Annotated in this window: 43 protein-coding genes, 1 pseudogene and 1 riboswitch (2 of these 45 only partly in view); of the genes and pseudogenes, 2 read left to right on the forward strand and 42 right to left on the reverse strand. The window is 45.2% G+C overall.

Annotated features, from left to right (window positions below):
• From A3CY_RS0107555 to A3CY_RS0107585, 7 genes are all read right to left on the reverse strand, one after another.
• Window positions 1–224 carry the beginning of a redoxin domain-containing protein gene (locus tag A3CY_RS0107555; RefSeq protein WP_018337307.1) on the reverse strand. 868 nt of this gene lie to the left of the window's left edge, so only the first 224 of its 1092 coding nucleotides appear in the window; its start codon is at window positions 222–224; its stop codon lies beyond the left edge, outside the window.
• 19 nt (window positions 225–243) lie between these two features.
• Window positions 244–1335, reverse strand: coding sequence for a TlpA disulfide reductase family protein (locus tag A3CY_RS0107560; protein WP_018337308.1), 1092 nt, complete (start codon window positions 1333–1335; stop codon window positions 244–246).
• Window positions 1336–1415: 80 nt separating this feature from the next.
• Window positions 1416–3041 carry a DUF4998 domain-containing protein gene (locus A3CY_RS0107565; RefSeq protein WP_169503582.1) on the reverse strand — a complete coding sequence of 542 codons (1626 nt, stop codon included), beginning with the start codon at window positions 3039–3041 and terminating at the stop codon, window positions 1416–1418.
• A 14-nt stretch (window positions 3042–3055) separates the two neighbouring features.
• Window positions 3056–4450 (reverse strand): DUF4959 domain-containing protein, encoded by a 1395-nt coding sequence (locus A3CY_RS0107570; RefSeq protein WP_018337310.1) that lies wholly within the window; start codon window positions 4448–4450, stop codon window positions 3056–3058.
• 30 nt (window positions 4451–4480) lie between these two features.
• Window positions 4481–6424 (reverse strand): RagB/SusD family nutrient uptake outer membrane protein, encoded by a 1944-nt coding sequence (locus tag A3CY_RS0107575; RefSeq protein ID WP_018337311.1) that lies wholly within the window; start codon window positions 6422–6424, stop codon window positions 4481–4483.
• A gap of 17 nt (window positions 6425–6441) precedes the next feature.
• Window positions 6442–9903: a TonB-dependent receptor gene (locus A3CY_RS0107580; protein WP_071595966.1), complete on the reverse strand. Its 3462-nt coding sequence runs from the start codon at window positions 9901–9903 to the stop codon at window positions 6442–6444.
• Window positions 9904–9979: 76 nt separating this feature from the next.
• A complete protein-coding gene (locus tag A3CY_RS0107585; protein WP_018337313.1) occupies window positions 9980–11170 on the reverse strand; it encodes a FecR family protein in 1191 nt (396 codons plus the stop codon).
• Between the two features lie 231 nt (window positions 11171–11401).
• Here A3CY_RS0107585 and A3CY_RS20485 point away from each other — a divergent pair, with 231 nt between their 5' ends.
• Complete coding sequence (locus tag A3CY_RS20485; RefSeq protein ID WP_018337314.1) at window positions 11402–11935, forward strand: RNA polymerase sigma factor; 534 nt, start codon at window positions 11402–11404, stop codon at window positions 11933–11935.
• Window positions 11936–12003: 68 nt separating this feature from the next.
• Here A3CY_RS20485 and ribH read toward each other — a convergent pair whose 3' ends face one another.
• From ribH to A3CY_RS21945, 16 genes are all read right to left on the reverse strand, one after another.
• Window positions 12004–12465, reverse strand: a complete 462-nt coding sequence (gene ribH / locus A3CY_RS0107595; RefSeq protein ID WP_018337315.1) for a 6,7-dimethyl-8-ribityllumazine synthase — start codon at window positions 12463–12465, stop codon at window positions 12004–12006.
• 11 nt (window positions 12466–12476) lie between these two features.
• Window positions 12477–13733, reverse strand: coding sequence for a bifunctional 3,4-dihydroxy-2-butanone-4-phosphate synthase/GTP cyclohydrolase II (locus A3CY_RS0107600; protein ID WP_018337316.1), 1257 nt, complete (start codon window positions 13731–13733; stop codon window positions 12477–12479).
• Window positions 13734–13757: 24 nt separating this feature from the next.
• Window positions 13758–14405 (reverse strand): riboflavin synthase, encoded by a 648-nt coding sequence (locus A3CY_RS0107605; RefSeq protein ID WP_018337317.1) that lies wholly within the window; start codon window positions 14403–14405, stop codon window positions 13758–13760.
• Between the two features lie 53 nt (window positions 14406–14458).
• Window positions 14459–15559 carry a bifunctional diaminohydroxyphosphoribosylaminopyrimidine deaminase/5-amino-6-(5-phosphoribosylamino)uracil reductase RibD gene (gene ribD / locus A3CY_RS0107610; RefSeq protein WP_018337318.1) on the reverse strand — a complete coding sequence of 367 codons (1101 nt, stop codon included), beginning with the start codon at window positions 15557–15559 and terminating at the stop codon, window positions 14459–14461.
• A 95-nt stretch (window positions 15560–15654) separates the two neighbouring features.
• A riboswitch (FMN riboswitch) is annotated at window positions 15655–15776 on the reverse strand.
• Between the two features lie 51 nt (window positions 15777–15827).
• A complete protein-coding gene (locus tag A3CY_RS20490; protein ID WP_155828213.1) occupies window positions 15828–16775 on the reverse strand; it encodes a MutS-related protein in 948 nt (315 codons plus the stop codon).
• A gap of 48 nt (window positions 16776–16823) precedes the next feature.
• On the reverse strand, window positions 16824–17177 hold the full coding sequence (locus tag A3CY_RS0107620) for a hypothetical protein (protein ID WP_018337320.1): 354 nt from the start codon (window positions 17175–17177) through the stop codon (window positions 16824–16826).
• Window positions 17143–17835: an ATP-binding cassette domain-containing protein gene (locus A3CY_RS20495; RefSeq protein ID WP_051082688.1), complete on the reverse strand. Its 693-nt coding sequence runs from the start codon at window positions 17833–17835 to the stop codon at window positions 17143–17145. Before A3CY_RS20495 ends, A3CY_RS0107620 begins: the two co-directional genes overlap by 35 nt.
• Entirely contained in the window at window positions 17832–18110 is a 279-nt protein-coding gene (locus tag A3CY_RS0107630; RefSeq protein WP_018337322.1) for a hypothetical protein, read from the reverse strand. The genes A3CY_RS20495 and A3CY_RS0107630 overlap by 4 nt, the downstream gene beginning before the upstream one ends.
• Window positions 18111–18286: 176 nt before the next feature.
• Window positions 18287–20341, reverse strand: a complete 2055-nt coding sequence (locus A3CY_RS0107635; RefSeq protein ID WP_018337323.1) for a DUF5117 and DUF5118 domain-containing protein — start codon at window positions 20339–20341, stop codon at window positions 18287–18289.
• Window positions 20342–20343: 2 nt separating this feature from the next.
• Window positions 20344–22707, reverse strand: coding sequence for a zinc-dependent metalloprotease (locus tag A3CY_RS20500; RefSeq protein ID WP_018337324.1), 2364 nt, complete (start codon window positions 22705–22707; stop codon window positions 20344–20346).
• Window positions 22708–22835: 128 nt separating this feature from the next.
• Window positions 22836–24506: a PKD-like family lipoprotein gene (locus A3CY_RS0107650; RefSeq protein WP_040371306.1), complete on the reverse strand. Its 1671-nt coding sequence runs from the start codon at window positions 24504–24506 to the stop codon at window positions 22836–22838.
• A 25-nt stretch (window positions 24507–24531) separates the two neighbouring features.
• Complete coding sequence (locus tag A3CY_RS0107655) at window positions 24532–25215, reverse strand: DUF4843 domain-containing protein (protein WP_018337327.1); 684 nt, start codon at window positions 25213–25215, stop codon at window positions 24532–24534.
• 11 nt (window positions 25216–25226) lie between these two features.
• Window positions 25227–26720 (reverse strand): RagB/SusD family nutrient uptake outer membrane protein, encoded by a 1494-nt coding sequence (locus tag A3CY_RS0107660; RefSeq protein ID WP_018337328.1) that lies wholly within the window; start codon window positions 26718–26720, stop codon window positions 25227–25229.
• A 16-nt stretch (window positions 26721–26736) separates the two neighbouring features.
• Window positions 26737–30153 (reverse strand): SusC/RagA family TonB-linked outer membrane protein, encoded by a 3417-nt coding sequence (locus tag A3CY_RS0107665; RefSeq protein ID WP_018337329.1) that lies wholly within the window; start codon window positions 30151–30153, stop codon window positions 26737–26739.
• Window positions 30154–30234: 81 nt separating this feature from the next.
• The gene (locus A3CY_RS0107670; RefSeq protein ID WP_018337330.1) at window positions 30235–31338 is read right to left on the reverse strand and encodes a FecR family protein; all 1104 of its coding nucleotides are present in this window, start codon (window positions 31336–31338) and stop codon (window positions 30235–30237) included.
• Between the two features lie 64 nt (window positions 31339–31402).
• Entirely contained in the window at window positions 31403–32479 is a 1077-nt protein-coding gene (locus tag A3CY_RS21945) for a thioredoxin domain-containing protein (protein ID WP_081619439.1), read from the reverse strand.
• A gap of 156 nt (window positions 32480–32635) precedes the next feature.
• Between A3CY_RS21945 and A3CY_RS20510 the strand changes: the two genes are divergently transcribed.
• Complete coding sequence (locus A3CY_RS20510; protein ID WP_018337332.1) at window positions 32636–33187, forward strand: RNA polymerase sigma-70 factor; 552 nt, start codon at window positions 32636–32638, stop codon at window positions 33185–33187.
• A gap of 14 nt (window positions 33188–33201) precedes the next feature.
• On the opposite strand, the gene A3CY_RS0107685 is transcribed toward A3CY_RS20510, so the two are convergent.
• The 19 genes and pseudogenes from A3CY_RS0107685 to A3CY_RS0107805 form a co-directional block, all read right to left on the reverse strand.
• Window positions 33202–33942 carry a DUF169 domain-containing protein gene (locus A3CY_RS0107685; RefSeq protein ID WP_018337333.1) on the reverse strand — a complete coding sequence of 247 codons (741 nt, stop codon included), beginning with the start codon at window positions 33940–33942 and terminating at the stop codon, window positions 33202–33204.
• A 271-nt stretch (window positions 33943–34213) separates the two neighbouring features.
• The gene (locus A3CY_RS0107690; RefSeq protein ID WP_018337334.1) at window positions 34214–36250 is read right to left on the reverse strand and encodes a M13 family metallopeptidase; all 2037 of its coding nucleotides are present in this window, start codon (window positions 36248–36250) and stop codon (window positions 34214–34216) included.
• Between the two features lie 118 nt (window positions 36251–36368).
• Window positions 36369–36689: a 50S ribosome-binding protein YggL gene (locus A3CY_RS20515; protein WP_051082689.1), complete on the reverse strand. Its 321-nt coding sequence runs from the start codon at window positions 36687–36689 to the stop codon at window positions 36369–36371.
• Window positions 36690–36704: 15 nt separating this feature from the next.
• Window positions 36705–38795 (reverse strand): alpha-L-fucosidase, encoded by a 2091-nt coding sequence (locus tag A3CY_RS20520; RefSeq protein ID WP_018337336.1) that lies wholly within the window; start codon window positions 38793–38795, stop codon window positions 36705–36707.
• A gap of 107 nt (window positions 38796–38902) precedes the next feature.
• Window positions 38903–39367: pseudogene (locus A3CY_RS23275) on the reverse strand (alpha/beta hydrolase family protein); the annotation flags it as partial.
• A gap of 343 nt (window positions 39368–39710) precedes the next feature.
• The gene (locus A3CY_RS23280) at window positions 39711–39974 is read right to left on the reverse strand and encodes a hypothetical protein (RefSeq protein WP_026207428.1); all 264 of its coding nucleotides are present in this window, start codon (window positions 39972–39974) and stop codon (window positions 39711–39713) included.
• Window positions 39975–40445: 471 nt separating this feature from the next.
• Entirely contained in the window at window positions 40446–40928 is a 483-nt protein-coding gene (locus tag A3CY_RS0107740; protein WP_155828214.1) for a hypothetical protein, read from the reverse strand.
• 15 nt (window positions 40929–40943) lie between these two features.
• Entirely contained in the window at window positions 40944–41387 is a 444-nt protein-coding gene (locus A3CY_RS0107745; RefSeq protein ID WP_018337342.1) for a hypothetical protein, read from the reverse strand.
• 70 nt (window positions 41388–41457) lie between these two features.
• Window positions 41458–44820: a golvesin C-terminal-like domain-containing protein gene (locus tag A3CY_RS0107750; protein WP_018337343.1), complete on the reverse strand. Its 3363-nt coding sequence runs from the start codon at window positions 44818–44820 to the stop codon at window positions 41458–41460.
• Window positions 44821–45069: 249 nt separating this feature from the next.
• A complete protein-coding gene (locus A3CY_RS0107760) occupies window positions 45070–45327 on the reverse strand; it encodes a hypothetical protein (RefSeq protein ID WP_018337345.1) in 258 nt (85 codons plus the stop codon).
• 30 nt (window positions 45328–45357) lie between these two features.
• Complete coding sequence (locus A3CY_RS22910) at window positions 45358–45513, reverse strand: hypothetical protein (RefSeq protein WP_018337346.1); 156 nt, start codon at window positions 45511–45513, stop codon at window positions 45358–45360.
• 12 nt (window positions 45514–45525) lie between these two features.
• Complete coding sequence (locus A3CY_RS0107770) at window positions 45526–45825, reverse strand: hypothetical protein (RefSeq protein ID WP_155828215.1); 300 nt, start codon at window positions 45823–45825, stop codon at window positions 45526–45528.
• Between the two features lie 75 nt (window positions 45826–45900).
• Window positions 45901–48195 carry a Gldg family protein gene (locus A3CY_RS0107775; RefSeq protein WP_018337348.1) on the reverse strand — a complete coding sequence of 765 codons (2295 nt, stop codon included), beginning with the start codon at window positions 48193–48195 and terminating at the stop codon, window positions 45901–45903.
• 24 nt (window positions 48196–48219) lie between these two features.
• Entirely contained in the window at window positions 48220–49140 is a 921-nt protein-coding gene (locus A3CY_RS0107780) for an ABC transporter ATP-binding protein (RefSeq protein ID WP_018337349.1), read from the reverse strand.
• A 27-nt stretch (window positions 49141–49167) separates the two neighbouring features.
• Window positions 49168–51762 carry a zinc-dependent metalloprotease gene (locus tag A3CY_RS0107785; protein WP_018337350.1) on the reverse strand — a complete coding sequence of 865 codons (2595 nt, stop codon included), beginning with the start codon at window positions 51760–51762 and terminating at the stop codon, window positions 49168–49170.
• 32 nt (window positions 51763–51794) lie between these two features.
• On the reverse strand, window positions 51795–54452 hold the full coding sequence (locus A3CY_RS0107790; RefSeq protein ID WP_018337351.1) for a zinc-dependent metalloprotease: 2658 nt from the start codon (window positions 54450–54452) through the stop codon (window positions 51795–51797).
• Between the two features lie 223 nt (window positions 54453–54675).
• Window positions 54676–56250 carry a PKD-like family lipoprotein gene (locus A3CY_RS0107795; protein ID WP_018337352.1) on the reverse strand — a complete coding sequence of 525 codons (1575 nt, stop codon included), beginning with the start codon at window positions 56248–56250 and terminating at the stop codon, window positions 54676–54678.
• Between the two features lie 15 nt (window positions 56251–56265).
• A complete protein-coding gene (locus A3CY_RS0107800) occupies window positions 56266–56961 on the reverse strand; it encodes a DUF4843 domain-containing protein (protein ID WP_018337353.1) in 696 nt (231 codons plus the stop codon).
• 10 nt (window positions 56962–56971) lie between these two features.
• Window positions 56972–57671: the 3' end of a RagB/SusD family nutrient uptake outer membrane protein gene (locus tag A3CY_RS0107805; protein ID WP_018337354.1), read on the reverse strand. It continues 794 nt past the right edge of the window; the window shows 700 of its 1494 coding nt (coding positions 795–1494); the start codon falls outside the window, past its right edge; its stop codon occupies window positions 56972–56974.

The raw sequence follows: 57671 nt of genomic DNA on the forward strand, positions 1-57671 counted from the left end.
TACCCTCCCACCGGGGCTTTCAATTCCCCGGTAAGTACAAACACACCATTTTTCGATGTTGTTGTTGCCAATGTATCCATCCGCTCTCCGTCATTTTGCACGAACATCAGCAGATCATCCTGCATACCGCTGATTTTCCCGCTAATCTGGTACTTCCCTTGCGCTTTCACTGTAACCGTATGCACGAGAACGGATAAAACGATAAATAGTATTCCTTTTTTCATGTTATTTATCAGTGAAGAATTATTTTTCTAATAACTCGGCTATCTTTTTTTCCAACTCCTTCCCTCTTAGATTTTTAGCTACAATACAATTATTCTCGTCCAAAAGGAAAGTACTGGGTATGCCCCGCACGAGATAAAGGGCAGCGATCGAAGAACGCCATCCTTGAAGGTCAGAAATGTTAATCCAGGTCATGTGACTCTCTTTCATCGCTCTCTCCCAATCCTCCTTTTTCTCGTCCAATGAAACCCCGATAATTTCCAATCCCTTGTCATGGTACTTCTTGTAAACCTTGCACACGTTCGGTATCTCCGCCCGGCAAGGACCGCACCACGATGCCCAAAAATCCACCAGTTTCAATTTGCCCTTGGTCTGATACAAAGACACGGAATCTCCCTCAACGGTTACCCCGCTGAAATCCGGAGCCACGGAGCCGACTTCTACCCGTTCGAGCAATTCTATTTGCCGGGCAATTTTCATCCCGAAAGGACATTGTTTAGCATCATCTCCCAACCCCTCGTACATTTCCACTAATGAAGCGTAATCCATCTGTTCCATACCTGATGCAATCACGAAGGCGGTGACTGGAGAATCCTTATACGTGTCCATCAATGCTTTTTGCTTGGCACCCTGTTCCTCCATCACTTTTTCAAATTGCTGCTGCAAGGCTTGCATTTTCACTTGATCCCGAGATGCGTAAGCCGCTCGAGCCTCTTGTCTCATTTTCATCTGTTCCCTCGAGATGGTTTGCTCTATTCGCTCGAATTCATTCAATATTCTTTGTGCCTCACCACCCCCTTTTACCTCGATACCGGTTTCTCCGGCAACAATCGTGTAGCCCATGTTTTCGAGAATCAAAGTGGCTATCGGTTGTTGTTTTTCGGTCAGCACGTATGCGGGCATGGTTTTCTCCACCTTACCCGTGAATTCAAAACTCCCATTCTCCATCATGGCTTCTCCCAGAACCTGCGGACCTTCCACATCAATCCCCATCAACACGAGTTTCCCTCCCAGGGTTCCACCCAACGCACCTTTAACCGTGAAACCTTCTTGGGCGTAACCGCATGTAGTCATTCCCACGATTACCGTCAATATGAACAAAATCTGTTTCATAAATATCTTTTACTTGTTAAATGTAAATAGACGGGTCGGAAAGAATGATCTCCCCCCGACCCTCTATCTGATTCAAAATTTTAATAAGGCATAAAATCTCCTAAACGTAAGCTAAATAGAGACGTACCGTCATTCGTTTTATCCACGTAGCGGTTTGCCATCGTCAAGCGGATATGGCGAACAGCTCTGGATTGCAACTCCTCCGGTATCTGGATAAAGGTAATTTCTCCCATGGCATTTCCGATGGTGATTCCACCACTCTCGTAAGTTGCCGGCTTCCACTCGTAACCATTCTCGGAAACCTCAATCTGTATCGAGGACAACAAATAAACTAAATCCTTGGTCGTACCGGGATAAGGCTGTTGTACCTTGAAGCCGTGCAACGTTTTAGCTTCTTTCATATCTATCTTGACTTCAAAAACAGAAGCCCCCACGGTTCGTCCCGGTTCAAAAGAGGTAGCGGCATCTCCGTCCAACAACCAACCGGCTCCGTCTTTATTATCATTGTAAAGTTCATCGGAACAAGTGGCTGACCAACCGTCCGTTTCCAGTAACTCCACTTGAGGCATCAAGTCCAAATTGGAACCCGCAGGTACTTGGATCAAATCCGGGGATATTTTCCCATCCCTTTCCAGAATTTTCTTGGTGTATGCATCGAAATAATGGTTATTATAGCATTCCACGGTAAATTCCGGGCGGGTATCTTTCAAGAACTGCAAAGTCATCAACCCCTTGTACGTATCCGTCTTACTCAAATTCTCGTCTGCGTGATCCGCCATCATGAACCGATTTTTACCCAAAACTACCTTTTTCAAATTCGGTAAATACAACAAATCCTGGAAGGTAGTCATATTGTAATCAAATTCCACCGTTTCAAGGTCGCTCAACACATCCGATGTTTCCCACTGGGGTCCGAAATTCTTGGTCAACCACCCCATGAATGAGGCGAACATGGAATGTTCATCCAAAGACAATTCTTCCGGTACGAAAGTAATCTCGTCTATGCATTCAGGAAGACGCCCCTTCCTCTTCACGGTCATCGGTTTCGTGAAATCAATGCCGAGTCCCTCTTCCACGGGAATCAGTTGCATATAATTCCTCTCCCCGTTACTTAGAGACTCGTGCATCCCTTTCTGGATGTCCCACTCGTGTTCTTTTCCATCCGTTCCCCAGAAATGGAATATCATCTTTTCCAAATATTCGCTATCCTCATCCAGCACGACCGCCAATTTATCACCCAGGGGATAAAAATTTGTAATTCCCCGGCTAAACGAACGCAATCCCTCGTGTTCTACCGTATAAGGACGCACGAATCGAGTTTCCACGATGGACTCCATACTAGTATCGGCTGTCACGTTACTTACCGTCACCGAGTAAAGAGCGTCTTGCAGATTCTCCAAGTAGACGGTATCCAGCAAATCACTCTCGGAAGTAACGGCTTTCCGTTCCAAGAATTGTACGAAAGGCCGATTTTCCTTCTCCGATTGCCAGGTAATTTTCGTGTATTTAACGGCGGCATCGGTATTGTTTTCCCAAATCACCCGTATCCGGTTCCAGCCGGGGTGCATCTCCACGTTCATGCACTTTCCCAAATAACGGATACGACCGTCACCCGTGAACTCGTCGTATGTATCCTCCAAGTCCTCGCATCCCACGACCACCCAAGTCGCGAGCAAGCAAATTATATAGTACAATTTATTTTTCATAACACGTCTTTCTGTCATTTATTTTCCTCTTTCACGCATACTTCCAACTCGTTAATCGTAATATATTGGCGAATGTTCTTTGCCGACCCCCACCTTCCGATAAATGAATCTTCCACAATCATTATCAAATACCGGTATTTTTCACCGGAATAATTGCACAACATGTGCAACACGACCGGATCGGCGGCTTCGATCTCTTTCTTCGTTTTATTTTTCCAACTGCCTGAGTATCCCCAAATGTTGATATTTTCACTAGAATACTCGTCCGTGAGATGGGCCCAGGATTCCGTAAATTCTTTTCCCGAATTCACATCATGCAAAAGCGTACAAGAGCTTAACGATACCGTTTTGGGATCCTCGTTCGTCCCGTAAATCTTCACTTTCGATGGCAATCGCGAAGCATAACTGCCATCCCACAATTCAACCAAATATGGGTCATCTATCCATTGGTATGCATACTTGCCTTTATAATACAAAAAAGCATACAAATTTATTGCAGCTGGCACTTTAGGTTCCCTCAAATCCACGATAAAACGGTTCTGCTCGGGCTCTTCCGCATCCCAAAAGGCTTCCGGTCCAGCCATAAAAGTCGAATACTTTTCTGCATCTCCATTTCGAAGATTAGTCCAGTAGTTAACCCCTTGCTTATCCCCATCCGAGAGATATTGCATCCCAAACTGGTACTCTTCATTCTCCACGATGGTTCCCGTGAATTGCAAATCGAAATCGATCCCTCGTAAAGTATCCATACTCAAGCAAGGCAACTTTTCAATAATCCGTTGTTTCACGAATTTACCGCTATATGAATCGGTTCTCACGACCACATCCACGAAATCCATACTTTGTTGCAGCACAAAATTCAACGTATCCCCTCCTTCGGAAATCGGAATGCTGGACACCAAAATGGAATCCGGCTCATGCTTCAGGGGATTGGTCCCGATGTAAAACACGTGAATCATCCCGTTCACCATATATGGAGCATCGTAAATCACGTTAAATCCTCCCCAGTATGGATTTACGACCAACTCGTCAAAAACGGCAACCGTGGCGGATTTCTCCGTACTGAAAGTCACCTCCATCGGTTCGGATTCCTCCATATCCCGGTTGAAAAAAGTAACCTGCGCCGGCACAGCAGCTTGCGCTTCCGTGAATCCGTCCAGAACAAGCGAATCGGACAGGTAAGTAGCATTTTTTACTTGCTTTTCGCCCCAGGCATCGGTATAGCGCACCTGCACACCGAAAATATCCTTCTGGTCCGGCAAATAGTAACGCATCACAGCCCCTCCCGGGATGGGTTTGAACTTGATATCCCGGAATTCGGTGGGAACGCCAAAACGCGAATCGTCATCGTCGTTACAAGCTCCCAGGCAAGCCATCATCAAGAATGCAAAAAATAATTTTCGTATCATCATGTTACATTTTTACTTTGTTTATCAACATTACCAACCTAAATTTTGTCTGCAACCGGAAATCAGCACCTCCTCGCTCCGGATAGGCCAGAAATAATCCCGCGGGGCAACAAATTTATTATCCGATTTCACCACGATGGGGCGCCCGCCATTATAAAATTTTTGAGCCGTGTTGCCGGCTACGTTCCAACCGTACAATTTATCGTTCAACTCCATCGGGGCCGTTTTCCACCGACGGACATTCCAGAAACGATAGCCCTCGAAGGCAAACTCAATATTCCACTCCCGCTGAATGATCTCCCGCAGACCGTCTTGTCGTTTGTATTTGCCTTTATCTCTTGCCATTTCCCAAGATTCCTCCACGTCCGGGATTCCGGCACGTTTACGAACAACATTCAAGTTGTCGTAAGCATTCTTGCCCGGTCCCTCGTATTCGTTCCACGCTTCCGCGGCTATTAAATACAACTCGGCAACACGCATCATCGGGAAAGGACTTTCACCCAAAGCTGCGACGCCACTTTTATAATTAAACAAATCGGCTTTGGAGGAACTCCATTTCTTGATCCAGTAACCGCTTAAGTTCTCGGGCACGAGTGAAGTCAACCGTTTGGATTTTAACCCAAAATCTTCCCCTTGGTAGGCGGTCACTTTATAGTTCTGGTTATCTCTTGCTCCCAAACGCCAATAACAACGGTCTGCCGCGATGGAGGCATAAAAACGGGGTTCCCGTTTCGTGTGCAATAACAAAATGTCCTCGTTCAACGCCACCACATCCGTGTAAGCGGGATCCGATTCTTGGGTCAAGGAATACCAGTTGCTCGAATAAGTGGGGTCTTGCTCCAAGGGCAAACCATTCGCCGTATAGAACATCTCAACCATCTTCAAACTCGGGCTGATTACCGTTCCACTCAAACGATGATTGGGGTCTGAATTCAAATTAGGCAATGTCCAACTCCACATGGAATTGCTTTCTCCTCCCCAATTTTTCACCATCCACAACACCTCATCACTGGTAAAATTATAGGTCGCGATAGAATTTTCAACATTCAGCATGTGGGTCTGTAAATCCGTCTTTCCCGCCAAATTATCCACAAGATGCTTGTTTCCTTGCCGGCAAGCTGCAATGGCCTCTTCCGCGGCTTCCGCAGCACGTTTCCATTTCTCCTTGTCCACCGTTGCACTAAAAAGCGGTTTCCCGTTTTTGTTGGTAAACGCCGCGTAATCCGGATTCCCGTTAAAAAGCGGGGAGGCTTGGTAAAGCAACGCCCGCGCCTTCAACGCCAACGCCGCCTCTTTACTAAAATAAGCATGGAGATCATTTTCCTGCTCATTAAAAGAAGGCAAAACCTGCGCCGCCTCGTCACAAAGCCGCACCACGGAAGCGAAACAAGAATCCACATGGCTGCGGGGTTGTTTCAGCACATCAATGCTTGCATTCGGGTCGATATTATCGTCCATAAGCACAATGGGACCGTAATGGCGGATCAATTCAAAATAATAATACGCTTTAACGGCTTGCACTTCGGCTTTCCACTCCGCTTTCTCCTTGCGGTCCATGTTATACACCTGGTCTATTTTGCTGATAAAAATATTACATAGATTAATTGCCGTGTAATAATCCGAACGCCCTTCTCCTTGGCTATTAATCTCTTTTGCAATCCACCTGTCGGCATAAGGATTCACCGAATTTTGCAGGCCGGTCGCGATGTATATGCCCGGAAACTCGCCAGTATCAAACAGGTAGGAACCATACACCGTCTCGTCACAACCGACAACAAATTCATTTTTCTCCACGCAGGCAACAGCTCTCTGTAAAAACGTGTAACAACTTCTTAACCAAAACTGTGCATCACCCCGTGTTTCAAAGTCCGTATCTATCGTTGTCATATCCTCCTCGGGAACAATATCCAGCCAGCTATCGCAACCGGTAAACAAGAACAAAGACAACAATACACTTACTATTTGTTTTCTCATCTTATTATCGTATTTATTTAAAAACTAACATTAACACCCACCGCATAGGTCTTCTGTATCGGGTAATTGAATCCGTTTTCACCCAATTCCACATCCCACAAGTCGAAATTGGAAATCACGAACGGATTGTTCGCCCGCACGAAAAACTTCACGTTCTGCAACCGCAATTTGGTTTTCAGATTCACCGGCAGGTTGTACGCCAACTCCAAAGAAGTACACCGCAAAAAACTGCACTCCCGCATGAAATAGGTCGACTTGCGGGTTTCCACGCTTTTGGCATCCACACCCCATCCCTCCTGCGGGTTGTTCACGGAAATATCCTGCGTGGAGAGGCGGGGCCAGAAGGGGCGATCCGCCATATTCTCCTGGGTCCAGTGGCTATCGTAAATCTTCTTCAACATGGCATGGTCATTCGTGAACGGCGAGAGCGCACTCGGGTTCATAAAGAATCCCCGGTTTCCGGAACCCTGGAAAGCAAAGTTGAATTCCCAGTTCTTGTAATTGATGAAACCGCTAAACCCGTAAACAATCCGCGGGGTTTCCGGGAAACCGATGTGCACGGCGTCCTCCACGTCGATGGAGCCGTCCCCGTTCACGTCCCGGTAACGGATATCCCCTGGGTGGGCTCCCGGTTGGTCGGGCGCATTGTCGATCTCTGCCTGGTCATGGAACAACCCTTCCGCAATATAACCGATCTGCTGCGACAGTTCGTGACCTTTTTTCCACTGGTAACGCGGTTTGTCCGTGGCCTCTTCCAACTCTTTATAAACAGCTTTGTTGTAGGTGAACGTTCCATTCAAAATCACCCAGAAATCCGGGGAGAACGAATGCTGTATTTTAGCCGCCAAATCGATTCCCCGGGCACGCACCTTACCCATGTTGTCCAAAGGAGCGATCTCGATACCCATACTCGCCGGGATCACCGTGCGGCGTTCGATGATATTGTGCCGGATCTCCTGGTACATATCCACGTTCAACTCCAACAAATCCTTGAAGAAACGGGTTTCCAGCCCCAAGTTGATTTGCTCGGAGATCTCCCACTTCACGTCCGGGTCCCCGTAATTCACGATTTGCTTACGGCTAAACGATTGATTGATTCCGGGTTCCGGGAAAGGACCGGCACCAATACCGGTATCTCCAATCTGTGGCATATAGACAAAACGGGGCGTTGCGATGATACCGTCGTTCCCGACTTTTCCCCAGGATGCCCGCAATTTCAGGAATGATACTTGCTGGCTGACTCCCTGCATGAAATTCTCTTTCGAGATCACCCAAGCTCCACCCACGGAAGGGAAAAATCCCATGCGGTTGTTCTTGGTGAACCGCTCGGAACCGTTATACCCGAAACTGCTCTCTAAGAAGTAACGGTCCTTGAATCCGTAACTACCGCGCATGGAGAACGAAAGATTACGATGCTCGATACTGGAGAACAAATCTTTATTCGGAGTAGAACTGGATTGCATCGCTTGGAACACGGCGATCAACGAAGTCTGGTGATCCGCCCAAGCAGCCGTGTGCTGCAAACGCCCCTCGTACACCCATTTCGACGTGGTGGACGCATTACTATTCTGAAGTTCCACAGTCCTTCGACCAGTCCTACTTCCTGGAGTCGCCACCAAAGTATGCTCTCCCGTTTCGAAATTGTAAGCTCCTCCATCGACATCAAGATAATAGTAAAAGGGCATGGTCGAATACGACGTTTCTTCATTAGAAGTTTTAGAGTAAGACACGCTTGCCCGCAATTCCAATCCCCTGAGCAAAGATGACAGATTGTGAATATATTCGGCACGGGAGGTAAGGGAAAAACGTCCGCGGTCTTTATACCCCTGCTGTACCAAGGCGTAAGGGTTAGCAACATCTTGTCCGGGGCTCAACCCGAAACGCAAGTGCGGCCAACTGGTCGCTTTGTCTGCCGGGTACATGGGAGCGAAATTCACCGGTGAAGCATTAAACGCCAAAGAGTAAGCAGCAGTCACATCCTGCGCCGGCCCGTGATACTGGTCCACGTTAAAGGAGGTGTTTACCAACAATTGTATTCCGGCATTTAAATTCACGTTCAAATTGATACGGGAAGCGACCGTGGAATTGCTGATGTTCACGTCGAACTGGTTCAACCGGTCCGTTTTCAACATACCGGAATCGTACGTGTAGTTCACGGAAGCATAATACTGCATCACGTTGGAACCACCCCGCACATTGATACCCGCACGATGATTCACGGAAAAGTTCTTGAACAGGATATCATACCAATCATTGGCAGGATACACCCAAGACGGGTAACGGGGATCGCCCGTACGCTCGATTTTCGTCAGGGAATAGGCAGGGCTAGCCTTCGGGTTACGGCTCAACAACGCCTCGTTGTACATTCGCATATACGTTTGCGGGTCAACGACATCGATATTATCGGTGGGCATGGACCACACCGCCTCGTAACGCACGGAGGTGTAAACGCTTCCAGCTTCACCTTTCTTCGTGGTAACGAGGATGACCCCGTTGGCACCGCGGGCTCCGTACATGGCGGTAGCGGAAGCATCTTTCAAGACGGAAAAGCTCTCGATGTCCTCGGGTGCCATACGAGCCAAGTCCAAACGGGAAGATTCCACCCCGTCGATCAACACCAAAGGCTCCGAAACACCGCTGGAAGAACTGATACCCCGGATATAGAATTTCGTGTTCATCTCTTCCTCGGTCAACGCCCCGGGTAGTCCGCCGGTTTGCCAACCGATGATACCGGCGATCTTACCGGTTAACTGGGAAGTAAGGTCGGAACTGGATGATTTCAAATCCATCGGGCGGATCGTGGTGATTGCAGACACCACGCTTTCCTTCTTCTGGGCTCCGAACGCCACGACTTGCACCTCCTCGATATTCTCGGAAGTCGGTTGCAGGGTAACGTTCATGATGGTCTTTCCCTTTAAAGGAATGGTTTCTTTCTTGTAACCGATAAAAGAAACTTCAATCACGCCATCCGGAACCATCCGCAAGGTATAACGTCCGTCAGCATCCGTAGCCACCCCCTGCGAAGTCCCGTAAACAACAATAGTAGCACCCGCGATGGGTTCCCCTTTTTCATCCACGACCTTTCCCTTAACCTCTACAAGGTTCACCTCTTTCGTTTCTTTCTTCTTGGATAAAACGATAAATTCTTTCTCGAAAGCATAAGCCAAACCTGTCCCCTCCAACACCTTATCCATAACTGCATTCAAAGTTGCAGCCTTGAAATCCACCTTCAGGCGGCGCCCCACGTCGAGGCGTTCATTATTGTACACCACGGTGTAATTCGCCTGCTTTTTGATTTCGGCAAATATTTCCTTCACGGAATATTCACCCGAAAGCGTTATTGTTTTCTTTACCTCTTGGGCATGCGCCATCAATCCGGCAAAGAAAACGAACAACAATAAAAGGCTTGACCTCATCACCAAGCAACTTTTTTCCAACTTGTCGCGCACGACAAGCAACATTTTTCGTTTTTTATTCATAACTTTGTAAACGAATTAATTAATAAAAATTACGGTTAACTCACTCCCGGAACGTGTCGCAACCACTTTCCGGGTTTTATTTTTGATATATTTTAATTTTACCACCCAAATCAATAAATCGGACATCACCCGTTTTCTCGATAAGATCCAACACCTCTTTCAAGGGTTCGTGTTTTTTTACCGCACCCGTGAAACACATCCGCTTTGCCTTCTCCGTGGCAAAAAGAAAATCGACCTGATACCAACGTGCCAATTTCACGACTAACTCTTCCATCGGCATATTATCGAAATAGAAATACCCCTCCCGCCAAGCTGCGACCAAAGCAACGTCCTCCCGGGTAACCGTCATCTTCCGATCATCCTTGTTCATACGAACCACATCGCCCGGCATCATTTTCAAACCTTCTTCCATCAAAGAATCCCTGAAATCCACCTTCCCGGTCAACAAGGCAACTTCCACCCGTGCCTCATCCACATAATTCATCACGTTGAACGAAGTTCCCAAAACCCGGATCTCCGTTCCCCCGGTCCTCACGATAAAAGGATAAGCTGTATCGGCTTTCACTTGAAAAAAAGCCTCCCCTTCCAAATAAATCTCCCGTTGTTTTCCCGAAAAACGAGCGGGGAAACGCATTGCCGACCCGGAATTCAACCACACGGAAGTGCCATCCGCCAACGTCAATTTATACTCCCCCCCTTTCGGTACCCGCACAATATTCATTGCCGTATCCGCCAACACTACCTTCTCTCCCGTTCCCAAGGAATCGACAGACAACACGGAATCCTGCTGAAATACCATCCCCTCCCCCAAATCCACTTCCAAAGAACTATCCTCGCATAAAACGATCTCGGAACCGGAAGCCAGTTGTAATACAGCCACCCGCTCTCCGGATTTCACCCCCGACACACAAACTTGTTGCCCCGCATTCGTGTTTTCCATCACTCGCGTCGTCCAATAATACACCAGACCGCCCCCTACCATCACCACAAGCATGGCCGCGTAACCGAGCCAATGCAATACACGCCGACGTTTTCCCCGGGAACGGTTACAACATTCCCTCAACACCAATTCACGTATATGCTTCGCCTCTTCATCCATCATGACTAACTGCAATCGATGGCACACCCGCAACACCTTCCGGAAAATATCCCGGTGCTCCGTGCTCTCGTTTACCCAAGTTTCCAATTCACCTCTTTCTTCTTCGGAAAGTCTTTCCAAATAAAAAGCGATGATTTGTTCCACAATATGATCTGTCAATTTATTCATGTATTAAGATTTTACAACAAAAACGGGAAAAGCCGAAAACGGGTGACTCATTTTTCTATTTTTTTCAAAAATTTTTATCCCACTCAAGCTTCAGAGTAAAGCCCAAAAAGAATTAACCGTAAAAAATTACAGCAACATTGGAATAAAAAAAGAGTGAAACGATAACATAACTAAACATTTCCTTGCATTATTCGGACGGACAACTTAATTTTGGTCACAAATATTTAAGACATGAACCCTGCGTTTTCAAACAATGACATAAATTATCTATTCAACAAATACGCCAAGCAACTCCATCTTTACGCCTTGACGTTTCTGCATACACGAGAAGATAGCGAAGACGTTGTTCAGGATATATTTATGCATTTTTGGGAGAAACACAACAATTACTTCACCGAAGAAAAAGCCGTCAAGTCCTATCTCTTTAACTCTGTCCGTAATGCCTGCCTCGACCGGTTAGAGAAAAAAAATGTTGTACAACACAATATTGACATCATCAAGCAAGACATATTTTTCGAAGAAACAATACAATACGATGAAAAAGTTTTCCAAGATGTACAAAAAGAACTATCCCTTCTCCCAACACAAACCCAACGCATCATCGTCTGCATTTTCAGTAAGAGAATGAAATACCAGGAGGTTGCCAACGAATTGCATATCTCCATCAATACCGTGAAAACATTACTACGTAAAGGCATACAACAACTCCGCCTTCGTTTCGCCAATTACCCCGAACTATTGTTTTGTCTTTTCCGAAAAAAATAGTTTATAAGGTTCATAAAGTCACTTATGACCTTACAGACCTTATAAACTTTATAAACCTTATGAACCTTTTAAATCTGCTTCAGCAAATTAATCATCTCGATAGCCGTGGTTACTGCCTCGAAACCTTTGTTTCCGGCTTTTGTTCCGGCTCTTTCAACAGCCTGCTCTATCGTGTCAGTCGTCAGGACACCGAAGATAATCGGCACCCCGGTTTGCAATCCCACGTTAGCGATGCCTTTGGTTGCTTCGTTTGCCACCATGTCGAAATGAGGGGTAGCTCCACGGATCACTGCACCCAAACAAATCACGGCATCATATTTTTTCGTTTCTGCCATTTTCTTTGCTACCAGCGGGATCTCAAATGCACCCGGCACCCATGCCAAATCAATATTCGCCTCGTCACCACCGTGACGCTTGAAAGCGTCTACCGCTCCGCCTAACAATTTACTGGTAATAAACTCGTTAAAACGTCCGGCAACAATACCGATACGTTGTCCTTCTGCTAATAATTTTCCTTCGAGTAAATTCATGTTCTTTATATTTATTGTTTATTTTCCAATTCTTCTTTCAATCTTTCCACCTCATCACGTTCACGCACGTGAAGGATGTGTCCCATCTTCTTGTACTTCGTGTACATGTAAAATTCATTCTTCTCGTTGCACGTCATCTCGATCGGCTCACGTCCCACGATCTCGATGCCGTATCCCATCAGCCCGTTAATCTTCAACGGGTTATTCGTCATCAGCACCATCTTCTTCACCCCTAAATCGGCGAGAATCTCCGCTCCGGTACCATACTCCCGCAAATCGGCTTTAAAGCCCAAAGCCAGGTTAGCATCCACCGTATCCATCCCCTCGTCCTGCAAATGATAAGCTTTCAACTTGTTTATCAACCCAATTCCGCGTCCTTCTTGGCGCATGTACAACAACACGCCCCGTCCGCGTTCAGCGATTCTCCGCATCGCCTCAGCAAGCTGATCGCCGCAATCACAACGCAAAGAACCGAACACGTCGCCCGTCAAACACTCCGAATGTACCCGGCACAAAACAGGCTCACCATCCGTCACGTCGCCTTTCACCAAAGCCACGTGATGCTCCCCGTTAATCTTGTTCACGTACCCGTAAGCCTTGAAATAACCGTATTTCGTGGGCATATCCGCCTCGGTCACTCGCTCCACCAGAATCTCTGTCCGCCGACGATAAGTAATCAAATCCGACACGGTGATCATCTTCATCCCGTGTGCCTTCGCGAACTCCTTTAACTCCGGGGTTCGCATCATCGTCCCGTCCTCCCGCATGATCTCGCAGCACAACCCGCATTCCTTCAACTTGGCAATCCGCATCAAATCCACGGTAGCCTCCGTGTGTCCCATACGTTCCAATACGCCTCCCGGCTTTGCCTCCAACGGGAACATATGCCCCGGGCGACGGAAATCGGACGGTTTGGCATCATCCTCCACAGCTTTCATTGCCGTAACAGAACGTTCCAGAGCCGAAATACCAGTCGTCGTATCCACGTGGTCAATAGACACCGTGAAAGCCGTGCAATGGTTATCCGTGTTCGTTGCCACCATCTGCTCCAATCCCAACTTCGTCGTCAAAGCCTTACTCATCGGCATACAAATCAAACCCTTAGCGTAAGACGCCATAAAATTCACGTTCTCCAACGTGGCAAACTCCGCCGCACAAATCAAATCCCCCTCGTTCTCCCGGTCCGGATCGTCCACCGCGATAATCATCTTTCCCGCTCTCAAATCTGCAACCGCTTCTTCAATCGTACTAAACTTGAAATCTTCCATATCTTTATTTTTTATTTTAAATTTTCAAAAACCATTTGCCAACAAAAAATCCAACGTTAACCCGCCTTTAAGCTCCGCGGGTGCCGCCGGACGCATCAACTTCTCCACGTACTTGGCAATCACATCATTCTCCAGGTTCACATCGTCACCAACCTGCTTCTTCACCAAGGTCGTTTCATCTTGCGTGTGCGGGATGATCGACACGGTAAAACCGCTATCCGTCACCGCCACCACCGTCAAACTAATTCCGTCGATCGTGATCGACCCTTTCTCCACGATATACCGCAACAAATCGGCAGAAGTAGCTATCGTCACCCATATAGCATTCTCGTCTTTCTCTCTCCCCACGATCTTTCCCATACCATCGACGTGTCCCGACACGATATGACCTCCCAACCTTCCATTCAGGCTCAACGCTCTTTCCAGATTCACCGGATCACCCGCATGCAACCCGCCCAAATTACTGCGTTGCATCGTCTCAGGCATCACGTCCGCGCAAAAGCTACCACCGCTGAAGGAAGTCACCGTCAGACAAACCCCGTTCGTGGCAATACTATCCCCCACCTTCAAATCCTCCAACACCTTCTTCGCCTTCACCTCCAGCACCACGCTCCGGTTGCCTCGCTTAATTCCTTTTATTGTTCCTATTTCTTCTATTATTCCTGTAAACATGATATACAATTGAAAATTGGAAATTGAATACCTTTCATTCTAAACTTTAAATTTTAAACTCGAAACTTCACAAGTAAGTCTTGCCCCAAGCTCAACACATCCGTCCGCTCCAGGGTAATCGCATCAGCCATTTTGTCAATACCGATACCTTCAACCGGAGTTTTGGCTTTCTCGCCACCCACGATTTTCGGGGCGATGAAAGCATAAACTTCATCCGTGAAGCCTCCCGACAGGAAAGAATAATTCAAACTTCCCCCGCCTTCCAACAAAATGGAATCAACCCCCATCTGCCCGAGCGACACGAGCAAATTGTCTACGTCAACCAGTCCCACCTTCTCCTCGCAATACAAAGTTTCCACTCCGGCTTTCCGTAAAGCCTCCAATTTCTCTTCCACTGCAAAACGCGTATGAGCCACGATCGTCCGATACTCTCTTGCCGTTTTTACCAGCTGGCTTTCCAACCCTAACCGGGCATTACTATCCACGATAACCCGTATCGGCTGGCGCACTCCCCGTCCTTCAATCCGGCAATTCAATAAAGGATCATCCGCCACGGCTGTACCGATACCCACCATCACTGCCATCAGGCGATGGCGCAACTCGTGGACATACGCCCGGGCCTCCGTTCCCGTGATCCATTTCGAATCACCCGACCACGTGGCAATTTTCCCGTCCAGCGTCATCGCTGTCTTCAATGCCACCCACGGTCGCCGGGTTGATATATATTTCAAAAATACCTTATTCTGTTCCCGAATCGCCTCGTCTTCCATTCCCACGAAAACCTCGATCCCCGCTTCTCTCAACAAAGCAATACCCTTACCTGCCACCAATGGATTCGGGTCACATATCCCGACAAACACCCGGGCTATCCCGTGCTCGATGATCGCATCCGTGCAAGGCGGAGTCTTACCATGATGGCAACAAGGTTCCAAGGTCACATACATCGTGGCGCCCTGGGCATCTCCCGTGCAATTCTTAAACGCGTTCCGTTCCGCGTGCCACTCCCCATAACGCTCGTGCCATCCTTCACCAATCACCTTTCCCCCCTTCACGATCACGGCACCCACCATCGGGTTCGGATTCACGAATCCCGCTCCTCGCTCGGCAAGTGCTATTGCCCGCCTCATGTACTCCAAATCTTCCTGTTTCACCATACGTGTTCTCCTTTCTAAAAAACAAAATGCCCCGAATGCATACACATTCGGGGCACATATTTATATTGTATTAATATAATATCAATTACAACTAAACATCTCTTCTATCATCCGGACTTTAACCGTCGGTTTCAGAATTTCACTGAATCAGTCCCTCGAAAGGGAGTCGCGGACTATTACCGCCGGTAGGGAGTTGCACCCTGCCCCGAAGAAACATTTCTTTGACGCAAAAATAGTAAATATTCTCACGATAGCAAAATATAGCGCACTAATTAATGCTTTTTTTCTGTAATCTCGTGTTGCCCTCCGCCAACCCCTCTATCAAATCCACCACCCTAGCCTTCCTCAAAATATACATCCCGATCCTTTCATCAGAAACCCCCTCCCGTAAGCAATACGTGTAACGGGGCTCCCCCGTTCCCATATCAATCTCGAAAAACCGGAAAGCTACGGATGCCTTCCACTTCAACGCTTCAGCCACCTCGACAATATGCGAGGAAATCATAAACACCCCACGCCCAAACCTCGCCAACCCGTCCACAACTGCCAGCGAAGCATCATAAGCATCCTTCACGTTCGTTCCCCGAAACAACTCATCAAACACAACCACCACATCTCCCAAGTCTCGCACCTGCTCCACCACGTACTTCACCCGAGCGACCTCGTTATAATAGTGGCTATACCCCAACGCCAAGTTATCCGACAAATTAATCGTCGTGAATAAACCGCGAAATAACGACAGTTCCATTCTTCGTGCCGGAACGGGAAAACCGCAATGAGCCAGATACACCGCCACACTAAAAGCTTTCATGTAAGTAGACTTCCCCGCCATATTGGGTCCCGTCAGGAAACACAAATGGCGCCCATCATCCACCCGCACGTCGTTCCTAACCGGATCGGACAGAAAAAGATGGAACAACCCCTCAATCTCAATTTTCCTGCTTTCCTCGACAAACACCGGAAAAACTAGTCCTTTCTCCTTCGCCACGTTCCCTATGACCCGTAAAGCCTCTAACATATACAACGTATCCAATATCATCCGCACCCCATCTGCCTCCTTCCCTCGAAAATAAAGGTCCAGTTTCTCCCTCGTCCAAAACGAATCTCGTTTCTGGTTAGCCAGATAGCGCATCCCGGGACGCCCGAGCACTCCCTCCACCCGCTCTTTCATATCCCGCACGATTTTTGGCGCTCTATCCCTCGGTATATCATTCATAAAAACAGACAACTCGTGAATCAACCGTCCAAGATAAGGCACCGCTCGCTAACGCACATAACAATCATTGTCCGGCTTTACCCACCCTGCCACGGCACGACTCGTCAACCGAAACACATTTTGACAGGGTACATCATTTTGTTGCAGGTATATTTCGATAAAACTCAACTCCTCTTTCCGAATTTCCACGAAGAAAGGCAAACGCTGCAAATAAACAATAGCCTCTACCCGGTCACGAATAGCCCACGCATCCGCCAATGGATTTTCAAACAAATCCTTCATGCACGCACTGGCTCCATCCGATTGAGCATAATCGAAACAAGAAAAAATACTTTCCCGTCCCCATGCGTCCTTGAATAGCTCAAGATCATTCTGCGTCTGTTCGTCTATTTTGAATTCCATCCGTATCTTTTATATATTCCAACAATTCCAAATCTGCTCGTTCCTGCACCCTCCACGTTTTTCCGCCCTGCAAGATAAACAACTCGTCACTAATATCTATCACGTCCTCAAAATAATGATCGGTAATCATTATACCTTTCGTCACTTTCTCCCGACAAATAATCTCCTTTATTTTCTGCACGTGTAACGGCATTAAAAAAGAAAAAGGCTCATCCAGTATACAAAACGTGGAAACGGAAGCCAACACCACGTACACCTCTATAATTCTCCGTTCCCCCGAGGAAAATGTTTGTATCCTCCTTTGATAAGTTTTCCCAAACTCGGGAAAATCTACTGCAAACCGATCAAAATCCACGCCAAAATCATTAAAGACCCGTTTCACGGGCAACCCGGGAGGAATAAAATGATGTTGTGGCAGATAACGCATATCTTCCGGACTCCTCTCCCTTGTCAACAATACTCTCCCGTCAATCCCCACGTATTGTTCCTGCAATTTCAACTCCCCGTACACCGCTTTCATCAAACACGTCTTCCCACTGCCATTCCGACCTAACAAACCGACAACCTTTCCTGTCTCGCAATGCAGGCTCACGTCCCACAAAATACGTCTAAAACCATACTCCAAACGGAGGTTACTTATATCGAGTCTATGCATCATCTCAGATAATAACCGATAAATAAAACCGCCACGTATGTCAGAAAGTCAAACGACAAAGTCATTCTCCACAACCACCGGACAGACACACCCACGTTCTTGTAGTAATAAAAAAACTTCCACGCTTTCCGTTTCATGGCAAAATAGAAAAACGTCATCGTCGCCACCTTAAACCAAAACGTGGCAACGATAATTACTCCTATAACAGCAGGCGCTTTTATACTATACGCATACATGATTCCCCCGCAAGCGAAAGACACGACCAACGCAGGAGCCATGTACATTCTATAAAAAGAGATACATGATCTCAAAATACACTCCACTCTCATCAAATCCGTTTTTGAAGTACTCTTTAATACATTTCCTCTCCCCTCAAAATAACCTCTCGTCTCGAAGGTAAAGAAAAATAACCTAAATCACAAATTCTTTATGTTACACCAACAAACTGATTGCCTCAAAGTACAAATTTCTTTTCCACGCGAGAAAGCAGTAACTTACTTATCACTCTTACCGATTTATCCCTATGCTTATCTTTCAATTCATTCAATCTTTCACCAAGCTCCTGCAATGCCTGTTTCACGACAAAAACGTACAAATCTTTCCCGGTTTCCATCTTTTCCATCGATTCCAGCAAAACATCCACGCACAAAACTTGCATATCCATTTGCCCGCGAGAAACAGTACGCTCCATGTCAATATCGCCAAACAGCATCGAAACCAATTCCTCCAACAATCTTTCCGCATCAGCGGCTCCTTTTATAACCTCCGGTGCCAATAACTTCTGAAAAATCTTCTTTGCTTGTTGCATAAACACTTCCCGATGCCTTCCCAACAGATTTTCTTTCATTAATCTCGAACAGAAATAATTTTCACCTTTGAAAAGATATTCATTCAACACCTCCATAGCCTCATGTTGTTCATCGGCTGTACCCCCATTGCCTATATGCGCCACCACCTGCATTAAATACTCCTCGTACAACTTCATGCCCTCCGCGTTCACCTCCGCGATACTCTTGCCGGAATCATACTTTTTATCCGGATACACGATACTATCCAATAATTCATAAAGAGAACGCATATTCTCCAATCTGTATTTTAAAGCACTCAAATTCACGCTTGTCACGAACGAATACTCCGGTTGCACCTTCCCCTGTAAAGACTCCCGATACCCCCATTCTATCGCCTGACAATCATAATCACCGACTCGCGGGACGAGTACAGGAAAACGGTCACTCGTTTCTTTCAACCCCAACACGTTTCCCACCGCCTTCATCACCTTGTCCCGCACTATTTCACCCGCCACCCCGGGATGGAAACGATCTTTCCGGATTCTCGCATCCGCCATTCCGCATTGCAACAAATAACGGGACAATTCCTTTACAAGGAAACCATGTCCCAGGTTAATACGACAAGATAAAATCTCCCCCGTTTTCGGGTGGAAAGTATGCCCTGCCTTAATCCCGACCTCTCCCAAATCATACGCTATCACAGCACGCTGTTCAACTAAACATGTTTTTGCATCTGCCATCTTCACCTGCAAAACATGCTTGAACCCCGCTCTCTCGAATGCTGTATTCCACGCCAGGATTCCCTCTTTTATATAAGGCACAAATTCAGCCGGGAAGCAAGTATCCACGCGAAAAACAATCGGATTCAACGGCTCCACCGGTTCTCCGCGCCGGTACTTTTTCCGATCCTTTTCGGCTATTCCAAGATTCCATTTTTGAATAATGGAATCCCTTACCGCACGATAAGGATTTTGAGAATAATCCCAAAAACTAACCACCTTATACCCGACTCGTTTATCCGCGAAACGTTCTCTCATCCCCTGTTCCGGCAACACCGTGATAACACAACCGATCTCCAATGGCAAAAAACCTCTTGGGGCTAACATTCCTGCCACGACCTGTTCCGGAGCAAAACCATACATCCGATGTATCGTGAAACTCGCACCTTCAGGAAACGTATGCACTCCAAAGACCTTCGCCAAAGACGCATTCTGCTCCCTGATCCCCCTACCGGATACTTTAAACCATTCATCCTTGGCCCTCAATATTTCGGTAATATCAATAATATACCCGTTCCCATCCGCCGGATACGCCTTTATCGGATACATGATATCGACAGGTTGCATATTCGATTTCTTCAACGCCTCATACAACTCGTCTTTCTCGTTTGAAACACGTTCCGAAAAAATTCGCCGTTGCAAATAAACAACATCATTCTCCACCTTTTGTATATACACCACCCCCAAACTCTCCAGCGGACGTGCCACCATATCAAACCCCTTGTTTATTTGAGCCCTGATTTCAATTTCCCGACCTAACAACTTCCCCGGAATTTCAAGATACACCCTTGCCGAATCTTGATACACAGGTAAAATTCCCTCATGCTTTTTCATCTTCCCGTGAAAAAACTCATCAAAAGCCATTGGTTTTTGTCCATACCCTTTCACCGCAATCAAGCAAAAGAATAACAAACAAACCAGCAAACTATTCCCACTTTTCATACTCAATCATTATTTTGTAAAGACTCCATACTTGCTAACAACAACGCCACCCGTATCCTCTCTTTTCCATCCAAACCGACCATATACTCCTTGCCTTCCCTCACGATTCGCTCCATCTCCTCCAGACACGCCACGAGTACCCGCGAAGGAATATATTCCTTCCTAACCAGTAAAGATTTCAACTCTGCCACGTAAATAGACTGAATCATGTACCGGGCACTCGAAACCTCCACGTTCCCTTCCCACTCCCGGAAAATCATCCGGTGCAACCCGTTTATATACTCCTCTAAAGCAAATTTCTCACCGGGAGCATCTTCTTCAATTTGAGCAATCGTCATGCCCTTTCTAACCAAAGTTCCTATAATCGATTCATAAAACCTCTTCATCAACGCCCCGGCATCTTCATCAACAAGAGTTGCCAAAGAATCCCGGTACAACCAATCGCAAGGCGTCAACACGTAACGATCAAGAAAATCCATCACCTTTTCCATATAACCGACATCCACAAAATCATACATCCCCGTTGAATCTCCCTCTACACACAACCTCCCGCCAATATCCCCAAGAACATGCCCCACGAACAACGAATACTGCCGAACCACTCCAAGGAATCGGGATTTCACAATCTGGTACGACCGACGGTCGCCCACCTGCCACACCTCGCGCGTATTCATCAACCGCTTCAAATGTTCTATACCGCGGGCATTGAAATCCACGTGGTCATTCCCCAAATCTTCCGATTGCGCCCTGCAATCCATCTCGTCGACAAAACGCTTGGCAGGGGTACGCTGTTCCTCGTCAACCCATTCATTCAACTCCTTGTCCGTCCTGCCCGGCGCATAACGGTACCCCCACTCTATCGCGAAACGGTCATACTCCCCGATTCGGGCAACACGATTTCTCAAACCAATCTTATCCCCGGCTTCCGCCACGTAATTAAAACGCATATAATCCATAATGGAAGACCCCATACCGTTTTTTTCCAAAAATGCATTATCCCGAAGTTGTTCCACCGAATAAAGACTACTACCGAAAAAATTATGCTCCAATCCCAACGTATGCCCGATCTCATGGGTAATCACCATTTTCACCAATTCGCCCAACAATTCATCGGGAATTTCCATTTTCCGCCCAAGACTATCAACCGCCCCGCACTGCGCGAAATACCATTGCTGCACCACATTCAACACACTGCTATACACCCCCACGTGGCTCGTGATAATTTCCCCCGACCGGGGATCTATCGTAGAAGGTCCGTAAGCATTCTGCACGGGTGACGCTTTCCACGAGATAAACGAATAGCGGGAATCATATTCCGAAAACTCAGGATTCTCATCCGGAGTCGGGGCTAACTCACCCCGGATTGCATTTTTAAATCCGATCCGCTCAAACGCCTCCTGCCACACATTCACCGCCTCCATAAAATAAGGTACCCAACGGGAAGGCGTTGCCCGGTCTATATAGAATACGATCGGTTTTACCGGCTCAACTAATTCGCCACGAGCGTATGCCTCCGTATCCTTAGGTTCCAATCTCCACCGCTTCACGATGGGCACGACAGATCCCGCGTACGGATTCCTGTCAAAATCTACTTTCGTGATAGCAAAATATCCCACCTTTTGATCCCTCGAACGTATTTCTAACGGCTGGCGAGGCAAAAGTGCCAAACAAACCCCGATTTCCCAACTTGTTGTATAACGTCCCCCTAAACCGGAACCCGATTTCCGGCACTTATCTTCCACGGCAAAACTTCTTTTGGTACGAATCAGAATATTCTCCGGAAATCCTTTTATCTCCTCTATACGATTCTTCTCGCTTTCGCTCATGCCCATGGTCAATTCCAAACTATAAGAATCCAAATTGAACAATGAATTATTCATCAGCAAGTCCGTCACCTCGACCAATACCGACCCCGAAGCTTTCACAGAAACCGGCAATACCTTGCAAAGCATGGCATCTCCCCGCTGTTGGGCTACACGATGTACCCCACCCTTGCCCGGCTCCACACCAAACCGGTCGCACAACGGCAATTCCAACAAAACCTTATCCCCCTCTTTCTGGAAACACACGATAGCCGCACCCAAAAGATCTCCCGAATACCCGTATCGACCGCTTTCCGTTCTTTGCTTCACGGCTGCCGCTTCCAATATCGTCGTCGTCACCAACATATCTCGCCCGAACAAAGAATCCGGGATTTCCCAAAATATTTGTTTTCCCTGGCGATACGTCGTGAACATCCCGCCAACAACATGCAACGAATCCCCCGGTTGCCGGGAATCAAAAAAAACACCGATCTCTTGTTGTGCCGCGGAATGCAAAAACACACCTCCGGTAAACAACAAAACAAACACGACCTTTTTCCACATAATCCTATTTCAAACTTCTCGTCTTCCAATCCGCCTCGACAAACAATACAACGAAGTCCGGGTAAACCGTACTCCCGAACTTCGCCATATCTCTTGCAAACAAGAAAGATTGTCACAAGACTTGTACTTTACAATTTCACGCTATATCCGAAATCAATAATTTTTCCGAATCCTTTATACTCAAACACTTCACTATCAAGTTCAACCTCTCCCGTAGAAGCTAATTTCAATTCAAGTATTCCCCCTTCATTTCCACCATAGTCCAAAGAAATACCCAAACGATAAGGAGCACCTATCCATTCCCAATTCCCCTCATCATTCTTATATCCCCAATCTGTAATTGAATTTCTAAATTTCAACCCGGTAATCTTTGCAAAAGCATTTTCGTGTTCATAAAGCAACGTCACCCTCGGCACAGTACGGTTTAAATCTACTTTATAAATCTTATTGCCCCCGGCAATAAACAACATCTTACCAAAAGCATAAGAAGTCGCAATACTCATCTCGTCAACATTCATACCTCCCGGCACATCGAATGTGTATTTCCCTGCACATCTGGCAGCTGTCGAGCTGGCACCAAATCCACTTCCATCAAAATCATACACATGAAGTTTATGATCAGAGGTACTGAAAAGCGTTGCCAACACATTCATATCGACCCGGTTCATATCTATCATAATTTTATCATTTCCGAGGTCATTCGGATCAAATGCATTTCCCGCATAGGGATTCGCCCCGATCTCAACAATGTTTCTTATCACTTTGGTAGGGGAAAAATATTGTTCACGCCCCTTCCTGAAATAGTAATTGTAATCACTGTCATACTCGTTATAATATTGCTTACATCTCAAAAAACGATGGTTTTGTTCATCATAGAAAATAAAACCGTAAGTCGTCATGGATGCGATCTTTGTCACATTACACGATTCTTCGTGGCCATCCTCCCATACAAGCGGATAATACACGGAAAGACCATCGGCGGCTGCCGCATACAATTTCCCGTTATCAGACACGATTTCTCCTAAACGTGAACTTGTGAACGAAACCAACCAATCCGGTGAAAAATTATTATCTCCCGTGACCTCCTTTATATGAAGCATTTCCTGATACGTGTAAATTTGTTCAAAAGAAACGGCATTCATCAAATGTACATCCCGATCCGTCCCGACGAAAATCACGGGTTGCTGACGAGTATAATACTCATCCCATGTACCGTAACTCCAATCCGTCAACAGGAATTTGGGAGTTCCCTCTATAGGTAAATCCTGTTTCATATCACTTTTGTAAGCATCCCGAACAACGACCCCTCCATTTCCTTCACCATCAACCACTCCCAAAACAGATTTCCCGTCAACCTGTTGAAGCACAAACCAGCTACGACTATAAGGAACTATCGGTTTCACGGTCATTTCTTGATACCATTCACTACCATCTTTCCGGTGGTCCGTAACAACTAAACGCACGGTACGGATATTAACATCCGTGGGTTGAAACACCAATTCACACGTTTTCTCCTGCCCGCATTCAATCCATTCATCCAAAGCTCCCGTTTTTTTCAACTTCTCTTCCCACCTGTAAGTCAAATTAGATTCCTCCTCTGCCAATGTCTGAGACAACTTCGGTTCTATCACGGCGACAACAGGCTTTTCTTTACTCAAACGAACACTCACCGAGGTCGGCAATTCTATACTTATTTCGTTTATATCATGATAGTCATAAGAACCCTTATCATCATAACACCCCGATAATAAAAGCAAACCACCCACGAAGAAACTGACAATATTCACATTCTTTCTCATAATCTTCATTTTTTAGTCCAATCACTTAAAAACGTTTAAACACAATCTCCTCTCCATTCTCATCCAATAAAGGCGGATTATTCTTTTTATACTCCTCGTAAGCATCATAAAGCCTATTTCGATCCTCCTTCGTCGACGGAATATCATCATACGTCGCCTTAAAATAATCCATCATAAAAAAATATTTGGCATCCGAATATTCTCCCCAATAATAGCTATACCAGTCATTGCGCTTTATCGTGTAATACACTTTTATCGGCAAACTCGCTTTATCCTCGCGCCCCGGATCAAACTGGAACAACGGATTATCCAAATCAAAGAAAACATTTGCCAAGCAAAACGATCCACCGGTTAATTTCTCGGGACGGCGCACTTTTACCGTTACGATCTGGCTTGATGCGTTCACCGGAAACACATACTTCTCGGCACAAGACACATCAGCCTTTAACGCAGAACTCTCATTCGATTCTATCTTCAAACAAAAGGTCCTCTCCTCCAGTAAAGTATCTCCCTGCAAACCGATCACCAGTTCCAACTCCTTCTCCGTGTACCCTTTCACGTAATCACTATCCACAAAATGCACCTCTGTATTGCTATAAACAAAATTCAAACGGGGAGTTTCATTATACAAAGCGATATCATTCTCTTCACATCCCGCGTACAAGAAAAACGACACCAATACCAATAAAAGAAATCTATATTTTTTCATCCTCATTCATTTTAATTGTTATTACCAAAAGTCTTCTCGTTATCCGGTAACGGCCATTGATAAAAAGCAGACATATCCTCTTTTACACAATAAGAAAAAGTTTTATAGTTATGCCGTTTGTAAAAGTAAAACAGTTGCCCCTCCGAGAAGAACTCTTTTCTATACTCTCTCATCAACTCGTTAATCCGCTTCGTGTGATTTTGGTCATAATCTGCCCTTGTATCCAAACGGTCATAAGCATCATCGGCAACAAGCCCATCCTCGTAAGCGATCCCGCGAGCCCACATCACCGTGTTTAATGCCTCGACACTTTTCTCCTTATCCGTTTCGCATTCCGCTATAATATAGTACATCTCGGGCAAACGGATTAAAGGCAAAACATCTTTCCCCTCGTATCTCGACACGGCAGAAGTATAAGCTGATTGGTCATATTTCAAACAGATCTTATATTCTTGACCGGTTCTCCCGGAAACCTCTTTAAAAGCGAAAGCATTCGCCCGGCGATCCAAAGTTCCCCGGCTTCCTGTTTCAAACTGTTCGTTAAAATTAGTTCTCTTGCGCATGATATAAACCCCATCGGAAAGAAATCCTTGAGGAATCTCCAGTTTATAATTTCCCTGTTCTTCCAACAACTTGTCCAATTCATAAACATTCAAACCGAAAATATGTTCGGCAAACAAAACCGGGTTAGAATTATCTTCATGAAAAGTAAAATAGTTACTGTTCACAACCTCCCTCGCGTAAGCCAACGCCTTCTGCTTGCTCTCGGCATCACCCTTGTAACAATACGCCCGGGCTAACATGGCCTTTACGGCATAAGTGTTCATCCGCATTTGCCGGGAGTTTTCAAAAGCGTTAATGCTCCTGTTATATTCAAAATTCTTCGGGTCGGCAATCTCCAACAAAGAATCAGCTTCATGCAAATCCGCCAGCACGTGATCAATCACCTTCTCTGCCGGCAAAATCGGGGTAGCCTTTTGGTCAAAACTAATTCTATACGAAATAGCTTTCCCCGTGGGATTGACACCATACACGGGACCAAACAACCTTAGCAAATCAAAATGCAAAAAAGCCCTTAGCCCCAAAGCCTCTCCTTTCATCAATTCGTAATACTTCTCGGTCTTAATAACGGATTTATTCTCTTCTATATATTTCAGGAAATTATTGATATTCGCAATAACGTTATACATATTCGAATAAATATCATCCTTCACTTTCAACCATACATTATCGTAATCATACAAATCTTTCCATTGAGACACTCCCGGAAATTCATCATAATTACCGGAAATAGCATCCAAATACCCGTATGTCAGATTCTTGGCGTACAATTCCGTTTCTCCCATTTTCAAGTAAAAACCTGTCAACACATCCTTAAATCCCGCTTCGCTCTCGAATAATTTATCCGCCGGAATAGCTGTTTTAGGCTGAACATCCAACCAATCGGAACAAGAGGCAATTCCCACCATTAGTCCCAATATCAATATATATAATCTCTTCTTCATATCCCAAAATTTTAATTTAGAATGCAACATTTAGAGAAAACGAGAACTGACGGGCAAAAGGATAATCCGTTCCACGTTCCCGCTTTACCGATGACAAATAAAATAAATCCTCCATGTTAAAAGCCAACTTCACGGAACTCAATCCCCAACGTTCGATAAACTTCGCGTTTGTCTTATCCATCCGGTAACTCAACGAAAGCGAAGCCATCTGGAATGTATTCTCATCCATAACAAAACGAGAAGTCGCCTTCGTCCCGGATCCGCGGATCCCGGTATTTATACGCTTGAATTTTGCCTTGTCTCCGACATTCTGCCAGCGCAAACCCAAAACCCGTTTATCGGCATTATACATCAAATTAGCATTTTCAACCTTATCAACCAAAGTTTGGTTATATGTTTGCCCCCCGAACTTATAAGCCATACTTACATCAATCCCAAACCCTTTATAAGCAAAAGAAGAATTAATATTCCCTTGCCATTTCGGTTCTATTGTACCTATCGGGACCAAATCCACCACATCATACGTCCCCGTCATCTTTCCATTTCTTTTCACTAGGATCTCCTCTCCCGTCATCGGGTCTATTCCCAAAGATTTCACGACCCAAATCCGGTTAATGGATTCACCTTCTTCATAATGCGAAAGCGGGCTATCCTCCTGTTCATTATAATTTTCCTCATTCATGTGGCGTAATGCCTCTGAAATTTTTTTCAATTTATCCTTGTTATGGGAACCATTAAATGTAATCGTCCAATAAGCAGAATTTTCCGTGTCTTGGTAAGGAATAAATGCCACATTCAATTCTACACCCTTATTTTCCAAAGTACCTAAATTTTCGGGATAAGAATCAAAACCTAAAGAAGGGGCTAAAGTAACTTGCGTCAACGAATTCTTTGTCAACTTCTGGAAATACTCTGCCCGGGCAGTTATCCGACCGTTCAACACACCCAATTCCACGCCAAAATTCCAAGTATCGGTCTGCTGCCATTTCAATTTTTCGTTCGGCATGGCAACAATCTCTACCCCCGTACCATCAGAAGCCAAATACGGGTAAAGCAGGTTATTATAACTATAAAGCTCCCTTGATTGATAAGGTGCAAAACCTTGAGTTCCCGTAACTCCATACGATCCCCTTAACACGAATTCTGAAATAAAATCAAACCGAGACATAAAATTTTCCTTTTTCACATCCCAACGTAGCCCGGTAGCCCAAAAAGGAGCGAATCGATTATCTTTACCGAATTGAGAGGAACCATCCAACCGCACGCTAAAATCGACTGAATATTTATAAGCATAAGAATAACCGAAACTTCCCGTCCAACCGATCAACCGGGAGGTATTTTCCGAGCCGGACATTTTCTCGTTATATTGCTTACCGAACAATATGCCATCCATATTCTCATTCGGGAAACCTGTTACATAGGCTCCATAACTTTCATTCTTAGTTTCCTGAACTGACATACGGGCGTTAGCCGTCAGGTAATGCACCTCTCTCAACAACTTGTTATAACTTGCCGTTAAATCCAGTGAATACGAGAAACTTTCTCGTTGCGTGCGTTTAAAATCCCCCCGCTGGGTCGGATCCGTTATTCCATCAAAAGCCGTATGTTGAGCCGGTCTGAAAACATCGGTTTTGCCATTCCCTTTGGAAAGAGAAAAGGCGCCTATTAACCGGATATCATCATTAGGATTATACTCCACGCTAAACAGATTCCTAACACTAAAATTAGTTGTCCGGTTTTTCGTGTTCAAAGTTGCATTATACATCGGATTGGCATAATCCGTCGTTCTTCCCCCCGTGTAAGTAAATATCACGAAATTATCCAAACGCTTCAAGATTTCACCATTTTCCCCGTAAGGACGCAAATAAGGATTCAGTTTCGTGTAATCGCTAAAACTTCCCCAAGGCGACTCATCCCCCACGGTATTCTCCACCGTAACCTTATTTTTCAACAACACTTTATCAAAACGATACTGTAAATCCAACGCTCCGGTCGTCACATCTCTTTTACTTCCTTTCATGACACCCGGCGTATGGTTATACCCGACATACAAACGATAACGCAATGCCCGATCTCCTCCCTCCAGGGTCAACGTATGCCGTTGCTGCACGGAAGTCCGCAAAGGTTTATCCAACCAATACGTGTTCACGCCACGCTTTACTTCTCTCAACTTATCTTGATAATTTTGAAGTATCTCTATACCGCCATTTCCTTCATACATTCCTGCCAAAACCTCAGCCCTCAATTTTTCCTCCGCATTCATCAAATTATAATCCGACAAATCGGGAGCCTCTATCCGGACATTCCCTCCGTAAGTCACCCACAGACGTCCCTCCTTAGGAGTTTTCGACTCGATAACAATCACCCCGTTCGCGGCACGGGAACCATAAATAGCCGTTGCGGCTGCATCCTTCAACAATGTAATGGATTCCACCCGGTCCGGATCCAAATCCACCATCGTCTGCAAATCGATCTCGAACCCATCCATAATCAACAGCGGCTTATTAGGATACGTGTCATACTCCCCTTGCAAAGTCACCATCTCTGCCGAAGCACCCGCGTTACTTCCGCCCGGCAACGTGGCCTGTCCCCGCATTCTCAAATCGGGAAGGCGATTCGGGTTCGAGCCGTTCAACACATCCTCCATAATCCGGAAACTAGGATCTATCGCCGCCAGCGCCTTGGCTATATTCGTCGAACTAATCTTCTTCAAATCTTCACCTTTCACGGAAAGCGCCGACCCCGTGAAACCTTCTTTCCGACGATTAAACATACCGGTTACTACAACCTCCGACAATTCCTCCTCGTTCTCCTCCATTACCACCACCAGCGGCTTCATATCCTTCTTCAACTCTTTCAACACGATCTCCTTATCTCTCATCCCAACAAAAGAGAACACCAACACCACGCTGTCCATCCCGGGAACTTCCATCGCGAACACGCCATTGGCATCCGTCGCTGTCCCGATCTTCGTCCCCTTGATCAAGACCGTTACCCCCGGCAACACCTCTTTCTTCTTGTCCGTCACTTTCCCCGTTATCCGGAACGCTTCTTTCTCCGCTTCCCGCATAATCTGCTCGGCTCGAGTCAATATAACCACGACATCCTTCTGAATATAATATCCCAACAACGTATGTTCCAAACATTTATCCAAAATCTGCCGTACATCGTCGGACGTCACGTCTACCGTAACCTTCCCAGCTTTATTCACCACCTGTTCATTAAAAATAAACGTGTACCCCATCTTTTGTTTGATCTCCTTAAACACGGATTTCAAACTTGCATCCGTCACCTTTATCGTCGTCTGCTGGGCTGAAGTAATAGCAGAAACTGACAAAAACGACAGCAACAAAAAAACTGTTGTCAACTTCATAATCAGTAAAATTTTTTGCCGGACTTGTTTTAACTGTCCTTTCTCGTTCTTTTTTTTCATACTTTTGTATCCATTATAATTACACGATGTGCTTCAAAGCACTTACTTCGGGTCGGACGTCGCTACACGTCCGACACTTTTTTATTTCACGAAAACATTATTTCCCTTTATCGTCATCCGCACACTTCCGGTACGCTCGATCAAACGAAGCACCTCCTCGAAATCCTCGTGGCGCCGCGTATCCACCGAAAAACGCTCCTCTCGCACAGCCTGGTTCTCAAAAAATATATTTACATTATACCAACGGGCCAATTCATGTAATATATCCTCCAAACGTTCATCCTCGAAAAGGAAATACCCGTTCTTCCATGCCACGAAAGGCGTCACGTCCACCTTCTCCACCGACATTCCCCGCCCGTCATTCCTTTTCCGTGCCTGTTCGCCCGGTGTTAACTTAACATCAGTACCTTTGTCATGTATAACCACAGTCCCAGTCACGAGAGTTGTAGCAGAAGGCAAATTTTCGTAAGACCGCACGTTAAACTCCGTTCCCAACACCTCCACCTCGTACATATCTTCCACCTCTACCCTGAAAGGTGCTGTAGAATCCTTTACCACTTGAAAATAAAGCTCTCCGCTCACCCGCACCCGCCGTTCTCCACCGGAAAATACCGTCGGGAAACGCAACTTCGATTCGGAATTCAGCCACACGACAGACCCATCCGGCAACACCACCTGATACTCGCTTCCCCTCGGTGTCCGTACTTCATTATAAACCGCAACCCGCTCCTTCTCCACCGTATCTCGGACCGCGGTCAAAAACACACTAACACTATCTTTCTGCAAATCCACCACATTCCCGTCCGGCAACACGAGCTCTGCATACGGTCTGCCAGGTTTTATTTTCTCTGCCACGGCTACCGGAGTCCCCACCTTCCGCCCCTCCACAAGCATCCAAACACCAAGAATAACCACTCCGAAAAACGAAGCGGCAATTGCCAAACGCCCCCACGACCATCTTCTACGACCGTGTAACTTTCTTTCCAACCCACCCCAACTCTTTTGCCAATCATACTCACCCAAGCGTTCCATCTTCTCCATAATCCTACGCTTATCGACCAATCTGGCAAAAATCTCCTCGTTCCTCCCCTTCACCAACCATTCCTCCAGTGCCATCCGCTCCTCTTCCGTCATCTTCCCTTGGAGATAGCGGAAAATCAACCTTTCTATATTACTTTGTTCCATGATACCTTTACTTTATATCTAGAACGACATTCCCTCTCCCAAGTGTGATTTAAAAAAAGTTAAATTACCGTTTATACTTCTCGATAACCTCCTTCAAATCTTGCATATCTAATTGTTTCATAATTCTTTCTCCGGACTCCACCACTTTCCGAGCCTGAACACCATCCACTTTATCCGACATATAGTCCAACAAAGACAAAACCAAACGCACATAACTCTTTTTTTCGCGAAACGTTGTATCTTCCAACATTAACACTATTTTCTCCGCATCTTTTTTCATACAATCGTTAGCTAACATATAAGCAGATTTTAATCGTTCGTCATCCTGCATTCCCACCATTTCTACTTCTTGACAGATTTTCCCCAACTTTTCCAATCCTTCTTTAGTTCTGAATTCTTCCCAGTACAAACAATCTTTAAGCCTAACGCCATAAATTGAATACAACCAAGAATTAATAGACTCTTGCTCTTTATAATTCTTACGCAAGGAAGAAAGGTTTTCTATCATATATTTAAATCTATCATCTCCATACTTTATTTCACCCAACAAAAAACTAAAATCCTCTCGTAGCCAATCCTTATTCGAGAGTTTTTCTGCCAACTTTGTCATTATCTCCTTGTCTTTTTCTCTAAAACCGGCATGATACAACGCCCAATGATAATCACGCAATTGTTTCTTTTTCATCTTTCCCGCGGCATACAATTTTGTCAAATAATCGAGCGACGTTTCTTTTCTTGCCCCCATCTCCACCCACGCAATAAAATCTTTCAAACTAGAACTTCCCCCGAGAATCCGGTGCTGCTCCGTACCATCGGGACGAATCAAAAGAAAAGTCGGAAAACCCTTAACACCAAACCTTTTTGCCAATTCAACACCCTCACCTACTTCCATATCACACTTCAAGCAAATAAAGCGAGAATTAAAAAAATCTCCGGCCTCCTTTTCCCGAAAGACGGTATTCAACATCACTTTACACGCACCACACCATTGCGTGTAACAATCCATAAACACTAATTTCTTCTCCTCTTTGGATTTTTTCAACGCTTGTTCAAACGTCAAATCTTCAAACTTAACACCTTCTTGAGCTCTCCCCACAAAAACAACCGACATAAAAACGATACAAATTACAATACTTCTCATAATTTCAAATTTAAAAATTCAATTTCAATAACACATCATAAAAACGACATCTCCCCTCCCGGGTGTGATTTAAAAAGTTAAAAAATTTGCATTAAGTCCGGAAAATAATACCTTTGGACTTCAATTGGTGTATAACCTTATTGACACGATTACATTTTGTTTGACAATAACTCCATATCAAAACTTCATGCCGGTGACGAAACGGTATTCAAGAAGATATTCAAACAATTCTATCTTCCCATCAGGTCGTTCGCGTGGCGCTTCGTGAAAGATAACGATATCGCTGAAGACATCGTACAAGACGCTTTCTTACAAGTATGGGAAAGACGCACCTCCTTCAATCTCCTTGCGGAAATAAAAAGTTTTCTATATATCAGTACTCGTAACGCTTGCCTGGACCATCTAAAACACGAGCGCGTAAAACAAAAAAACGCCGCAAACATCTTAACCTTCATGTCACCCGAAACGGAACAAGAAGCCATACTGGAAGAAGAAGTCGATTCATTAATCTACAATGCCATCAGCACCTTACCCCCGCAAGCCCAAAAAATTGTAATTATGACCATGGATGGCGATTCCAACCTAGAAATCGCCCAAAAACTAAATATCACGGTCAATACCGTAAAATCGACAAAATTAAAAGCCTATCGCATACTACGCAAACGCCTACGCAACATACAATGGTTACTCGCGCTCCTACTTGCTTAGGCTCTTATCTTGAATTAGATCCGTTTCTGTATCACTTTCCACGTGCCGGTTATCAGGAAACTTTCCTCCATCTGGTCGATCATCTCCATGAACTTCGTGATCGGCACGGCAAAAGACAACAGATTATCCGGGAGGCACATCCTAGCCGACGGGTCGAACATTCCGATCACGGCACGTTGAGTCCCCTCCAGCTGTTCCCGGTAGGGATAATAAATAATGGAGGTACATCCTGCCCCGAAAGGAGCGATCACGGCTTCTTGCTTGGCACTATCGAAGCCTGCCAGAGTGAAAAGACCGGACAACACGTCCGGGGTCGTAAAAAAGAATACCGCTTCCGGTTCGTCTTGTTCAGTCAGGAGATCCCAACGTTTAAATACCAGACAATCACCCTTTCTCGGCAAATTCGGCAACGTCTTCAACAAAGCATTCACCTGTTCCGGGGTACGTTTATACCGCTCGCAACGAGGCTCATTCTCCCCGTGCGACAAGAAATACTCGAACCCTTCACGCATCCCCTCGCTATAACCCAAATAATACTTTCCCCCGCCACAACCGACCGAATCCGGCAGGAAACAAAGCGATTCACCTCTTCTCACCCGCCCGAGTTGAGCGATAAGGCAAGTATGTCCCACGGCTTTTTTCACGATAGTCGCGTTATTATTCTCTTTCGAGTAATAAAAAGCGACAGGAAGTTCTGCATCATTGAAATATTTTTTCCAAAGTGCAATAAAACGATCTCGTTTAACTATGTCCATGACCCACTATTTTTAGTATCAAACAAATATATAATATTTGTTTGTTAAAAACAAGCCCTGCACGCTAAAATTGACAAAGACAGGCTCTCCGCCCTCTCGAACATACCGGACAATCTTTGGTCCATGGTTTCCCTACCTCATGAACGAATCATAGACGAATCACAAACGTAGCATGAACGCAAACCGACGTTCATGCTACGTTTGTGATTCGAGAATGTATCGTTAGTGTCATAGAGTAACGATAGGGCACACGGAAAGCAAGGCTACTTTACTACCAGATAGAAGCTCTTTGCTCCACGGGCAAATACAAAGGATCGCCTTCTTGCACCCCGAAAGCCTCGTACCAGGTTCCAATATGCGGAAGGGCTCCGTTTACACGCCAGCGTCCCAACGAGTGAGGATCGGATTTCGTTTGCAAGCGAATTTGCTCGTCCCGCACATTACCTGCCCACACGTTTGCGTATGACAGGAAGAAACGTTGTGCCGGGGTAAAGCCGTTCTCGTCATTCCCGAGCGGGTTTTCAGCCATCGCTTTTTGCAAAGCCACGTAAGCCACTTGCAAACCGCCGTGGTCTGCGATATTCTCGCCTAAGGTCAATTCCCCGTTCGCGTTCAGATCGGGTAATACCTTGATATTGTTGAAATAATCGACCAATACTTGGGCACGTTGTTTGAAATTCTCGGCATCAGCAGCCGTCCACCAGTCTTTCAAGTTACCGTCCTTGTCGTATTGGCGACCTTGATCGTCAAACCCGTGAGTCATTTCGTGCCCGATCACCACACCGATAGCCCCGTAATTGCAAGCATCGTCGGCGTTCATGTCGAAGAACGGGTATTGCAAAATCCCGGCTGGGAAGCAGATTTCGTTCGTGGTCGGGTTGTAATACGCATTCACGGTTTGAGGAGTCATCAACCACTCGTCCTTATCCACCGGCTTGCCGGCTTTCGCGATCATCTCGTTATAGTCGAAATGATTGGAACGCACGATATTATTCCAGTAAGAATCATTCATAATTTCCAGGCTGGAATAATCTTTCCACTTGTCGGGATACCCGATCTTCACGTGGAATGCAGCCAATTTCTCCTGTGCTTTTGCTTTTGTTTCCTCGCTCATCCATTCCAACCCTTGGATGCGTTCGCCTAATGCTTTTTGCAGATTAGACACTAATTTCACCATACGTTCTTTGGCAGCAGCGGGGAAATATTTCTCCGTGTACATCTGACCGACAGCCTCTCCCAGCACGCCGTTCACGGAACTTACCGCACGTTTCCAGCGGGGTTGCATCTCTTTTCTTCCGGAAAGTACTTTCCCGTAGAACTCGAAATTCTGGGCTACAAAATCATCACTCAGGTAACTAGAAGCCGTATTAATCACGTTCCATTCCAGGTATGATTTCAACACGTTGAGGTCTTCCTTGTTCAATAAATCGGCAACCGTCTTGAGTTGTCCGATTTGTCCGGCATTCACTTCCTGCAAGTCTTTCAAGCCTGCCAAAGTGAAATAAGTATTCCAGTCAATGCCCGGAACTTCTTTCTGCAATTGGGCTACCGTGATTTTATTGTAGTTCGCGTGCGGGTCGCGCAGTTCAACCATAGACTTTGAACCTTCAGCCAAACGGGTTTCCACTTTCATCACGTCAGCGGCAGCCTTTTGAGCTTCTTCGGCAGTGAAACCTGCCAACTGGAACATCTTTGCCACGTGCTCCTCGAATTTAGCGCGGATTTCTTTCGTGCGGTCATCGTTCTCCACGTAATGATCCCGTTGCCCCAAGCTCAAACCGCCTTGATAAAGTTGGGCAATATTCATGGAACTGTTCATATCATCGGCTCCCACGTACATCCCGAAGAAAGGTCCGAACCCATCCCGGTGCATTTCCGCGATGAACGCCGACAATACTTTCCGGTCGGAAATAGCGGCTATTTTTTCCAACTCTGCCTTGATCGGGGCAACACCCTCGGCATTCAACTTCGCGCTATCCATGGCAATATTGTACAAATCCCCCACTTTTTGGGCTACACTGCCCGGTTGGGATTGCTTCTTTGCCAATTCCTCGATCAAACTTTTAATTTGGGAACGATTGTTCTCTGCCAGCTGGTCGAAAGAACCGAAACGGGAATACTCGTCCGTCAGCGGGTTCGCTTTCATCCAACCGCCGCAAGCGTATTGATAAAAATCAGCTCTCGGGTTTGCAGTCGTGTCAAGGTTCGCCATCTGGATCCCCCCCTTTTGGACGGTTTCCTTTTTGGTATTGCAACTTGTAGCCATCAATGCCAATGCAATAAAAGGTAAATAAATTGTTTTTCTCATATTATCAGTTTTCTAGTCTTCTCTCTCGTTCAAGCACATACCCGGGAACAGGCTTCCCGGGTAGTGGCTGACAAAAGTATAATATTTTAGGAGAAAAAGAAAACCGATCGGGCTATTTTTACCAGCCGTACCAAGCATCCTTCAACTCGCCAACGTTCACGTTATCCAAATGTTGATCATGCTCGCCGAACCATTTCTTCAAAACGTCTCGTTCCTCGGGAGTCACGCTTCCCCGCTCACGGGTGATGAATCCCCCACAAACGTCGGAATTCCATCCGCCGCCCATTTCCAATCCCCGCTCGTGCAACAACACTGCCAATTCCTGCAACCATTCTTCCACGATTTTCAGATCGGTATCCGTTTTAAACTTGGCATCAAACGAGAAGCCGAGTTCTTTAAATTCTCCCTTGTGCAATTTTTTCCGCAATCTCTTTTTCATACGCTCTAGTATTAATTATTCGAGCTCTACCCGTATATCCCGCGATCCCATGTCGCTGTTTTTATTGGCAGGATGTGCCTGTTCCAGCGTGCAATCGTGGATGTTTCCGGGATAAAGCTTTATTGGATTCAAACGAAGTTTATACTCTTCTTGTTTCACGTTCGGGTTCATCAGGTAAGTCACTTCCTTCCCGAAGCGGTTATACAATTGCACGACCAACAAGTTTTTCCCTTTCCGCACGTGCAACTTCACGACCTGGTTGTCACGGGGCACGCCACCCACGAACGAGCGCAATAATACTCGTTCGCCGTTCAGTATCAATTGTGTACCATCGGCAACAGCTATTTCCACAAGAATATCCTGTTCACGGTCGCTCGTGAACTCGTGTAATATTTCCACGGACTCTTTCGCTTCCACCGGAATTTTCACGCTCTCACCCGGCTTTAAATTAGGTTGAAGTTTCCAACCGTCACCGATCGGATCAAAAGTTTTTCTCAGTCCAGTGGCACTACCCGCAAAAGCCCCTCCCTTGCTATTGAACATATACACGTTTCCCCAGTTCAAGGAATTCGGATTCACGTTCAGCGATACGGGATTGCCGCCCGTTAAAGTTATATCATGAACTTGTCCGTCTATCGTGAGGCGAAGCACTTTATCCTGATCTCCTTCAGTATAAACGATAGTCGGGGTTACCGTCATTCCTTTCTTCTCGAAATGCCATGCAAAACCAACCGTGCTACGATAACTGGAATAGTAATCCATACTCGAGTGGGCATACACGGGGATAGCATTAGCCGTTGTCAGCACCTTAGTTCTCAACACCTGATCGGGTATCGCCCGAAATCCATCCTCAAACACAAGTTTTATCACGACAATACCTCGATCCGCTTGCACTGCCTGCGGGATATTCACCGATACGGTCTGCCCGTTTTGTTTCACATTCAAGATTTGTTCATTGACTAACAACACGGCATTTTTCACCTTTCCGATTACGCCTTTCAACTCCACGACCCGGTTTTCCGGCATCTTTTCAACAAACAAATAAAGATTATTTCCTTTACAGGTAATATCACCCCATTCCGGGGCACCGTCAAACGGGTTCGACGTCGTGCAATAAATCGCTTCCCCGTAACTCTTCAACCATTTTCCCATAGCCAAAAGGGCATCCCGTTCGAATTCCACGACAGACCCATCTCCCCGGGGACCAATATTCAACAAATAGTTTCCGCCCCGGCTTACAACCTTAACCAAACTACCTATTTTCTCGTTGATTTTTGCATCCAGATCACCCCGGTTCTGCCAGGAACGATAGCCCCATGTCTCGTCAAAAAAAGAAGCCGCAGTCTGCCAAGGCACTCCGATTTTGTGGTCAGGCATTTTATTATCTCCCATCACGGCAAAGTCGCCCCGGTCATTCCCCAAACGTCCGCTCACCATACATTGCGGTTGCAAACGGGTGACCAAGTTATACAACTCCTTACTCTGCTCCGCAGTTAAAGAACCCATATCAAACCAAATCTCGGATACCGGACCGTAATTCGTCATGATCTCTTCCACCTGCTTCATGCTAAATTCATGATGCTTCGGTGAAATAGCATCCGCATTATGCGGAGTAATCCCGTTTCCCGGGAAATTCCAGTCGATCAAGGAATAATACACCGCAAACTTCACACCCTGCCGCAAACAGGCATCCGACAACTCTTTCATCACGTCCCGCTTGAAGGGGGTGGCATCCACGATATTATACTTCGTGTATTTGGAATGATACATACAAAAACCGTCATGGTGTTTTGACGTGAACACAATGGACTTCATCCCCGCCGCCTTCGCCAAAGCTACCACTTCGTCGGCATTCCATTTCTCAGGGTTGAACCGCTTCGCCACAGCCTCGTACTCCGCTTTCGGGATTCTCCCGAACGACTGAATCTGCTCACTATACCCCGCCCGTACCGACTCTCCTTTCCACACTCCCCCCAGCTCCGAGTACAAACCCCAGTGAATGAACATTGAAAACTTCTGATTTACCCAATCGGGATCGGGCTTCTGCTGCCCGAAAGCAAACTGCACACCCAACAAAATAATAATTAAACATCCGCGCAATAACATAATAAACACATTTACAATTTAACGGTTGTAAATATAGTATTTAATCACGTTCGTCCGGTTATTTTTACAAATATTGTTTCCGCAAATGGTAACCGACAAGGGAAATTTCATTCTATCAAATCATATTTTTGATCTATTCCCCGTTCATCCAAAAGTATTCCTTCTTTCATCCAGCGAGGGAGGGAAGAATCCCTCAAGTAATAATCAAAAAACTGTTTTAGCCGAATCGTCCAATCCCGCCGTGCAGCATCGTTATACAAGAAATGCCTCTCTCCCTTGTAATTAAGCAGCCAAGCCGGTTTATGCAAACGCCTCATCGCCAAAAACAAGTTCAACCCCTCGGAATAAGGTACGGCATCATCCCCATCGCAATGAAATATCAACAAAGGAGTTTGTATTTTATCCGCATAAAAAATAGGAGAATTTTTAACATAGCCCTCGATATCTTCCCAAAACATCTTTCCCATTCTTCCCTGCGTTTCTTCATACATGAACATACGAGGCATTCCACTTCCCTCTCGTATCCCAAAATAAGCAGAAGTCATAGCGGATACGGCAGCCCCCGGACTAGCACCATTTAAATAGATTCGTATGGCAATCAACATTTCAACTCGACCAAATTCACACTTCCCCAATAATAATCCTTTTGTTGCGGATTCGCCTCCGTTACCCATACAGGTTTTACAAAATTCATTTTGCTCCATCACAAATCCCTAAAACCAACATAGCTCTGTTTCGTCATAGTGTATCCTCAACGCAAATACTTTCTCCATTAATCTTTTCAATTTTCGGGAAGGCAACAACTTATATATCCCGCATTCAAGTGTTTCCGTGTTCTTGGTATACAAAAAACAGATCACTGGTGAGATCAAGTAATTTTTCATCACCTTGCCCATCAATCAAACGCAATACCCGTTAATTCTTCCTTCCCCATTCCCCGGTTAAAGAAGAGAAGGGGCTATCTCCTGCCAAATCCACGACCCACATATCGTAACGATCGTACAACACGACTTTATCTCCCCGGTTAAGCCAACCGGCAATACCATACGGGGAAGCAGGCTTCGGACGGTCATATTCCTCATCATACACTGGATGACCGACTTCCGAAAAAATATCAGCCAATTTACCCGTATGGAAAAGTCGGTGCGGATTGCCCACCGACTTTTCCATCTTACTCATATAACAATATTTTCTAGGCAAAAAGACACAATGGTTTATAATATTCCATAAATATCTCTTTGTACACACTTTTTATCAAAACTAATCCTTTACCTGAATCCTCTATCATGATAAACGCATTCACTTCTTCCAGACAAATATACAGGACTTTTTCAAAAAAGCACTCCCCGACTCGGAAAAATATAGAAATCATCCCGTGAAAAAAAACAGAGGAGGCATCCCGATTCTCACGGAATGCCCCTTAAAGAAAGAAAACTCACTCGTTTCGATACTATAATTCAAAACTTTATTTTCATAAATCTACCTTTATCCATTCAATTCTCAATTTCCAACAACAAATTAGCAAATGCAATCCAGCAATAAAAACTGAAACAACATATTATTGTCAATAGACTCTTGAATTTTCATTTTCTTACCCTCATTCAAAAAAAATCACACTAGACGTCATTATTTCTTCTTTTAGACAATTTTTCAAATCACTATTTCCCGAGAAGTAGTATCCTCTAATTGAACTCCATTCTCGTCAAGTACTGCAATTTTATAGGGAAAAGTAGTTGGTTTTCTTCCTCTCGTGGGCACCTTCGTTATCTGATATGTAATGATTTTTTCAGGTTTAACCACGAGAGTGTATTTCCCATTTTTAACCTCTTTCTCGGTTGGCGTGTACAAGTTTTCGAATATAATGTTCGAAATCTCTTGAGTATTCCATTCCACGAGAATTGTAACAGAATCTCCTTTTTGAATAGGCTTGTTTTTATTCGAGAAATCCATAGTCATGTTTGTTTTTCTCGATTCTTCGACAATGGTAACGGAACTTCCTTTTTGAATGGAGTAGTTTTTATCCGAGGATTCGACATTCGTGATTCCCGATTTTTCGAAATAAACGTATACACCCAAGACTATGCAGCAAAACAAAACCATAAATATAACTCTCTTCCATTGAATTAAATTCATAAACTTACCTCATGATTAAACAAATCTCAATAACTCATTTTGTCTTATCGCAAACATTAAATCAGGTAATTCGGGCTGCAAAACATTCAAAGCAGTATTGATGTCTAGTACCATAACATTTACATATACAAATACCGTCCATCCTGCACCATATTCATCCTCTATTTCTACCTCAAATACTATTGTTGTGGTAGTACTTTCATTCCCAAAAATTTCACAAGTCCATTCTCCCGTAGTAATCTGTACAGACACATTTTGGTTGTGACTACCAACTTCCGCAGCTATTATTCTATATCCTTCTTCAGGAACCAATGAAATTTGGCGCCATTGATTCACGAGCATCGTGACAACCGGTTCAACCGCACGTACAGATTGAGCTTGAGTCTTAAAAGTATTTACTACCAACATAGTCATAATAAATAGGCATATTGCCATTGTTGTTCTAAAAATTTTCTTCATAATTTTCCATTTAATTGTTATACATTTAAAAATAAGAAAGCCTCAATGATCTGTTTCATTTAACTTCTTTTCATTTGCCAGCCTTGACCTTCACCCACTTTACGGCATCAGCCACAGTCATTGTCTGAGAAGGAAAGTGAGGTTTATCCTTTTCTTTCTCTTCCTCTTTCGGGGATCTATCATTCAACACGACGAATGATTTCCCTTGTTTCAATTCAAATTGACCTAAAGAAGCCCATTCCCCTTTTTCCCAAGGAAGCATGATTTCCTTGGCTTCCAATCCCTCGCCACTTACCGTATAGTATTGTACCTCGGGAATATAAAACACTATATCGGGGCACATCACGAAAATCTCATAAATTCCATCTTCCGGAATATCAGCCGACCATTCCGCTTGAGATGATCCGTTCTCGGCTCTCTTCTGATAAACACTCCTGTACTCATTCCCGTAGTATTTTCCTGCAAACTCTTTACGCCAGGGTCCCGTCAAGATCATTCCTCCATCATTTCTGCTATATGATTTCTTTTTAAAGAATAAATCAAACCATTTAGCTTTGGGAAGGATTAATCGGAAGCCGGGGTCTTCGTTGTCGACCACGATTTCTCCAAGCTTTGGTTCAAATACCGATGGGGATATATCCTGTATCCGTTCCATCGTGTCCCGGGTTGTTCCGGCTTCCGTGACACGCATTACCGATGGGAGATTACAAGAGATGCCAAGATCCAGTGTAAATGTGTTGGAATACCCTAGTAAATGAACTTCTTTGCATTCACCTGGCTGAAGTAAAAGATAATTGAATTCTCTCGGGTAAAAAGAATAAACAATAAAACCAGGGTGCTTTCCCGCATTCCAAATTTGGAAATGAGCCATCGACCCGCGACCATATCCTAGTTCGACCCGTTCAACTTTTAAATCTTGAACCCGAAAACTAGTTGCGGCTTGCGATCCCCATGTTTGTAATACTTGATTGAAATCAAATCCCAAGCTCGATTGTATCGCATAGCACAACGTGTCAAGGGGAACTTCCCCGCAATGCGTGGTATAAAAAGAGCGCAAAAAATGATAAAACTTCCCTTGTGAAACATAAACTGCCACCTGATCCAACAAAGTCACCATTTTCAAATCCACCATTTTCTGCAAAACGTAAGGCGATACACTCGGATCTTGTGCTGCTTCCTCCAACGTGTGATCCTGTAAATAAAAGTGAGCAGCTAAATCGCTATTATCGGTTATTATTTCTCTTTTAATTCTTGAATAAGATTTTGTGCTATAATCTTTTCCCTTGGCAATGAATTGTTTTAATATCCGGTCAATCGTCCAGTAACGGGAAGAGGTGATTGTCACCGACGGTTCTAAAAAAAGAGGCAGGCAACAATACGGGTATATTATCGCAGAACGACTCGTGTAAGCCTTGGGATTAAGCCTTTCCCAAAACGGATTACTCATATTTTTGGCACTTGTCTGGCTTAAAAAAGGAATCGTTACAAAACGGGCACCCATTATCAGACGTATCGACTCTTCTGCTTGTTTCTCATCTTTCTTCAAAAAGTAAGTATAAGCACTCATATCCATTCCCACTCCCCGCTCACCTAACAACACCATTCCCGGTTGAATATATTCGCTCCGCCCTTTCCAAACCCGAGCATGAGAAACAAACGGGAGTGGAGTCTCCACCAACTGCAAGCGACTCCCTTCCCCCGAGTACCAATCCCGACGTACCATGAAATCTGAAATACTATCTACTTTCCCCGAGTCATAAATAGAAAAAGAGGCAATCTTTCCTAAATTCATTAGAACATCCTTTCCTATTTGCCCTAATAACTCTTTCTCATCAAATTGTTTAACGATAGGTGTTACAAAATCATGTCCTTTAAAATAATACCAATCTACCAGTATATCTTGTAAATTTATCGTCTTGTGCTCGTAATCCCCAGCACAAAGAGAGATGCCTTCCAAGGGGCGAGACGGCAAAAACTGTAAAGTGTCGCCTTGTCGACGACGCTCCCCCTGAGACAACACTACCGGTTGAACGGGAGCCACCACCTGGAGGCGATAAAACGTGTAATCACTACCCGATAAAAACGGGAAGGAAGGATTGACGGGCGGGACGGTCACTGGATACCACATCACTTCCGGCACCAGTATCAAAGAGGCGTCACTCACCAATACATGGCGACGCCCCAGGTGGAAGAAGTTATTACCACGTTTCGTGTCATAATACGCCGCATCCTCTAAGTCCAGATAAGCTATCCGTCCATCCGGCACACCGGAATAACGCATGAACAAATGAACACTATCCCCCGCTGCCAGGAAACGTTCGACCACGACCACCTGGGCGTCACGAGTAAAGGCAAGCGATTTACCCCGCTCTTCCAAACACTCCACCTCTAATCCCGGATTCAAGTACAACACCAAACGAGATACCGGTTTATTGTTTGGGTTACGTAACGTCAATTCACTGGCAGATATGATTCGATCACCGGCTTGACGGAACGTGATACTATGCTGCGACACCCGACAGGACTCTTCTACGTCATGACGAACAAAAGCAGCACGATATTCGGCACGTGCAGATTTTTCCCGCACGAAGCCACTAGCGTAAATACCTCCCAATAATATCCCGATAAACAACAAGATGATACCACTGTAACTAAATCGAATTACTATTCGTCGCTCATTAGGCAATCGCTCCTGCAAACGAATTGTCCAACAGATCAAGCCGATTCCTGCTAATAAATAAGCCAATCGGTGAAGCAAATAATTCCAACCTTCCACGTGTCCGGTCGCCACAGAGAAAACATTTGACAAAGTACTCCCGGAAAAATCAAACAGCCCGTGGAATACACCCGGTAAAATTGCGACCGAACAATAGAGAAACACTAATAATAGTAACATCGACAATGCCCGAGAACGGGTCAACCACGTTATCCATAAGGCAAATCCCGTGAAAAACACCAGCGACGGTATTGTCAACGTCAAGAAATAATACAAATAATACAATGGATTAAAAGGTGCCTGACTACCCCAAATATTCATCCCGCAACACACGAGTAGGGAAAAAAAGCCTACTGAAAGAAGAACAAAAATGATCCCAACCGTCTTGCCGAGAAGATACTCCCCGTTGCTCACCGGACGGGCATGTAACGACGCAATCGTTTCTCCCCGCCGTTCCCGAAAAAATAGGTTAGTCACCAGGAAGATGACAAAAAAAGCCTGTACAATATTGTAAAGATAAGCATTAACTAGCGGAAAAGAAAACGTTTGGTGGTGCATCAACCAACTCCAACTCGATAGGGTCACTTTCCCTTGTATCAGCCATTGCCATAAAGAAATTCCTCCCACGGCAAGTAAAAACAATATCCAAAAGTTAAACGAACGACACACCAACCTGGCTTCGTATGATGCTACCACTTTTACGTTTTTCAAATCCATGATATTATTGTATTTAGTAATTAAAATAAAGCCCAGAAATTATCAGTTATCTTTTTTTATCGCATCACCAATCATTATATTTTTCAACGTGGATAAAACTTGTCGCCATCCAATAGGGCTTTCCATTATCCGAACAAATATATTCGACGATATGACTTGTCGCATCCCATACTCATCTTCAAGCATTACATTAGCAGTTATTACGGCAATCCCAACATTCACAGGCTTTGCCCCCATAAATTTCAAAATTCACCCGAATATATTATTCGTTAAACTATAAAAATTGATTTCAACTACATTTACTACAAACGGATCACTTGATATATACCACCTATTTATCACTCTATATCCATTTGTATTAACAGTTAATTCTGTTTCATGTGTAGCACCTTGATACATCTCCACAGTTGTTTCGGAAGGCGTAATACTCTGTGCTATAGAAGTATTTATTCCCCCAAAAGTCATGATAAAAAAGCACATGACTACCATTAATATTTTAATTTTCATAATACTTATTTTGATGGTTAAAGATAAACGTCACTTATTTTTTCCTTGTTGCTTGCTCTTCACTTCTTCTTTTATTTCGACTCCATTTTTATCTGTCACCGTAATTTTACGAGAAGCTAATTCTTCTTTACCGTTTCGATAATAGTACTTAATGTTATATATCGTCGTTTTTTCCGGTTTAACCACGAACGTGTATTTTCAGTTTTTGATATCTCGAGGCGTGACTTTGTAGACCAAAGTATCAAAAACAATTTTTTCTACTAATTCCGGGTTCCAAGCCACCTCAACGGTAAGCGGGGTTCCTTTTTGAATTATAGACTCTTTAATTTTCATCATCTTACCCCCATTCAGAAAGATTATCTTAGACATCCATGTTTCTTTCGTAGAAGTTACTTCTTGAATTACTTTTTTTCGGGAAGTAGTATCCTTCGATTGAGCGTTTACTTCTGTTACCACATAGCATAATAACACTACAAATAATAAACTATACTTTTTCATAATACAAATTTTAAACGTGCAAAATGCAGAATTGAAATTCTTTTTCATTTTCAATTCTGCATTTTCAATTATTTATCATCTTCCTCTCCGGCGTACCCAGATAAAGATAGCGAAGAATGCCAGAATACCCGGCAGGATACCCATCAACACGATTTTCCAATAGTACATACCATCCATTCCGAGGCGTACAGCATTATCGGGAGGCGTGGGACGACGAACATCGATCGGCACTTCCTCCTCCGAAAGCCAAAAGAATGAACCGGAGATGAGAGAGTAATTGGCTGCCGGAACATCTTTCCGACCTATACTGATCTCCCCGTTGCTCAAACAATCAGCATCACCGAGGATAAGGATACGTTGTTCTTTATCCCCAACCTGACGGGACAATGCCAACACCGTGGGATAGGAACGTTCCACTTCTCCCACGGCAGGATTCATGCGGACAGTATCATCCAGAAAGTCGGTCGTTTCCACTTCGTTCCAACTGCCAATAGTGTCACTCACGAAAAGCGGAGTTACCTGGAATCCTTTATCCTCCGTGTATTCCAAAGCCGTACTTCCAGGCATAGTTACCACGTATTCCCTTCGATAAAGCGTTTCGAAAACATAAGCAATGTCCTTCGCCTCCTTTGTAGGGCGGGCAATGATGAAATCCGGATCGAAATTCTCGCTCGTTTTCACCAAACGTCCCGGTAAGAATTTCACCCCAAACGACTCGACAATCGGGTTCATGACCTCTTGGCGACGAGGTTCTCCGGCAATGACTAAATTACCTCCACGGGCAACATAAGCATCCAGATGCTCCTTTTCCCGTGCGGTCAACCCGTGACGCATATCAGCAATCACCATGATATTCACGTTCTCAGGCACGGGCTTGTCGAGGGTCAACTCCATGAAGTCGAAACCCTGATTTATCAACGAGTAGCGGTAAGGCTTATCCTGCGCGAAACGATTGTAATCCCGGTCGCCTTCCCGAATACAATCCCGTTCGCCGTGCCCTTTCACGAACCCAACCAAGGGTAACTCCATCACCAATCGCTTGAATGCTGCCGAAATCTCCGTCTCGAAAGGGAAACGCTGTATATCATCAAATATACGCAAGAAAGTTTTCTCCCCGTTTTCCCGTTCGAGCAGACGCACGAAACGATTACCCTCGGGCTCAAGGTCAACGATTTTCTTCACGTCCTCCGGTCGCATGAACAGATTGGAATCCAAATCCCATATCTGGGCTCGTTTCAACATCCGCTCCCGGTCGGACAGATTCGGGTAAGCCCGATCCAATTCAGGATTTTTCGCCTTATCGTAATAATAAATATACTTCATCGTGATCTCCGGCTTAAAACGGGTGTACATTCTGAAACGCCGAAGATCGTCATTCACGTTCCGCGGTAACCCCGCCCAGTAATTTTCCTCCAGAATATTCACGAACGTAGTGATCGTCAGCTTTCCGTCCATCCGAGCCACGATATCCTGGCTATTAGGCGTCAGCGTGCGCATCTTCGTGTGGGTAGCATCGTAAAATGACATAAAATGAGGACGGGACGTGATGTACCCCATGAGCATCGCCGCCATAACGACTCCGGCATATTTTCCCCACGTCACCGCCCAGGAAGTTCTCTGACGCCGTCCTTGCAGGCGGATGATGGAAAGCATCAGAAAAAGCACGATTACAATTAAAAAATACAAGACATCTTCACTACATATCAATCCCCGGATAAATTCGTCCGCACGCCCACCGATCGCCAACCAGTAGGTAATATCCCGGACGAACTCGATATCCTGCCACATCCCTTTCACATAGTTCAACACGGCAAGCATTGCCAGAGTGCCCATCGCCGCCACGACTTGATAAGAAGTGACACTCGACATAAACAACCCGATAGCGGCGTAAGCACACAATAACAAGTAAAGCCCCAGGAGTCCCGAAAGCATCGCCGGGAAATCGGCATTCTCCACCGCACAGGCGGCAAAAATCATGTATATAAACAATATCCCTGCCAGCACGAGCCCGTAAATCATCATAGAAAGATATTTCCCAAGGATAATCTGCACGTTCGTCACCGGCGAGGAGTACAGCAGCTTGATGGAGCCACTGCTCAACTCCCGGCTCATTAAACTCATCGTCAACAGGGGTATGTAAAGGTAGAGATATTGTTGCATCTGAGTGAACAATCCCCGCATACCGCCGAACGTGCCCTCCGTCACGCTCCACAAGCGGTAGCCAAGTGACTGGCTACGGACGTAACTCCCGAGCATATCAGTAAACGCCATGCTCGCCTGGAAAGTAAAAATCACCAGGATAAGCCACGCCACGGGTGAATAGAACAGGGTTTGCAATTCCGTGCGGGCTATTTTATATATTGTCTTCATTTTCTTGTCTGTTTATTAAGTGATTTACTTCTTTGATAACTCGGCAAAAACAGAGTCCATCGAACTCTTCTCTACCTGGATACCCGTCAACCTCCACCCCCGCGCCACGCTGGTTTCCACGATACGTTCCGTAACCTCGGTAGCATCAGTAAAACGCACCCGATAATTCTTGCCGCCCAGCTCCTCGACGCCCAGCACCCCATCCAACGCTTTCAATTCTTCCGGCGCCGGTGCATTGACAAGGGAAACGATAAGAGTGTCAGGCACTATATAGTTATCGAAGTCATCCACCGTTCCGGCAAACACGAGTTGCCCTTCCTCAATCATCCGGATATAGTCGCACGTGACCTGTACCTCAGACAGGATATGTGTAGACAAGATCACCGTACGTTCTTCCGCGATTTCCTTGATCAAGTGGCGAATTTCCACGATCTGGTTCGGGTCGAGCCCGTTCGTCGGTTCATCCAGCACGACAAAATCGGGGTTATGGATAATCGCTTGCGCGATACCCAGCCGCTGTTGGTATCCTCCGGAAAGATTACGTATCAGGCGATGGCTAAAATGCGATATTCCGCAACGCACCATAACATCCCGAACTGCCCTGGGAATCTCTTTCCCCGGCATCAAGCGCATATTCGCGCAATGGATAAGGTACTCCTCAACGGTTAAGTCGGTATGCAAAGGTGGCTTTTGGGGGAGAAACCCAAGGTGCTTTTTCGCTTCCACCGGGTTCTCCCGCAAATTGATTCCCTTGATCCAAACATCTCCTTGCGTTTGCTTCAACACCCCGCAAATAATATTCATCGTGGTCGATTTCCCGGCGCCGTTAGAGCCGAGCAGGCCGTAAATACCATTCCTGGTGATCTCGAAGTTTATATCCCGTATCGCCCACTGGATGCTGTAACGATGGGATAAGTTTTCCACTCTAATAATTGGTTCTTCCATACGTAATTTAATTATTCATACAATACATTATTTGTTATCTAGCATCTTCTTGATCTTGTAGAGCAGATACTCGTAGTGCAGGCGGGTATCCCCGCTACTCTTTGCCACGGCGGTGTTCAGCAAATCCCGTACACGGAACAGCATATTGAAATAGTGGTCGACAGGCACGCAATTACCCGGCATGATTACCCGCGTATTGGGCGAGAACCCATTTCTCTCGCCTGTCAGCACTTTCTCCGGGAACCAGTAAGAATTTCGCATCATTCGTTCCACCTCTCGGCGGTCGATGCCCGGTAATTCCGAGAGTTCGCTCTCCACCAATCCCTTGCGAGGCGTAAAATTCCCCGCCGTGGTGGTTATCGTTGACGAGGCGACCACGCTTCCCAAGAAATCCCGCTGCAAATCCATCTCGTACTTTTTCAAGGGACGGTTTTTGATCGTACCTTCCCACACGGCATTATAAATATCGTCCATGTATTCCTTCACGGAATAATCCCCGCCTTTCTCTGCCCCTAGAGCTACGTACTTTATCCTGAAAGTCAACGTACCCAGGATAAAGCCGCGAATCTGGTCTTCCATCGAGTTCCGGATTTCCAATTTGCGCTCCACGTCCTTGTTATCGAGCCACGAAAGGTCTTTCGCCAATTCCACCATGTATTTCAATGCCGCTTTCTGAGTGGCACGGGGTACCACGACGTAAGCGGGTACATTCTCGTCAGAGAAAGCCTCCTGCTGGTAGAATCCCCCGAGGTTAACAGAAAGATCATTAATCCGTTTCCGCAACTGGTAACCCAAGGCATTATACATCAGTGCACGCTTCCGTGTATCCGTATCCTCATCGGCATACCACTCGAAGAAATACCGAAGGGATAATTTCAGGTTATTGACGGCATACTGCAAGGACTTCAGGTGATCGTCACCCAAGTCCCCGGCAAACGAAGTGGGATCGTAATAATAATAAGGCATTTTCCCGTAGCGGAGATTCGGGTTACCCCGTCCCGCCTTGATCCAACTATCCAGCGTCACGAGTTCATCCCACGGGGTATTCGCCTGGAAGATCGGCTTATACAGCCAACCGATGGCATAATAATCATACTCTCCCAACCCCTTGGGTGTCATGCGTACCCCTCGTTCCGGGTCACCTGGCTGGGCAATATAATTGCAAGGCACGTTGTCCATGATCGATGGGCTCAAGCCATATTCCCGCGTAAAAGCGGGAGAACGTAAAGAATCAACCGGGTAAGCACCGGAAGCTCCCGCGTTATAAAGGAGCCCAAGGTTGATCCCCGTCTCCCGCATCACGGTAGTCCGAATCAGATCGCCTACCATTTCTTCCGGTAAAAAAGCCCGCCTCACACCCGGATCTGCAGCCATTGTAGTTAATTTCCGGTCGTTTTGCAAACCAGACACCATCCCGTCGTAGAGATAAAGGGAAGCATTCAGTATCTCGCCTGTCCTCGGGTCTATATGCATGGAACTCTGCATATCCAACCACAGGGGCGCATAGCGAATGGTTGAATACTTTATATTGTTGGCGTCAAAATCGGGGTCATCAGACGGAAAGTCAACGACACGCACTACATTCTTGAAACCGATAGCCTCAAACGCCTCGTTCCACGCCTCGACACCTTCTTTCACATACTTTTTCCATGCCCCCGGCATCAACGAATCCATGTAGAAGACAATCGGTTTCCGGGGTTCAACAGATTCTCCCCGGTTATAAGCCGCCACATCTGTCGGTTCCAGACGCCAGCGTTTCGTGTAATGGGTCTGCTCCAAAGGTTTCTTCTCGTCCGGGAAATGGGACACCCGTGTAAAAGCAACCCCTAGACGGGGATCGGCAAAACGGGGCTTCATCGGCTTCTCGGGCAATTGCAAAAGAATTTTATTAACCGTTACCGACACTTTCACGTCACCAGGTGTAATCTTAAAAGCCCCAAACAAGTATTGGTTCTCCACGAAACCCAATTCGCACTGCACGGCGATGTTATTGTCAAAGGCTTTCACGTCTTTCAGGAAGGAACACTCCTTCTTGAAATTGTGCTCACGGGCTATATACCCGTAGAATGAATTGGCAGCGTAAGGAGCAAAGGGAGTCGTATACGGGGAATACTCCATAAATAGAGAGGTCATGTCTACGACGATTGCACTGCTATCCGGTGTAAAAGCTAAAACTTTGAACATGGCGTAAATTCCACCGGCATTCGCCTGTTCAATCGCTTCGTCGATATTCCGCCGAGTGCTGTTGTTCAGAGGTTTATCGATTAACGAGATTCGAGCATGCAAAAACGAATCCAAACGGGTAAAACGAAGCGGTAAAGAATAACCGGCAAACTGCCCGACTACCCCTTCTCCATTATCGCTAATATCTTCGATAGAAGAAACAAGCATCATATCCTTTCCTAACAGGTTGACAGGAAATTCAACGTATACCTTATCCTTCCACTTATGCACAGTCATTATCCCCCGGGCGGTCTTCATCGTCTTGCCCTTGAAGAGCTTGTCGTAAGGGGTTTGTTGTTCTACTTTCCGGGATTCCTGTTTCTTCTTCCTTGCCATTAACTGATTGCAAAAACCGAACAAGAAAAGGGATACCCACACGAGATATATGATTCTTTTCATACTATTCTTTTTTAATATTCTCTGATGGCAGATTATTTAAACGCTTGTTCCAATTTGTATAGTAACAGGCGATAGTGTTGGCGAGTATCCTCTGACCCCGTGTTCACCTTGCCCTTGATCAAAGACTGTATCTTCCTCAACATATCGAAATACAAATGATCCAAAGGTTCGACTACTATGTTAGTATTGACATTCACCCAGTAGCCGAATCCCTGCCGTTCGATATTTCCGGGCAAAGTTGTCACCGGAACCGCCTCCCGGCAAACAGCAACGGCTTCCCGGTTCGAGAACACTCCCATCCATTCAGCAGGCAGTATGCCATAACGTTCCCGGCTATAAGCTTTCACGGGTTCGGGCACCTCGATCATCCGGCTAGCGGACACCACGGAGAACGGATCTCCAGACATTCCTTTCTTCGCCACGCCGGAGAACAACATCACGTTAGATAATAGTTTCATTTGCAAGTTCTTCTCGGATACCGTCAACGTCCTTCCTTTCCGGGTTGGGGCAAACACAAAATCCTGCACGTCAGCCAAAAACTCCCGAGGTGTATATGTTTCCGCATTCTCGTCCTTTACGGCACTCAATGCAACCGATCCCAGGCGGGACATTACTGCCCCAAATATTTTATCTTCCAACTCGGTAGATATATTGCTCATCAATCCCCATTGAGCCTGCATTCCGGGAGCATTCAACCAATCCATATTCCCGAGCTGCCCCAGCAAAAAACGAAGAGCCCTTTGCTGTTTCTCTTTCGGCACGACGGCGTAACTCGGCAGAGCATCCCCGTCATAGCGTTCGTTGAGATAAAGCCCGCCGATGTTCAGCAACACGTGGTTCACGTAACGCACGTACTGGTACACGATTTCATTATACATCCCCTGGCGGAAAGTGTAATCCGAGTCATCCTTCTCTACCCAATCACTCATATTGGCAAGCACGTACTGCAAATTTTTCACCCCGTAGGTAGACGACTTGATAGCATCATCGCCCAAATCCTCCTCCACGGAACTCGGATCGAAACGAGAGAATATCTGTTGTTTCCCGTAACGATACACCGGGTCACCCGATTTCTCGGCAATCCATCGATTTAACGTAGGCACCTCCTCTTTGGCATTTCGTGCGTCCAACAAAGGAGTATACAGCCATTTGATAGCGTACAGGTCGTACACGCCCAAATCCGGCGGTGTCAGCTTTACGCCCCGTTCCTTATCACCGGGCTGTGCCACGTAATTGTTTCGGGCATAATCCATGATCGAATAGGTCGTCCCGTATTTTCGTGTGAACGACGGGGAACGCAAGGAATCCGTCGGGATAGCTGCCGAACCGGACATATTGTGCATCAATGCTAGACAGTGCCCTACCTCGTGAGCTACCACGTAGCGGATACAACTTCCCAAGGTTTCCTCGTCAAACATCACTTTGCGCACGTCGGGGTCAGCAGGAGAAGTTTGCAAGAAACGCCAGTCCTGTACCAACTTCACCAGATTATGGTACAGGTAAACAGAAGCATTTAATATTTCACCTGTCCGGGGATCAGTCCACGAGGGACCCATGGCATTCTGCACGGGAGAAGGCGAATAGCGCACACACGAATATTTCAAGTTATCGGGATCAAACTCGGGATCATCCGCGGGAAAATCTCTTGCCAAGATGGCATCCTTGAACCCAATCGCCTCGAAAGCCTTCTGCCATTCCTCTACACCGGCTTTAATATACTTTCTCCAACTTTCAGGGAAAGCGTTGTCCACGTAAAACACGATCGGCTGTTTCGGCTCAACCAATTTTCCTTGCCTGTAAGCCGCCTCATCGACAGGTTCCAAACGCCAGCGATTCGCGTAATACCTCGTTTCCACGCCCTTGTTCTCGTGGCTGAAAGCAGACCTGTTGCTGTAAAATATTCCGATACGGGGATCTGCAAAACGAGGACGCATGGGCTTCTCCGGCAACAGGACAAAACTACGCGTCAGCACTGCCGTGAACGGCAATTTATATATATAATAATACCTCCCGTCACGCACGTTCACCTCGTAACTCAAAGAAGATTGTACGCTCACGTTGTCCGCGAAAGCCTTGACTTTTCCTAGCTGGGACTTATCTTTCTTAAATTCCTTCACGATCCAGCGTCCTTGTCCCAAAATCGGGGCATAAGGTGAGAACGGGGTCATCAGTTCATTATCTGCCAAAAAGAATTCGCTCACGTCAATCACGACAGCCGTACTATCGGGATTGTAAGCCAAGATACCGAAATTATGCATCACAGCAGGGCGGGTACTCTCGGCAATACGCTGCCGAAGACTTTCCACCTCTGTTTCGTACGGGATATTTACCTGCCGCAGGCTAATAATAGAGTCTGTCCGGGTAAATACCACGTGTAACGGATCGGTCGGTTTCTCCCCGACACTCCCGAACCAATTGCTCGTGGTCTCCGAAATCGTGGAGCCTAACAGCATATCCCGATTCAATAATTCGAGAGGAATCTCGAAATACACTTTATTGTCTGTCTTGTGAATCGTCATCAATCCCTTTACCGTTTCACATTTCCCTTTAAATAACTTCTCGTAAGGAGTTTCCTTCTTTATCTCTTTGCCTTTGTCGGCAGTTTTCTTTTTTCTTGCTAACGCATCATTCCCACCCCCAAGAACACACAACACAACCAGCAAGAAAGAAATCCGAATTGATTTACTCATAATTCTTTCGTTTAAATTTCACACGTGATATTAATTTTAAAACACACAACACCCCTTAACTTGTTTTTATGACAAGTCAAGAACAAAAGTTGCCCGAAAAGCGTCTTTAACTCGTTTATCATTCTGAATGCGGTAACATCTCCTGCTCAAAGCCTTGCGACAAGAGATGCTTCGCAGTGCTTAGCATGACAAACGATACTTTTCGGACAGCCTCATTTCTAAATTATTGATAACGATCAAACACTAGATTATAATAACCACCCCACTTCCAACTAACACTCTTTATATCCCCAAGACCGTGTACCCGATGCAATATTCCCGTTTCTCCCGGATGTGCAGCTCCTAATATTTCAGGATTAATCGCATCACAGATATAAAATCTTCCGTCATTCAATGCCACTCCCACTCTTGTACAATCGGCATCTTGCATAATATGGGTAATTCTGGCTCCATTGCCGAAATCCGTGTATTCTTTCACAACTTTCGTATTCACATCGTAGAAATACAATTTACTACCTTCTCCAAAATACAGATAACCAGACAAACGAAGCCTCCAGTACACGGTATTATCAGAAACTAAACTGTTCCCGGCAAATACTTCCTGCGTAGCATCGATTATAGTACGCGTCTCGTAATTTCCATTTAACATAAATGACTGATATATATATTCTCCTGTACTTGCATTTTTGACTATCGTCACGAAATTCTTGCCATCAGTGTGGTCACCGCAATAAATCAATTTATTGTCTCCCAAATTCAACAAATCCATGAATGTATTCGGATCATTCGTGTTTATTATATCCAATTTGGCACCTAAATAACTATTCCCGGAACTATAACTGGTATAACACCCCACAAGCCGATTATTCAATTCATCATGCAACAAAATACAATTAGATTTATTTGTGCTCACATCAAAAACCTTTGATATTTTAGAACCTCCACCCGGGAAATACACCGGTATATCCATAAAATACGCCTCGTGATGCATTGCTGAAGAATTCTGATTCCGCCTCCAGTAAATATTTCCGTTCAATCCTATGGCAAAATCGCAATATCCCCCGCGACAAAAAGCCATGGGTTCAAACCCGGTAGGATAAGCAGCTCCCTGGAATTCATCCCGCAATTCAAGCACCTTTCCCAAATTATCTCCATTCAACACGGTAGCATATCCTCCCTCCTGTATGACAACAACCTCATCCTCGGTATTATCCATCGTGTACGCCGTAACGGATAATAAATTGGCATTGGGCAAAGGAGAGCCCGGTTGCAAATCCGAATACAAGTCTGGAAAATCCGACCAGAAATAATGTGTTTTATTATCATCATCTTTCCAAGAATCTCTCCGGATATAATTAATTGCCGGTTTACCGTCTTTCATACTACCAATTATCCAACCGACCATATAAGGCGATTTTATCGTAACATTAGCAGAATAACGACTTACCACCCCCGTTGCCTTTTCCGTAACAAAAAGATAATAATTGAATGTCCCACATTCGTCCGGTACATATATCAAATTTCTTTCCCTGGAAATAGTATCTCCCGACCAAGTCTGTTTCCACACAAATTCAAAAGCTGCATCCGAAGTATCCCGATCAGGATATTTCCACGTAAAATCCATAACAAGTTTCAACGTATCTCCCAAGATTATTGAAGATTTGGACAATGAACTCACCAATGCCATCTTTTCTATTTGGTTATAATCAACCAAATCGTAATTCCCTTTATCTTCATAGCAGGCCATTAACAAGCATATAAATGCCCATAATGAAATAATTATTACTTTCAATTTCATAACAAACGTTTTTAATTATCCACCAATTAATTTGACTTGCATCTCTGTCCCATCATCTTCCAGTACCGGAGTTTTATTATCTTTCTCCTTCAACAAATAATTCTTGAAGATAATCGTGTAATAGCGTAGTTCATTGGCATCACTCGGGTCAAGATCGGCTTTTCCAGTTTCCTGAATAAATAAACGATATTTCTTATCCGAGTAATCTCCCAAATAACTACTAGTCACAGTTGAATTCCACCAATCCGGCTTTGCAATCACGTTCGATGTATAAATAATATTTCCCAAACAATTGGATTGCCCCAACATAAAATCATCGGTTTCAGCCAATCGTATAGTAAGCTTCTTCGCTTGTTGACTAATATCCGGTGTTTTGATAAAAGTGATCCAACAAGTATCAATCACTGTCCCCGCTTTCATAATAAAATTTGTCGGTAAAATATACGAATCATCATTCGCATTTGTGAATTCCTCTGCCACAACGATCTTGTATGCACGATCTTGTTGTGAAGGTAACCCGATAACTTCCACTAAAACAGGAAAATCCAATTGATTATCATTTGGGTAAGCAAGAAAAGAACAAGTAGAAGAATCCACGAGATTTTTCACAAACTGTACGTAGTTGCCATCCCGATAAACCATAATATCATCCCGCTGGCATGACAATAGAATCAGGAATAAAGCAATCGCTAATAAATATACTTTTTTCATAATGTCCTAATTAAAATTGATAATCAGTTTCACTCTGTGGCAATGGCATTGTCCAATTCTTCGGCTCCATCGTGATATTAGAACTCCCGTTGTAAATATTCCGATTCAATCGTTTGAACATGAAGAATGTCTGACCGGAAGTCAAGGTTTCCCGAATAATATCATAGACCAATTTCTCTTTCAAATCCTCCGGATAGATGGTCTCAGGAAGTGCGGCTTTAGCCCCGCGATTACGTCGCAACGTGTTAAACAATGTCACCGCTTCCGGAATACGATTCTTGTCGATCAAATACTCTATCATAATATGATACATCTCCGGAAAACTGATCACCGGCAATAACGGTCCTTGATTCGTCGCAAGATTCGTCGCATTATAACTCGAGCCTACCGGTCTGATCCATGTCAGGTAACGCTGGAACCCATACCGGTTATACCACCCCACTTTCCGGTAATCATCCTCATCTCCGGCAAATAAATGATCGATATTTTTCATCCTGAACATATAGTTACTAGTTCCGATTCGTGCTTCCCACTGATCATAGTTATTGTTATTTGAAAAACACAACAGAATCTCTTCCGGTCTCTTGGTATGAATATATTCCACACTTGAAATCGAACCTTGATAAGAGGCACTTGTCCACCGAAACCAATTTCTGGTATGGAAACTATAAATAATCCGGGCATTCTCGTACGCCATATCTTCATCCCCG

The sequence above is a fragment of the Butyricimonas synergistica DSM 23225 genome, assembly GCF_000379665.1.
In the GTDB taxonomy this organism is placed as follows: domain Bacteria; phylum Bacteroidota; class Bacteroidia; order Bacteroidales; family Marinifilaceae; genus Butyricimonas; species Butyricimonas synergistica.

What these genes read in the sequence shown, in the direction of transcription:
- A3CY_RS0107560 (WP_018337308.1), bottom strand. Translation starts at nt 1,335, where the DNA reads ATGAAACAGATTTTGTTCATATTGACGGTAATCGTGGGAATGACTACA.
- A3CY_RS0107565 (WP_169503582.1), bottom strand. Translation starts at nt 3,041, where the DNA reads ATGAAAAATAAATTGTACTATATAATTTGCTTGCTCGCGACTTGGGTG.
- A3CY_RS0107570 (WP_018337310.1), bottom strand. Translation starts at nt 4,450, where the DNA reads ATGATACGAAAATTATTTTTTGCATTCTTGATGATGGCTTGCCTGGGA.
- A3CY_RS0107575 (WP_018337311.1), bottom strand. Translation starts at nt 6,424, where the DNA reads ATGAGAAAACAAATAGTAAGTGTATTGTTGTCTTTGTTCTTGTTTACC.
- A3CY_RS0107580 (WP_071595966.1), bottom strand. Translation starts at nt 9,903, where the DNA reads ATGAATAAAAAACGAAAAATGTTGCTTGTCGTGCGCGACAAGTTGGAA.
- A3CY_RS0107585 (WP_018337313.1), bottom strand. Translation starts at nt 11,170, where the DNA reads ATGAATAAATTGACAGATCATATTGTGGAACAAATCATCGCTTTTTAT.
- A3CY_RS20485 (WP_018337314.1), top strand. Translation starts at nt 11,402, where the DNA reads ATGAACCCTGCGTTTTCAAACAATGACATAAATTATCTATTCAACAAA.
- ribH (WP_018337315.1), bottom strand. Translation starts at nt 12,465, where the DNA reads ATGAATTTACTCGAAGGAAAATTATTAGCAGAAGGACAACGTATCGGT.
- A3CY_RS0107600 (WP_018337316.1), bottom strand. Translation starts at nt 13,733, where the DNA reads ATGGAAGATTTCAAGTTTAGTACGATTGAAGAAGCGGTTGCAGATTTG.
- A3CY_RS0107605 (WP_018337317.1), bottom strand. Translation starts at nt 14,405, where the DNA reads ATGTTTACAGGAATAATAGAAGAAATAGGAACAATAAAAGGAATTAAG.
- ribD (WP_018337318.1), bottom strand. Translation starts at nt 15,559, where the DNA reads ATGGTGAAACAGGAAGATTTGGAGTACATGAGGCGGGCAATAGCACTT.
- A3CY_RS20490 (WP_155828213.1), bottom strand. Translation starts at nt 16,775, where the DNA reads ATGAATGATATACCGAGGGATAGAGCGCCAAAAATCGTGCGGGATATG.
- A3CY_RS0107620 (WP_018337320.1), bottom strand. Translation starts at nt 17,177, where the DNA reads ATGGAATTCAAAATAGACGAACAGACGCAGAATGATCTTGAGCTATTC.
- A3CY_RS20495 (WP_051082688.1), bottom strand. Translation starts at nt 17,835, where the DNA reads ATGATGCATAGACTCGATATAAGTAACCTCCGTTTGGAGTATGGTTTT.
- A3CY_RS0107630 (WP_018337322.1), bottom strand. Translation starts at nt 18,110, where the DNA reads ATGGCTCCTGCGTTGGTCGTGTCTTTCGCTTGCGGGGGAATCATGTAT.
- A3CY_RS0107635 (WP_018337323.1), bottom strand. Translation starts at nt 20,341, where the DNA reads ATGAAAAGTGGGAATAGTTTGCTGGTTTGTTTGTTATTCTTTTGCTTG.
- A3CY_RS20500 (WP_018337324.1), bottom strand. Translation starts at nt 22,707, where the DNA reads ATGTGGAAAAAGGTCGTGTTTGTTTTGTTGTTTACCGGAGGTGTGTTT.
- A3CY_RS0107650 (WP_040371306.1), bottom strand. Translation starts at nt 24,506, where the DNA reads ATGAGAAAGAATGTGAATATTGTCAGTTTCTTCGTGGGTGGTTTGCTT.
- A3CY_RS0107655 (WP_018337327.1), bottom strand. Translation starts at nt 25,215, where the DNA reads ATGAAAAAATATAGATTTCTTTTATTGGTATTGGTGTCGTTTTTCTTG.
- A3CY_RS0107660 (WP_018337328.1), bottom strand. Translation starts at nt 26,720, where the DNA reads ATGAAGAAGAGATTATATATATTGATATTGGGACTAATGGTGGGAATT.
- A3CY_RS0107665 (WP_018337329.1), bottom strand. Translation starts at nt 30,153, where the DNA reads ATGAAAAAAAAGAACGAGAAAGGACAGTTAAAACAAGTCCGGCAAAAA.
- A3CY_RS0107670 (WP_018337330.1), bottom strand. Translation starts at nt 31,338, where the DNA reads ATGGAACAAAGTAATATAGAAAGGTTGATTTTCCGCTATCTCCAAGGG.
- A3CY_RS21945 (WP_081619439.1), bottom strand. Translation starts at nt 32,479, where the DNA reads ATGAGAAGTATTGTAATTTGTATCGTTTTTATGTCGGTTGTTTTTGTG.
- A3CY_RS0107685 (WP_018337333.1), bottom strand. Translation starts at nt 33,942, where the DNA reads ATGGACATAGTTAAACGAGATCGTTTTATTGCACTTTGGAAAAAATAT.
- A3CY_RS0107690 (WP_018337334.1), bottom strand. Translation starts at nt 36,250, where the DNA reads ATGAGAAAAACAATTTATTTACCTTTTATTGCATTGGCATTGATGGCT.
- A3CY_RS20515 (WP_051082689.1), bottom strand. Translation starts at nt 36,689, where the DNA reads ATGAAAAAGAGATTGCGGAAAAAATTGCACAAGGGAGAATTTAAAGAA.
- A3CY_RS20520 (WP_018337336.1), bottom strand. Translation starts at nt 38,795, where the DNA reads ATGTTATTGCGCGGATGTTTAATTATTATTTTGTTGGGTGTGCAGTTT.
- A3CY_RS23280 (WP_026207428.1), bottom strand. Translation starts at nt 39,974, where the DNA reads ATGAGTAAGATGGAAAAGTCGGTGGGCAATCCGCACCGACTTTTCCAT.
- A3CY_RS0107740 (WP_155828214.1), bottom strand. Translation starts at nt 40,928, where the DNA reads ATGAATTTAATTCAATGGAAGAGAGTTATATTTATGGTTTTGTTTTGC.
- A3CY_RS0107745 (WP_018337342.1), bottom strand. Translation starts at nt 41,387, where the DNA reads ATGAAGAAAATTTTTAGAACAACAATGGCAATATGCCTATTTATTATG.
- A3CY_RS0107750 (WP_018337343.1), bottom strand. Translation starts at nt 44,820, where the DNA reads ATGGATTTGAAAAACGTAAAAGTGGTAGCATCATACGAAGCCAGGTTG.
- A3CY_RS0107760 (WP_018337345.1), bottom strand. Translation starts at nt 45,327, where the DNA reads ATGAAAATTAAAATATTAATGGTAGTCATGTGCTTTTTTATCATGACT.
- A3CY_RS0107770 (WP_155828215.1), bottom strand. Translation starts at nt 45,825, where the DNA reads ATGAAAAAGTATAGTTTATTATTTGTAGTGTTATTATGCTATGTGGTA.
- A3CY_RS0107775 (WP_018337348.1), bottom strand. Translation starts at nt 48,195, where the DNA reads ATGAAGACAATATATAAAATAGCCCGCACGGAATTGCAAACCCTGTTC.
- A3CY_RS0107780 (WP_018337349.1), bottom strand. Translation starts at nt 49,140, where the DNA reads ATGGAAGAACCAATTATTAGAGTGGAAAACTTATCCCATCGTTACAGC.
- A3CY_RS0107785 (WP_018337350.1), bottom strand. Translation starts at nt 51,762, where the DNA reads ATGAAAAGAATCATATATCTCGTGTGGGTATCCCTTTTCTTGTTCGGT.
- A3CY_RS0107790 (WP_018337351.1), bottom strand. Translation starts at nt 54,452, where the DNA reads ATGAGTAAATCAATTCGGATTTCTTTCTTGCTGGTTGTGTTGTGTGTT.
- A3CY_RS0107795 (WP_018337352.1), bottom strand. Translation starts at nt 56,250, where the DNA reads ATGAAATTGAAAGTAATAATTATTTCATTATGGGCATTTATATGCTTG.
- A3CY_RS0107800 (WP_018337353.1), bottom strand. Translation starts at nt 56,961, where the DNA reads ATGAAAAAAGTATATTTATTAGCGATTGCTTTATTCCTGATTCTATTG.